This is a genomic window from Sorangium sp. So ce836, assembly GCF_028553905.1.
Taxonomy (GTDB): domain Bacteria; phylum Myxococcota_A; class Polyangia; order Polyangiales; family Polyangiaceae; genus Sorangium; species Sorangium cellulosum_D.
Genome location: NZ_CP102233.1, coordinates 6,575,758 through 6,633,428, shown reverse-complemented (window position 1 = coordinate 6,633,428; position 57,671 = coordinate 6,575,758). Strand labels below are relative to the sequence as shown.

Genomic DNA, 57,671 nt, shown 5'->3' with positions numbered 1-57,671 from the left:
GCGTGCACCGGATCCGCGACGGCGCCGACGTGCAGCCAGAGGCCCCAGCTAATGCTGAGCGCGGGGAGGCCTCGGGCACGGCGGAACGCCGCGAGGGCATCCAGAAACGCGTTCGCCGCGCCGTAATGCGGCAAGCCGTACGCCGGAACGAGGCTGACGGAAGAGGAGAACAGGAGAAAGAAGTCGAGAGGGAGGTCGCGCGTGACCTCGTGGAGCACCCACGCCCCCTCGACCTTGGGTGCGAGGACGGTCGCGAACTCCTCCCACAGAGGACGCTCTGACGACATGCCGGCGCCGAGGTCGAGGGCGCTGTGGACGACACCGCCGAGCGCCGGACCGGACCGCTGGATCCGATCGACGAGCGCGCGCATCGCCGTGAGATCGGTCACGTCGCCGCGAGCGAGCTCGACCTTCACGCCGCGCCCGCGGAGGTGCTCTGCGAGGGAGAGCGCCCGTTCGCCGGGCTCCGACCGGCCGAGGAGCACGAGGTGCCGTGCGCCCTTGTCGGCCAGCCGCTCGGCGACCTTCATCCCGATCCCGCCGCGGCCGCCCACGATGAGGTACGTGCGATCCGGTGAGACCGGGATCCCGGCGCCGGTCGCGGAGAAGTCACGCCGCGACATCCGCACGATACGCGGCGCGAGCACCCGCTCGCCGCGGAGCGCGACGACGCCCTCGTTCGGGCCGATCCGCGTGAGGACATCGAGCACGGGCGCCGGATCCCGCGGCGTCATGGCTGGGTCGACATCCACGAGCCGGAGGTGCAGCTCCGGGTGCCCCACGGCAATGCTGCGCACGAAGCCGAGGAGAGGCGCCTCGGCGACGGCCGGGGCCTCGTCGCCGATCGCTTGCGCGCCGCGCGTGAAGACCAGGAACCGTTCGAGGTCTTCCCACGAGGTCCCATCGAGCGCTCCGATGAGGTGCAGCAGCCCGTTCAGGTGCCGGCGCTGCGCAGCGCGGATGGCGGTGACGGTGTCAGCGCGCTCCGCGTCCAGGCCCCAGAAGCACGCGATGGATCGAGGGGCGAGGGCTCGATCCCCGTCGATCGCTCGCACAGCGCGAACCAGGCTCTCAGGCTGCTCGAGATCGACCGCATGGCATGTGGCGCCCGCGAACGCGGCCTCGCCTCCGGGCGTGTCCGGGGTGAGCAGCACGGAGGCCCGCGCGCCGGCCCTCGCGAGCGCCTCGACGAACGCGCGCGCGAAGCCGCCGCGGTCCGCGCAGACGATCCAGGCGGTCCCACGCGGCGCGTCGGCCGAGCGCGGCGCGTCCGCGAGCTCCGTCGCCGGGCGCCAGTCGATGCCGTAGAACAGGTCTGTCCGGACGGCCTCCCCCGGCGCGCGGTCGCCGCGCGCTGCGGCCGCGCCCATGGAGGCCCGCCGCTTCCCGCCGGCTTGCGCGACCAGCACCCGCTCGCCGACGGCCGCCCCTGCCGAGCGCGCGTCCGGGAGCGCCTTGCGCTGGACGAAGCCGCACTCCGAGAGCAGGCGCTCCCACGCGTCCTCCTCCAGGAACATGCGCCCGCGGCGCAGCTCGCCGTCGGTCACGTCGCCGAGGAGCAACCCCGTCGTCAGATCGGCGGCCAGGCTGTTGCGCGTGACCTCGTAGAGAACGAGCACACCGGACGGCGCGAGGAGGCTCCTGGCATTCTGGAGGGCGCGCCGGAGGTCCGGCGCGGCGTGCACGGAGTTCGCGGCGATGATGAGGTCGAAGCCGTGAGGCGCGAACGACTGCTCGAGCAAGCTCCTGCCGATGTCGAGGAGGCGGAGATCGAGCTTTGGGTAAAAGGCGAACCGCTCTCTCGCGCGCTCCAGGAACACAGGCGATACATCGGTGAACACGTAGGACGTGTCGCCGTCGAGCAGCGGGAGGATCTGCTCCGTGGTCGCGCCGGTACCGCCGCCGATCTCCAGGATCCGCGCTGGCCGGAGCTCGCTCTCGACGAGGGCGCGCACGACCTCGCGCACGATCCCGTTGAAGTAGCGCGACGTCGGGAGCTCGGCGTAGATCCGGTAGGCATCATCGACGCTGCCGTCGCTGAAGATCACGCCGCGCGGGTCGCAGCCGCCTGTCAGGACCTGGGGCAGCGCCCGGCCCACGGTGAGCACGATCTCCCCGAGCGCGGACGTCCTCGCGCGGAACGCCGCCGCTGTGCCCTCGGCGCGCGCGCACGCCTCCGGGGAGCTCGACACGAGCTCGCCGTAGCGCCCGCCGTCGCCTCTCCGGAGCTCGCCTCGCGCCGCGAGGAGCTCCGCGACGGAGCGCACGACGCGAACGAAGCGGGGAGGGACCCCGGCCGCTGCGCAGGCCTCCTCCGGCGTCGACCACCGGAGGTCCCCTTCGGAGCTCCGGGCCGCCTGGCGGCGCGCTCCCCCCCGAGCCTCGCCCCGGAAGAGCCCGAGCTGCCCGAAAGCGAGGCGGAAGTAGCAGGAGCACAGATCCTCCAGGGACCGCTCTTCCTCGAGGTGGGTCGCGAGATCGAGCGCGACGAGCCCTGCTTCCGCCTGCTCGCCCCCGGCGCGCACGAGATCGGCGAAGGCGTCGCTTCGGCCGCCCTGCGCGGCCTTCTCGGGCACCTCCGCTGCGGGCCCGCGGAGCTCGACCCGCTCGAACGGCGTCGCGGGGAGGCGCACGCGACGGCCCCGGCCGTCGTGAACGGCCGCCCAGTCGATGTCCACGCCGGCGACGTAGAGCTGTGCGAGCGCCTCCGAGATCGCATCTCGATCGTCCTGCCCGCCCGACAGCGAGGCGATGAGGACCGCATCGCCGCCGGAGAGCACCTCGGCGCCGAGCTTCGTCAGCACGGCCTGAGGGCCGAGCTCCAGGAACACGCGGTGGCCGTCGCGCGCGGCGAGCCCGAGGCAACGCGCGAACTCGACCGGGCGGAGGAGCTGCTCCGCCCAGTACGCCGGGTCGAGCCGCTCTCCGGGCCGGAGCACCCGGCCTCCCACGTTCAGGAACAGGGTCGTGTTCGCGGAGTGGTGCGGGATCTCGGCCGCGCGCCGGAGCGGGTCGCGGACGGGCTCCATCAGCGGCGAATGGAAGGCGTGCGCGACGTGGAGCGGCCGGGTGGTGATGCCCCGGCGCTCGAATGCCTCGACGTGCTCCCGCACGGCGTCCCGCGCGCCCGAGATGACGACGCGCTCGTCGCCGTTGATCGCCGCAATGGCGACCGGCCCCGGTCCGCCCGCGAGCTGGTCCTCGACGACGCCGCGGGGCGCGAACACGGCCACCATCTCGCCTGGACCTGGCGCGCCGTGCATGAGCTCGCCGCGCGCGGCGGTCAGCCGGAGCGCGTCGTCCAGGCTCAGCACGCCCGAGACAGCGGCGGCCGCGAGCTCGCCGACGCTGTGGCCAAGCACGGCGGCCGGCTCGACGCCCCATGCCTTCCAGAGCTCGGAGAGCGCGAACGCGACCGAGAACAGGCACGGCTGCGCGTAGCGCGTCTCCTTGAGCCTCTCGCCCCCATCGAGCGAGGTGACCATCCGGACGAGGTCGAAGCGGTCGCGCAGGACGGCCGCGCAGCGGTCGAACGCGGCGCGGAACGGCAGGTGCGCCTCGTAGAGCCCGCGCGCCATGCCCGCGTACTGCGCTCCCTGACCCGTGAAGAGGAAGACCGGCTTGACGCCCGAGAGGGCGCGCGCGCCGCTGCTCTGGAAGACGGGCACGGGCGCGGTCTGGCCTTCCCGGCGGGCGTTCGGGTTGACGCTCGGGGCTCCGGGTCGCCGTTCGGCGCCCTCCGCCCCGAACCCCAGGGCGCCGCGCAGCTCGTCCCGGGAGTCCGCAACGATGGCGAGGCGGCGAGTGAAGTGGTGCCTGCCGACGTTGGTGGTGTACGCGACGTCGGCGACGTCGTGGGCCGCCCCGCCGTCGCCGCGGAGGTGACCGCGGTAGGCGCCCACGAGCGCACGAAGGCGCTCGTCGCTCATCGCCGACAGCGTCACCACCGGGCGGATGCGGGACGAAGGCTGCCTCTGCCCGCGGCGGGGCGGCTCTTCGAGGACGGCATGCGCGTTCGTGCCGCCGAACCCGAACGAGCTGACGCCGACACGGCGAGGCGCGGCGCCGGCGGGCCAGGAGCGCGGTTCCTTCGGGAGATAGAAGGGCGATCGCTCCAGATCCATCTTCGCGTTCGGCCGATCGACGTGGATGCTCGGGGGGATCTGTCCGTGGTGGGCCACGAGGGCGGCCTTGATCAGGCTCGCGATGCCGGCCGCGGCGTCGAGGTGCCCGATGTTGCTCTTCACCGAGCCGAGGGCGCAGAACGACCGCGCGTCGGTCTCGGCGCGGAAGACGCGCGTGAGCGCCTGCACCTCGATCGGATCGCCGAGCGGCGTGCCGGTGCCGTGCCCCTCGAGGTAGCCGACGCTCGCGGCGGAGACATCGGCGACCGCGAGCGCCTCCGCGATGACGCGCGCCTGCCCCTCGGCGCTCGGCGCGGTGTAGCCGATCTTGTCCGCGCCGTCGTTGTTCACGGCCGAGCCGCGCAGCACCGCCCAGATGGGATCGCCGTCCGCGATGGCCTCCGCGAGGCGCTTGAGCAGGACCACGCCCACGCCGTTGCCCCCGACCACGCCGGCCGCTCGCTCGTCGTAGGCGCGGCACCGCCCGTCGGGCGATAGGATCAGGCCCTCCTGGTAGAGGTAACCGACCTCCTGAGGCAGCGTGATCGTGGCGCCGCCCGCGAGCGCCATCGCGCACTCCCCGCTCAGGATCGACTGGGCGGCGAGGTGCACGGCGACGAGCGAGGTCGAGCACGCCGTCTGCACCGTGAGGCTCGGCCCCTTGAGGTCGAGCTTGTACGAGACGCGCGTGGCGAGGTAGTCCTTGTCGTTCGCCGTGAGCAGGCGAAGGGATCTCGCCGTCGCTCCTTCCCTCGGGTCGAGGAGCGCAGGCGGGAGGTGCGTGCTCGCGCTGCATCCGGCGAAGACGCCGGTCGGGACCGAGACGCCGCGCGGCGCGTGGCCGGCGTCCTCCAGGGCCTCCCACGCGCACTGGAGAAAGAGGCGCTGCTGCGGGTCGATCAGCTCGGCCTCGCCCTCCGCGTAGCCGAAGAGCGCCGCGTCGAAGGCGTAGACGTCGTCGAGCACGCCGCCTGCCGGCACGTAGTCGGGGTGCTTTGCGAGCTCCTGCGGGACGCCGGCGGCGCGGAGCTCATCCATCGAGAACCGCGCGATCGACTCCCTGCCGCGCAGGAGGTTGTCCCAGAACTGGTCGACGGTATTCGCGCCCGGAAACCGGCACGCCATGCCGATGATCGCGACCGAGTTCGTCTCGTCCAAGGGCCTGTCCCCGCTCATCGCTGTTCCTCGCTCTCGTTGTCTGTCTCGGCCGCGCGACCCCGCGAGCGCTGCTGCCGGCGCCGCGCCCCCTGGAGGCGCGCGAGGCTCACGGGGTCCTGCGCCGCACGCGCGGTGCCCTCGACTGCTTGGGGCCCGATGTCGCGACAGGCCGTCTCCAGGCGCGCCGCGAGGGCGGCCACGCTGCCGTGCTCGAACAGGTCGAGCACGGGGATCTCGCGGCCGAGCCGCGCCTCGAGGATCTTGTGCACCTCGACGAGCGCGAGGGACGTCGCGCCGAGATCGAGAAAGCGGGCCTTGACGCTCACCTGCGGGAGGCGCAGCACCTCGGCGACGACCCCGGCGAGCGTGCGCTCCAGATCGGTGCGCGGCGCGATGTGCTCGCCCCTGCGGTCGCTCACGTCGACCTTGGGGAGCGCGCGGCGGTCGACCTTGCCGTTGGCCGAGAGCGGCAGCGCTTCGAGCAGCCGCAGGTATCGCGGGATCATGTACAGCGGCAGTCGCTCGCGCAGGTGCTGCAGCAGCACGTCCTCGCTTGCCTGGGCCCCCGGCCGCAGCACGGCGTACCCCACGAGCGGCTTCTGGCTGTCCTGCGCCTCCCCCTGCGCGATCACCACCGCCTCCCTCACGCTCGGGTGGTCCCCGAGCGCCGCCTCGATCTCGCCGAGCTCGATCCGATGACCGCCGACCTTCACCTGCTGGTCCTCGCGGCCCAGGATCTCCAGCACGCCGCCTTCGCGGTAGCGACCCAGGTCCCCCGTCCTGTACAGCCGCTCGCCCGTCCCCGCCCACGTCACGAAGCGCTCGGCGGTCCTGGTCGGATCGTCCCAGTAGCCGCGGGCGAGGCCGAGGCCGCCGATGTAGAGCTCTCCGCTCACGTGGTCCGGGCACTCCTCCATCCGATCGTTGAGCACGTACCAGCGCTGATTCCGCAGCGGCCGGCCGTACGGCACGCTCGTCCAGCCGGGCAGCGCGCCCTCGATTGGATGAACGATCGACCAGATCGACGCCTCCGTCGCGCCCCCGAGGCTCACGGCGCGGACGCCCGGCGCGAGCTTGCGCAGCCGTTCGGGGAGATCGACCGGGATCCAGTCGCCGCTCAGGAGCGCGACCCGCAGACGCGCGAGCGAGGCGCCGCGCCCTTCGGCGAAGTCGACGAGCATCTGCAGGAGCGCCGGCACGCTGTTCCACAGCGAGACGCGCTCGCGCTGCACCAGCGTGAGCCAGTGCTCGGGATCCTTGTCGTGGCCCCGGCCAGGCATCACCAGGCAGCCGCCCGCGGCGAGCGTGCCGAAGATGTCGTACACCGACAGGTCGAAGCTCAGCGACGAGACGCCGAGGACGCGATCGGAAGGGCCGACATCGAAGCGGGCGTTGATGTCCTCGACCGTGTTGACGGCGCTCCGGTGCTCGATGACGACGCCCTTGGGCGTGCCGGTCGAGCCGGAGGTGTAGATGACGTAGGCGACGTCCTCGGGCCTCTGCCGCGGCGCATCCCAGGTGGGCGCGCACCGGCCCGCGTCGTCCACCGTCTCGATGGCGCCGTGGCCGTGCAGCGCGAGGCGCTCCTTGACCCACGACTGCGCGAGCACGACGCGCGTCCGAGTGGCGTCGAGCAAGGCGTGGATGCGCTTCTCGGGCAGGGTCGCGTCGATGGGCACGTAGGCGCCGCCCGCCTCGAGCACGGCCAGGACGGCCACCGCCTGCTCCCAGCCGCGCTCCATCACGACCGCCACGAGCTCGCCGGGGGCTACCCCGTGCGCGCGCAGGCGCGCCGCGAGCCATACGGCACGCTCGGCGAGCTCACCGTACGAGAGGCGCCGATCCTCGCAGACGATGGCCTCGCGCTCGGGGTGAGCCTGCGCGTTGCGGCAGAAGGCGCTGTGCAGCAGGTCGCCGCTCTCCGGCGCTGCGGTGGCGTTCTGGCGCCGGCGAAGCCCGGCTTGCTCGGCGGGCAGGCCGACCGGGCTCGCCTCCTGCCACGCCGGGGAGCCCTCCTCGCCGAGCCGCTCGAGCAGCCCCAGGTACGCCGCGAACATCGCGTCCAGCACCCCCGGCGCGAACGCCTCCTCCACCGTGTCCCAGGCGAGGACCAGCGCGCCGCGGTCCTCGTGAAGCTGGTGGTCCAGGAGCACCTGAGGTGTCTGCGTGACCGTGTACGTGAGCTCGCCGAGGTGACCGGCCGGCGCGACGTCGCGACCGGCGGGGCCGGTCGCGAGCATGCTGGTGAACACCACCGGCATGAGCGCGGCCCCGACACGGCGGTGGACGTGGGCGTAGTGGCGGAGCGCGTGCATCCCGCTCACCCGGCGGTGCTCGAGATCGCGCAGGAAGCTCTCTTGAAGGGCGCGCACGCGCTCGGCGAAGGTCGCGCCGTCGTCGCGTACCTCGACCAGGAGCGTGCTGGTGAAGTCGCCGGCGATGCGGTCGACCTCGGGATGGACCGGTTGCCGATCGAAGAGGGTCAGGTTGACGGTGAAGTCGCGCCGCCTGCCGAAGCGGCGCAGCACCTCGGCGAACGCCGCCAGCACCAGCACGGACGACGTCGCGCCGAGCGCCCGACTCCGGTCCTTGAGCCGCGACCACACCGCAGGCTCCAGGCGGCGTTGCCGCCGGACGAAGCGCGGGCGCTCGACGTCGGAGACCCGCACGCAGAGCGGCAGCTCGGGCGCCGGCGGCAGGGTCTCGGCGCGGATCCTCCAGTAGCGCTCGGACTCGCGCCACGCCTCGGCGTCCTGCTGCGCGCGCAGGGTGAGCACATAGTCGCGGAAGGAGACCGCGAGCGGCGGGGGAGCGAACCCGGGATCCTCGTAGAAGCGGCGGATCTCGCCCTGCAGGAGCGCCGCGCTGTGGCCGTCGAGGAGCAGCGCGTCCGAGCTGATGTGAATGCGCGCGCGCCCGTCGTCGAGCCGAGACACGCGGACCGCGAACATGGGCCAGCGGTGCGGGTCCGGTACCCGATGGGACATCGCGTCGCGGACCTCCCGGAGCGCCTGCTCACGCTCCTCGGGCGCCTTGCGGCGGAGGTCGGTCACGTCGACGCGGAAGCGCGGGACCTCGCGGAGGATGGTCTGCGTCCCGCCAGGGCTCACCACGGCGCGCAGCATGTCGTGCCGCGCGACGGCCCGATTCCACGCCTCCTCGTAGCGCTCGACGTCGAGGCCCTCGACGTCGAACTCCTGGTAGCCGTGGCACGCGACGTTACCGAGCTCGAAATGCCCGCTCCGCCCGAGGAAATACGCCTCCTGCACGTCCGTCAGGGGGAAGGGCTCGTTCCGCCGTTCCAGGTCCACGCGGAGCATCGGGCCGGCGCTGTCGTCGAGCGCGATGCCCTGCTCGCGGAGGAGCGCCGCGACGAGCTTCTGTTGTTCATCGGACAGGTCGAAGCCTGATAGCGACATGGTGAATGCCTCCTGCGCTCAAGGATTCCGGGCAGCGTCGAGGGCGCGCGTGATCTCGTCCGGGCTCATGCGCTTGACCTTCTGGACGGCGGTCGCGATGGCCATCGCCCGCCCCTCGACGGGGTCCACCTCGATGATGGCCTCGGCGAGCCGGGCGATCGTCGATGCCGCGAAGAACCGCGCGATGGGCAGCTTCACGTGGAAGCTCTCCGCGATGCGCGCCACGAGCGGCATCGCCGCGAGCGACTCTCCGCCGAGATCGCGGAACGCGTCGTGGATCCCGATGGGCTCGACGCCGAGCGCGTCCTGCCAGATGCTGACGAGGCAGCGCTCGAGATCGTTCCTCGGCGGCGCATAGCTCACGCCCAGCGCCGGCCGGCCCGCGGCCCGGCGTGCAGGGCGCGGCGGGGCGGGGTCCGCGAGCCGCTGCGGGCTCTCCGCTCCTCCCGTCGCGACCGACGTCGAGCGCCGCTGGATCTGCTCCCATCGCGCCGCGAGATCGACGGTGGAGACGACGACCTGTCCGGCCGCGCGGAGCGACAGGATGGCATCCAGCGCCTCGCCGCCCTCTCCCGGCCGGATCGCGGTCGAGGTCGGTGACGCGGCGGAGGACTGCCATGCATCCCAGTCGACCGCGATCCAGGGGGTGTCGCCCTTCCGGCTGCGCTCGACCGCGAACGCGTCCATGAAGTGGTTGGCAGCCGCATAAGCTGCGAAGCCGATTCCCCCGAGGATCGTCGAGAGCGACGAGCAGAGGAGCACGAAGTCGAGCTCTCGCGAGAGCACCCGGTCGAGCACGCGCGTCCCCTGCACCTTGGCGCGGAAATGCGGGCGGGCGTGCTCGGGCCCGGTCTCCCGTGCGTCGCGGAAGATCTCCGGCCCGACCGTCCCGGCCGCGTGAATGACCCCGTGGAGCGCGCCGAAGCGGCGGTACGCCTCCGCGACCACGCCCGCCATCCGCTCCTCGTCGGCGACGTCTGCAGGTATGACGAGGACCTCGGCGCCGAGGCGCTCGAGGCGCTGGACCGCGGCGATCCTCCTGCTCATCCGATCTTCCGGGTCGTGCGACCGAATCCACGCATCCCACGCGTCTCGCGGGATCAGGCCTGCACGGCTGGTCAAGATCAGCCGTGCCCGCGCGGCGCGCGCGAGGTGCTCCGAGAGCGCCACGCCGACGGCGCCGAGACCACCGACGACGAGGTAGACGCCGCGCTCGCGCAGCCGCGGCCGCGCGGCTGAGGGGGAGAGACGGATCGGCTCGAAGGCGGCGACCCAGCGGTGGAGGTTCCGGTAGGCGACGTAGGGAGCGGCGGACGCCGACTTCCGGCGCATGTCGAAAGGCGCGGCAACGGCCGATTCACGATCGATGTGAACGCCGTTGTCGCCGCCCGCGCCGAGCTCGCGAAGGAGGTGCTCCACGAGGCCTGTCCCGCGGCGGGTAACATCGACGACCCGGCACCTCAGCGACGGGATCTCCTGCGGGAGGACACAGCACGCGCTCAGCAGCGTCGCCTTGTCCGCCATGATGGGCTCGTCGCCCAGCACCGAGAAGAGCTGGTCCGTCAGCACGACGACGTGAACGGCGCCGCCCGCGCCTCGGGCTGCGATCGCCTGCGCGAGGAGCAGGAGCCCGAAGAAGCCGAGGCGCTGCTGTTCCTCGAAGGTCTGCGGCCCCGCGTGGTCCTCGGTCAGGCTCCAGAGGTGGAGCACGCTCCACGGAGCCGCGCCGCTCGCGGAGACCTCCTCCAGCAGCCGATCATGGTCGGCGCGCGACGACGGATCGATCTGGAAACGGTTCGCGCCGACCCTGGCGAACGCGGCGCCCGGGCTCACGACGACGACCTCGTTCGACCTCTGCTCGAGCGCTTCGATGAGCGCCGCAGCGAGCCGGGATGGATCCGCGAAGACGAGCCAGCGTCGACGCTCCGTCGGGCTCTCGCCGATCGGCGGCGAGCGCCTCCACGACGGAGCGTAGAGCCACTCCGCCACCGGGCGCCGCTCTGCCGCGGCCCCCCGCGCCGGTGCGTGCTCGGACGTCGGCGCGTCGATCCAGTGGCGTTGACGCTCGAATGGGTAGGTCGGCAGCGGGACACGGCCGACATCCGCACGCCCCGCCCACTCGGCGCGAAAGTCGACCGGCGCGCCCGCGAGCCACGCGCGCCCGAGGCGCTCCTTCGCAGTGGCGCGCGCATCCGCGCTGCCCGCCGCCGGCGCTTCGACCGAGAGGCCCTCGCCCTCGACGAAGCGCATCGAGTCCGTCAGCGCGCGCGCAGCGTCTGCGACGTCGTGCGCCACGACGAACCGCCGGTGCTCGAACGTCCTGCGGCCGACCTGCAAGGTGTAAGCGACATCGGCGAGCCGCAGCCCGGGCGTCCGCGCGAGGTGCTCCGCGAGCCGCTGGCACGCCGCCTCGAGCGCGGCTTGAGACCGCGCCGAGATCACCAGGAGCTCCGGCGCCGGCGCCCCGGACCGCGCGCGCTCCGCGGGGGGCGGCTCTTCGAGCACCACGTGCGCATTCGTGCCGCCGATCCCGAGGGAGCTGACCGCGGCGCGCCGCGGGCCGCGCGGAGGCGCGGGGAAGCTCTCCCCGCGCGACAGCACGGAGAATCCCAGCTCCTCGAGCCGCGCTGCCGGGTTCGCTCGCTTGTAGTGGAGCGTCGCCGGCAGATAGCGATGCTTCAGGCAGAGCGCCGCCTTGATCAGGCCGGCCACCCCTGCTGCGGCGTCGAGGTGCCCGATGTTCGACTTCACGGATCCGAGGACGCAGCGCGCGCCGGCCGCTCGCCCGTAATAGCGGCCGAGCGCCTCCACCTCGATCGGATCGCCGAGCCGCGTGCCCGTCCCGTGCGCCTCGACGTAGGCCACCGTGCCTGGATCGACCCCCGCGAGCGCGAGCGCCTCGCCGATGACCTTCTGCTGGCCGGCGACGCTCGGCGCCGTATACCCGACCTTCCCCGACCCATCGTTGTTGATCGCGAAGCCGCGGATCGACGCGTGAATCGTGTCGCGATCCGCGATCGCCTCGGAGAGGCGCTTCAGCACGACGACCGCGACGCCGTTGCCCTCGACGAAGCCCGATGCTTCCGCGTCGAAGGGCCGGCACCTGCCGTCCCCCGAGAGGAGCCCCTCCTCGGGGTCCGTCCAGTATCCCACGTCCTGCTTCGCGCGGAGGCCGACCCCGCCGACCACGGCGAGATCGCACTGCTCGTTCAGCAACGCTTGCGCCGCCGACGCGACACCGACCAGCGAGCTCGAACAGGCCGTCTGCACCGACACGCTCGGGCCGGTGAGGTTGAGCTTGTACGAGACGCGCGTCGCCAGGTAGTCCTTGTCGTTGCCGATCACGACCTCGAGGTGCCTGGCGATGTCTTCGTAGAGCGGCGCGCGGCAGACGTTGTACAGGTACGTATTGAAGTTCGCGCTCGCGTACACGCCGATCGTGCCGCGCGTCTCGTCGACGTAGCCGGCATGCTCGAGCGCCTCCCAGGCGCACTCCAGGAACAGCCGGTGCTGCGGGTCGGTCATCGCGGCCTCGCGGGGCGTCATCGCGAAGAACCCGGCATCGAAGCCGGCGATGTCATCGAGGATGTACCCCGCGTCGACATACCGTCGCCCGCCTTCTCGCAGCGTCGGCCCGCCATGGAACCGCGTGAGCACGTCCCGCCCCGCGACGAGGTCGTCCCAGAACGCGCCGACGCTGGCCGCTCCGGGGAAACGGCCGGCCATTCCGATGATGGCGACCCCCAGGTCAGAATCACCGGATCCATCCTGATGATCAGCGCTGCTGTCCACGGCATCCCTCCTTGAGCTGGTCATCCCTCAGGTCCCCCGACGCCGGAGGCGCACCGCCGCCGCGCGGCGGCGCTGGCCCCGTTCCTCCGGAGGGACCTGCGAAGGCTGAGTCCCGACCCCAGCCGGCGCCGCGTCCATCGCCCCGCCGCCCGGCGCCGCTGCCTTGCGGATGTAATCTGCGATGGCGCGCACCGTCGGGTGCGCGAAGACGGCGACGATCGGGAGCTCGACGCCGAAGCGCGCTTCGAGCCGGGTCAGCACATGGATCGCCGAGACAGAATCGCCGCCGATGTCGAAGAAGTTCCGGGTAACGTCAATCGATGCTTCCGGCCGGCCGAGCACCTCGCTGAAGACGCCGCGGATGGCCGTCTCCATCTCGTCCTGCGGCTGCGCCGCCGGCAACGCTGCGTCGGGTGCGCTGCACAGGCGGGCGAGAGCAGGCCGATCGACCTTGCCGTTCGACGTGAGCGGCAGCTCGCGCACGATGCGCAGCGACGACGGGACCATGTACTCGGGCAGATGGCGCGCGAGGTGCGCCCGGAGCTCGCCCGTACCGACGGCCGCCTCCTCGAGCACCACGCCGGCGACGAGCCGCCGTCCGCGCGCCGCCTCGGGGGCGGCGACCGCGCAGGCCCTGACGCCGGGACAGCGCTGCAGCACCGCCTCGATCTCGCCGAGCTCGACACGGTAGCCGTTGATCTTGACCTGCTGATCCTGACGGCCGAGGAACTCGATCTCGCCGTTCGGGAGCGTGCGTCCGAGGTCGCCTGTGCGGTAGAGGCGCTCGCCGGTCACGGGGTGGACGATGAACGACGCCGCGGTGCGCTCCGGGTCGTTCAGGTAGCCCCGCGCGACGCCGACTCCCCCGATGAACAGCTCCCCGACAGCCCACGTGGGACGCCTCCGGAGCTGGGCGTCCAGCACCTCGACGCTCTGGTGAGCGAGGGCCCGGCCGTACGGGATGCTGCGCCACGACGGGTCGACCTCGCCGATGACGTGGTGAATCGACCAGATCGACGCCTCGGTTGCGCCGCCGAGGCTGACGATCCGGGCGCGCGGATTCAGGCGGCGGATGCGCGCCGGCAGGTCGACCGGGATCCAGTCGCCGCTCATCAGGATGAGCCGCAAGGAGCCGAGCGCGCGCGCCGCCGCGGCATCGTCGGCCGTCTCCACCACGAGGCCCGCGAGCGATGGGACGGAGTTCCAGACGGTGACCCCGTGCTCCGAGAGGCATTGCCGAAAATGGCTCGGATCCTTCAGCTTCTCCTCGTCCGGCAGCACGACGGCACCGCCGCGGCTGAGCGGGCCGAAGACGTCGTAGACCGACAGATCGAAGCCGAGCGACGAGATGCCGAAGACGCGATCCTCCGGTCCGACGCCGAAGCGATCGTTGATGTCCTCCACGGTGTTGACCGCGCTCCGGTGCTCGATCACGACGCCCTTGGGGACCCCTGTCGAGCCGGACGTGTAGATGACGTAAGCGGGTGAGCGCGGATCCCGCTGCGGCGGGACAGCGGTGACCTGGCGCGACAGCTCGCGCTCGTCGATCCCGATGCAGCGCGTCCCGGCGGGCCACGAGGGCTCGCGCGAGAAACGAGGGAGCGTCAGCACGGCGCGGATGCCCGCCTGACGCATGAGCGCGAAGCGCCGCTCCGGGGGGAGCGACGCGTCGAGCGGGACATAGGCCCGGCCCGCGATCGAGGCGCCGAGCACCGCGACGACCTGCTGCCATCCTTTCGGCAGGACGACGCCGACGAGCTCGCCATCGTCGCGCTCGCTCGCGATGGCGGCCGCGACCCCGCGCGCCAGCCCGAGCAGCTCGCCATAGCGCAGCTCGCGCTCGCTCGTGACGACCGCGACGCGCTCCGGCGCCCTCGCAGCCCAGGTCACGAACGCGTCGTGGAGCAGCGCCTCGGGCCCGCAGGACCGGACGACCTCCGGCACGGCCGTGGGCGGAGCGCCTGGCACCCAGGCCTCTTGTCTCCAGGCGTCGTCCTCCCGCGCGAGCCGCTCGATCGCGCCGCAGAACGCCTCGAACATGGCGTCCAGGACGCCCGGCGGGAACAGCTCTTCGACGGCGTCCCAGTACGCGACGAGCCGGCCGCCGCGGTCCACGACCTGGAGATCGATCCACACCTGCGGCGTCTGCGTGATCGCCTCGACCTCCCGGCCGAACCGCTCGATCGCCGCAGCATCTCGCCCGAGCGCCTCGAACCCGAGCTCGCTCGTGAACACGACCGGCGCGAAGACCCGCTCGCGACGGCTCGCGCAGTCGCGGAGCACCTCGACGCCGCTGTAGAGCCGGTGATCGAGGTCCTTCCAGAGCTGTCGCTGAAGGGCCTGCGCGCGCTCGAGGAAGCTCCGGCCCCCGTCATGATCGACCTCGAGCAGCGTCACCGACGTGAAGTCGCCAACGATGTGCTCGATGTCGTCGCACAGCGGAAGTCGGTTGAAGAGCGTCAGGTTGAGGCAGTAACGAGGCGACTTGCTCCATGCGGAGAGGATCTCGGCATAGACGCCGAGCAGCGCCGCGGCCTCGGTGAGCCCGGCGTCATTCGCTCTCCGCCGGAGCGCGAGCCACCCTTCGGGCGCGAGCTCGAACCGACGGCGGCGGAACCTCGGCCGCTGCACGGTCCGCGGGTCGACCGCGAGAGGCAGCTCGGGCCCGGGCGGCAAGGAGGCGGCGCGCTCTCTCCAGTAGGCGGCGGACGCGGCGTACGCTTCGGTGCGCTTGAGCTCGTGGAGCGCGACCACGTAGTCCCTGAAGGACGTGGCGCTCGGCAGGAGGCGCCGGCCCGGATCCTCGTAGAGGCGGTGCCACTCCTCGACGACGCGGAGCAGGCTCTGCGCGTCCAGGATGAGGGCGTCGAAGCTCAGGTGGAGCCGCTGCGCGCCGCCGGGGAGCCGCGTCACCCGGAGATCGAACAGCGGCCATCGCTCGGCGGGGCGCACCTGATGGGAAAGCTCGCCGCGGATGCGCTCGACGTGGGCGCCGACCTCGACGGGGCTCGCGTCGCGGAGGTCGTACGCAGCGATCTCGTAGGGCGGAACGTCCTCCAGGACCTCCTGACGGCCGTCCGAGCGGATGACCGCGCGGAGCATCGGATGGTGCGCCACGACCCTGCGCCACGCATGCTCGAGCCGCGCCACATCGAACGTCCCCTCCAGCTCGAAGTAGAGGTGCGCGGAGACGCCGCCGAGCTCGAAAATCTCGTGGCGCCCCAGCCAGTAAGCGTGCTGAACGTCGGTGAGCGGGAAGGGCTCGTGCGCCTCGGCCGGCCGCGCGAGGGCTCGCGGGAGGGAACGCACGCCGAGCGCCTCCGTCCGGAGATACCGCTGCTCGATCCGCCGGCAGAACGACGCGAGCGTGGGCGCCTCGACGAGGTCGGTGAGGCTCGCGCGGACCGCGAAGGCGCGCTCGACCTCGGCGAGGACCGAGAGCGCCGCGATGGAGTGGCCCCCCAGGGCGAAGAAGCTGTCTTCCTCACCGACCGACGCGACGCCGAGCGCCCTCGCCCAGAGGAGCGCCATGCTGCCGGCGAACGACGCGCTCTCCGCTGCCGCCCCCGTCCTGCCTGCGTCCGGGGACGGCAGCCGGCCTCGATCGATCTTGCCGTTCAGCGTGAGCGGCAGCTCGCGCAGCAGGATCAGCTGGCTCGGCGTCATGTACGCCGGGAGCCGCTCCGCCGTGAACGCCAGGATCTCCTCCTCGGCAGGTGGATCCTCGGCGCTCACCGGGACCGCATAGGCGACGATCCGCTCGCCTGCAGACGAGGCGTGGAGCACCGCGAAGGCCGTCTTCAGGCGCGGGTGAGCGGCGATATTGGCCTCGATGTCGCCGAGCTCGATCCGGTGCCCGCGCAGCTTGACCTGGTGATCGATGCGCCCGAGGAAGTCGATGTTCCCGTCGGGCCGGAGACGCGCGAGATCGCCGGTGCGGTAGAGGCGTCCCCCCTCCGGCGGCCCCGGCGGACGGCTGTCGCCTGCGGCGCTCGCGTCGAACGGGTCGCGGATGAACCGGGACCGGGTGAGCTCAGGCCGGTTGTGATACCCCCGCGCGACCCCGGCGCCCCCGATGTAGAGCTCTCCCACGGCGCCCGGGGGCACCGGCTGGAGTGTCTCATCCAGGAGATGGACATGCACGTTCGCGATCGGCCTCCCGATGTGGGGAGGTCGCTGGTCGTCGCCCGGCGCCGCCGGCACCCTGCCCCAGGTCGCGATGATCGTCGCCTCGGTGGGCCCGTACAGGTTATGGACCTCGAACGGCAGCTCCGGGGGCGGATACGTACGCAGGCGATCGCCTGCCACCAGCATCTTCTCCACGGAGAGCGCCGGCGGCAGGGGCTCTCGAAGGAGCGTCTCGGCGAGCGGCGTCGGCAAGATGCAGTGGGTGATCGCCTCCTCCGCCATCCAGCGATAGAGAGCGCCCGGCCTGCCATAGTCGGCGCGGTCGGCGAAATGCAGGCTCGCCCCGCTCACGAGCGTCGGCCAGATCTCCCAGACGCTCATGTCGAAGGAGGGCGCGATGACCTGGCTCACCCGATCACGCGGACCGAGCCCAAACGTCGCGATATCCCAGAGGACATAGTTGACGATCGCGCGGTGCTCGATCATCACCCCCTTGGGCTCGCCGGTCGATCCCGACGTGTAGATGAGGTAAGCCAGGTCGCCCGCGGCGGGCGGTTGCCATCGGTCCCGTGCTTCCGGCGCCGCGGCCTCCTTCACGCACCTCTCTTCGCCGTCGGGCCGGTCGATCCGCAAGACGACCTTGGCCTCGATCCCTGCGCCGGAGCCGTCCGCGAGCAGGATCTCGGCGCCTGCGTCCTCGATCATGAAGGACAGCCGTTGCCGCGGATACCGCGGATCCAGCGGCAGGTAGGCGCCGCCGGCGAGCATCACGGCGAGCTGGGCCACCACCATCTCCGGGCCTGGTGTACAGCAGACGGCCACGAAGCTCCCTGGCCGCACGCCGCGGCTGCGCAGCCTTCGTGCGAGATCGGAGGCGCGCTCCAGGAGCTCACGATAGGAGTAGGCCTTGCGGCGATCGACGAGCGCCAGCCTGTCCGCGTGGCGGCGAGCGCTCTGCTCGACGAGCATGTGGAGCAGCCCCGCGTCCGCCGCCGCGCCGGCGCCGGCGCCGCTCGGGTGTGACGAGCCTGTGATCATGGGATCACCCGTTTTCCCCTTCATGGTAGGCGTCCCGCGGCTCAGCGCGCGCGCACGAGGCCTGTCACAAGTCCCTTGACCAGGATCCCCTTCACGGGATCCGATTCGGCGGTCATGTCTTGCAACGTCGTGTTGCTGTAGTCCGCGCTCGAATCGGTCGCGAAGGCATGGCTGTCCGCGAGCAGGTACTTCACCACCCCCGAGCTAGGCGGGACGCCCTCTACGACCGTCGCGGCGGTCGTGATCGACTCGAGGTCGATCTTCCACCAGCGCCATGCGGCGGCGGCGTAGAGCGACAGCGCATCCGTCGCCGGGGAGACGGCGAACAAGCTCTCGTCGTAAGCGCGCAGGTACGCCGTGCTGCCCGGGCCGGGTACGATGCCGCCGCCGGGGAAGCCTCCCGTGAGGTCCGAGACATTGACGAAGAAATCCGGATCGAACGTATCCTCGCCCGCGCGCATGCGGATCAGGCAGCCTGTCTTGCTGGCCGCATGCCCGCCGATGACGTTCACCGCCGCGTTGTAGGGATCGCTCCCCAGGTAGAGGTCGCCCGAGGGTGCGATCGTCGAGTTCGACACCCCACCGCAGCGCTCGTCGTGCACGTAGGTAACCTCGTCCGTCTCGACGTCGATGAGGGCCGCCGATGTCTCGGGGAGGATCTTGCTGAAGTTCTGGTCGTAGTAGAGCGCGATGACGACGAGCTGGTTACCCCTGCGCTTGGGGAGGTAGTCGAAATAGGGGATCCACCCCTCGCGCTTCAGCCCTCCGAGGTCGATGGCCTTCTTGATCACCATCTCTTCGGGGTCCCACGCGATCGCCTGGAGCGATGTGTCGTCGAGCAGGTAAGCCTTCCTCTCGGAGACGAAGTGCACCGATCGCGTCGATGCACCCCCGGCGACGCCGAAGCGATCGAAGCGGAGCTCCTGCGCTGCCTCGAGCCTGCCCGACGGATCGAGATCATAACGCGTGAGCTGCGGGGTCTGCAGCAAGAGGGCATAGACGCTCGTTCCACCCTCGATCCCGAAGAGGTGCGCCTGGTCGGGGATCTCGACGGCCTGCGCGTAGTCGATGGTCTGGCCGTCATCGAGGGAGGGCGTCAGGACAAGCAGCGACGTCGCGTCCTGCCCCACCTGGAGCATCGTCGTCATCGCGTAGAGCGGGCCGCTCGGGAACGCGCCCGCGCTGCCGTGCTGCTGCTCGTCGCTCCCGCAACCGGCGACGCTCGCGGCGAGCGAGAGCGCCGCAAGCGTCGCCTCGATACAGCCTGTTCTGGGCGAGTCGAACGTTCGCATGGTTCTCTCCGTCATCCAACGCATGGTCTCCTGCGGGCCAGGCGTCAAAGCTCGATCATTCCCTTGAAATAAACTGCGCGCCCCGGCTTCTGAACGCCGTAGAAATCGTGCGCCTTCGCGTCCGTGATGTTCTGCACTTCCAACGTCGAGCTGACCGTCGTCGCGCCATGGATCACGTACGTCAGATCAGCTGCATGAAGGAATTGCGCTTCGATCACAGGCTTGTCCTCGCGACGCGCGATGCTCTCCCAGAACCGGAAGAACTCGTGCGTGTAGCGGGTCGTCCAGCCCAAGGCGAGCTGATCGCCTGGCGTCGCGACAGAGGACAGCTGGGCGCGCGCCCTCGCGCTCCCGAACAGCCAGGGGAGGTTCGGGATGCGGTCCCCGGCCATCTCGGCGAATTCCCCCTCGGTGGAGGTGTTGCGGAGGTCCTGATAGGTCGCGCTCACCTCCACGCTCAAGTAGGAGCCAGGCGACATCCAGGCCGCTTGTCCTTCGGCCCCGAGCGCACGCACCGATTGCACGTTCCGGTGCTGGAAGTACATGTTGCCTCCACGGAGGTAGACAAAGTCCTCGGCCCACCGAGCAAAGGCGTTGACCTCCCCGCTGAACGATCCGAGACCTTTCTTCCGGCGCGAGAGCCCGAGCCCGAGGTTTCCATTGTGACTCGTCTCCGGCCGGAGCTCGGGGTTCGGCTGGATGAGGATGCCGTTGCCGAAGATCTCGTCGGCGCTCGGCAGGCGCGTCGCTGCCTCGTACGACACCTTCGCGTAGAGCCAGTCGGTCAGATGGAATCTCACCCCGTCGCCGGCTCCCGCCCGGAGCGCGTCCACGGCAACAGGGACGAGGGCATTGCCCGCGAGCACCTGATCCGACGCGGCGTGCAACAGGTAACCTTTCACGAAGGCGACGTTCTGCAGCCGGTCCTCGAGGAAGCTCGCGTCGAGCTCGAGGCCGCCCACGAGCTTGACCAGGTCGCGGCGGGCCGCGAGCGGGTCGGCTTCGTCGGGCGCGAGCTTCGCGCGCTCCACCCCGGCGCTCGTCACGAAGGTCGGGGAGACGTTGAGCCGCACGGCGCGCTGCGGTCCTGCGTGCCATGTGACGTGTATCCTTCCGAGAAGGCTGTCTTGCCAGATCGTCTGGTCCCGTGCCCGCCCGTCGATCTCACCCGGCCTGCGCCGCTCCCCCACGACGCGGCCGTCCCAGTCGTACACGGCGCTGGAGGTGTCCTGGAAATCGATCACCCGCCGCGAGCCGCTGGCGAGGAGCTCGAGGTCGAGGTCATGCCACAGGGCCTCGGGCTGTGCGTAGCGGAGCGTTGCCCCGTAGAGCCCCTCGCCGTAGGTCACCGCCCCGTACGGCGTCGTCATGAGCACGTTGTGCTGGAGCTCCTTGTCATACTGAGAGGCGAACGCGCGGAGCGTCAGCCGCTTCACCCACGCACGATCGACGAGTCCAACGTCGATCGAAGCGCCGCGTGCACCGTAGGCGTCATGCCCCCGGCGCACGGTCGCACGCAGAGGGCGTCCTGTCTCTGCATCCGGGATCTCGACGTCGGTGGGATAGTCGTTCCGCGCGGAGTCGATGAACGCGTTCCCGGCAGCAAAGAAGCCGCTCTCCTCGTGACGGTAGCGAGCACCCAGGGTCGCGCGGTGGGTGGCGAACGAGCCGACCTGGTACGAAAGATCAGCGCCCGTTTCGTAGTAACTCTTCGGGGTGACCAGGTCGACCGCGCCGCCGAGGGTGTCGGCGCCGAAGCGGATCGGGACGACCCCTCGGTAGATCTCGATGCGTTCGACGAGGTTGACCGGCACGCCGGTGATCCCAGAGGCGAACCCCGCGAGCTCGATCGGAGCACCGTCCAGAAACACGCGGATCTGATCGCTGTAGAATCCGTTGAGCGAGAACCGCGCGCTGGTGCCGAGGCCGCCCGCGCGAGCGACGCTCACGCCCTGAACCTGGCTCATGACGTCGCCCATGTCCGCCGCCCGCCGCTTCGTGCGCGCGAGCTCCAGGATGGAGACAGCCTCTGCGGACTCTCGATGCTCCTGCACCTCACCCTTCCGTGCCCTCACCGTGACCTCTATCGGAGCGGCAGCGACCGGGGTCGCGGCGTCGCCAACGGCTCCGGCCGGTTCGGGTGGAGGCACGACCTGCGCCACGGCGAGCCGAGAGGGCAACGAGAAGGACAACGCGGCGACCAAGAAGCATGCACAGCGGCGGAGCGTTCCTCTTGCAAGGGCCGGTAGCACGATCGCTTCCATACGTGACACGCAATGAAACAGACACGGCGGGCGCTGCGAATCAAGACAAAAGAAACAAAGTGATCCTCTGCTCACCTTGAACAAGGGACATGAACGCACCTCGAGCAGGGCTCTCCATCCGCACGTGGTGGTGGACGCGAGGTGCTCCTCGGGGGCCGCGACAAATCTGGCCAATCTGCTCGAGCGCCTGCGCTCAGCTTCGCTGCCCCGGCGCACACGCACGGCATACGCAGGCGACCCCCCTGCATGTCGGCGGAAAATTCTTGGCGAGCATTCGCCCCTCGTTTGTCGTCCTCGTCTGGAGCGGTATCGAGCCGCTGACGTTGAATCTGCGAGGAGGAGGGGCCTGCCGACGGCGTAGGATGCGCTGGGCCATTGAAAAAGGCTCGGACAGACCATTCTCCCCCGCGGGCGAAAGAGAGGCATCGCGGGAGGGGATCGGAGCCGAGCCGGGCGCAGGATTACGCCGAGTCGGACCTCCCCGCCTCCCTCGAGGCTTCCAGGTCAAACCGGCGCGGGATGTCTCCCCGACGCAGGATGTTGGCAGGTCTTCGGGCTCGCGAGCGCTCCGGCTGGCGCCGGGTTCCTACGGTCCACCGCTTCCCAGCCCGAAGGCCAGTGCTCGTCGTGGAGATCGTTCTCGCTTACCGCTGCGGGGCAGCCCCGGATTCGCACCGGGTTCCCTTTTGAGCCCTTTGCCGAAGCCAAGGGCACCAACACGAGGCACTACATATTGCGGTGCGGGGCGCAGGTCAAGCGAGATGTTGCGAGGGAGCCGGACGAGGGGAGCGACTACCGCCTTCCAGTGAGGGTGTGCTCACGCGTCGCGCGCCCGGAGCTCGTCGTCGAGGCGCTCGTCATATTCGTCGCGAACGGCCGCCGCGACGGCGCCGCTCGACGGGGCGGGCTGCGCGGCGCCGCGCCTCCACGAGCGCAGCAGGGCGAAGACCCCGAGGAAGGTCACCGCGATGCCCAGCATCAATGCCAGCGCGACCTTGCCGAGGACGCCGGACGAAGGCGCCGCGCGGAGGCGGTCGCCATAACGCGCCACGAGGTCCTGCTCGATGGAGTCGGCCGCCTCTCCCCGGCGGAGGCGGGCGCGGATCTCGCGACGAAGATCGCTCGCCACCGCGGATTCGTGCACGTCGAGCGTCTGATTCCAGCAACAAGGCGCGAGCAGGCGCGCCGCGAGCGCCTTCTCGCCGGGCGCGGGGGCCGAGTCGACGAGCTCGGTCGCGGCCTCGCCGGGCGTCGCCGGCTCGGCCCTGCCGCTGAGCGCGATGCCCGCGATGGCGGCGGCCAGCGCCGCCGCGCGGCGCCCGCGCGAGCTCCGCAGAGGCCGGAGACGCAGGGGCGAGCTCACCGCGCGCGCGCCGTGAGGGGAACGGGCCGGGTCGTCCTCCAACGCGCCGTGCTCTCGCTGGGTCATGGCGAGACAGGCTAGCGCGACCGGCCGCAAGGGCCCCTGCGACACGATGTCGCGCTCGTCCCCGCGCCGCCCATGGGCGCGCCAAAGGCCGGGATACCGCTGCATCGTTCGAGGGGATGCGACAGCGTGACGCATTGCCCGCGCCACCTCGCAACACGTAATGTCCCGCGCATGCCAAACGAGGTTCTCTGCTCCACGTCTCGTGGGTCATCAGCGGCCGGCGATGGAGCGCCGGCCCGCCGGCGCGGGCGGCTCCGGCCGGTGCAGATCGGGCTCTGGGTCACTGCGCTCGCGGGGCTCGCCGTCTTCGGCGCGGTGTCGCGCGCGCGCGAGGCGCCCGCCTCGCCGCCCGTGCTCGGCGAGATGCCGGCGTTCTCGATGACGGACCAGGACGGCCGCCCCGTCACGCGGGAGTCGCTGCGCGGGCAGACGCTGATCGTCGACTTCTTCTATGCGAGCTGTCCCGTGTCGTGCCCGAGGCTCTCGGCGCAGATGGCCGCGTTCCAGGAGCGGATCGCGCAACGCAGCGAGGCGCGCGGACAGGCGCTCCCCATCCACCTGATCTCGATCACGCTGGATCCGGAGAACGATACACCCGACGTGCTGCGCTCGTACGCGGCGCGCTACAGCAGCGGCCGCGGCGCCTGGTCGTTCCTCTCCGGCCGGAGCGAGGAGCTGAACCGCGTCGTGGTGAAGGGGTTCAAGGTGCGCTTCGAGCGAGCCGACCCGTCGGCCGGGCTCGGCGCGATCATGCACGGGGAATGGTTCGTCCTGGTCGACGGGCAGGGCCGTATCCGTGGCTACTACCAGATCGGCGATGAAGAACGAATGAACGAGCTCGTACGCGACGCGGAGCGACTGGCCTCGAAGGAGCTGACATGAATCGATCGATGTGCTCTCGCCTCCGCGCCGTTCATCTCGCGCGGTCCCTGCTGCTCGGGGCGGCGATCGCGACGAGCCTCACGGTCTCGTGCTCGAAGGCGTCCACCGCCGCTCCGCGCGTCCACCACGCGACGGGCGCCGTCCGCTCGCTCGGCCCGGGGCGCGCCTACGTCAACATCGCGCACGACGACATCCCGGGCTACATGAGCGCGATGACGATGTCGTTCGAGCCCCAGAGCCCGTCGCAGCTCGACGGCATCGAGGTGGGCGACCGCATCGCCTTCGACTTCTACGAGACGGAGGACGCGCGGCGTGTCCTTACGCGGGTCGAAAAGCGCAGGTGAGCCGACTGCAGGGCGGGGCGCGTGGCTGGTGGGCCGCTCGCTCGGCGCCGCGTTCATCGCCGCGGGGCTGGGGATCGTCACCCTCACGGCGCGCTCTTTCGCTCCGCCGGCGACCGGCGCCTTCGCCGTTCACGGGATCGAGCTCGGGATGACGGCGAGCGAGGTCGTCCGGCGCTTCGACGCTGGGCTGGCCGGCCGCTGGAGCGAGGCCCCGGGCTGCGCCGGGCCTTCGATCGAGTGGTCGCGGGGCGAGGCGGCGCCCGCCAGGGCGCCCGTCTCCGCGCGCTTCGAGTTCCATGAGGGTTTGCTGATGGCCGCGCGGGTGCGCGTGGCGCCGGAGGACCCGAGCGCGCGCGGCGCGCGGCTCGAGACCTCCGCCCAGTTCGTGCTCGCGCGTGAGGCGCGAGACGACGGCTCCTCGATGATCGTGCTCCTCGCCCGCGGGTGCCCCGAGCACGAAGCGGAGGTCGAGCAGCTCCTCAGCGGCAGCTCCGTGAGGCGCTGAGTCGGCGCGGACCGCGGGCCGCCTCGGCCCCGCACGGTCGGTGCCGGACATGCATCCAGGCGCGCCGCCGCCCACGGAGCGGCGCGGATACGCGCGTTCTGCCGTGAAATGGCGATAGGGCGACGTGTCAAGTCGGCTCGATGTGACATGATGACGCCGGGGAGAGACGCTCTTGGGCCATCAAAGCTTCCGCCTACGTTGATCATGTCGAGCCGTGCTGACGAACGTTTGCCATGGCAGAAAAACGTCGTGCTGGCGACACGAGCCCGTGTCCGCGCTCATTCAGGGAGCGCGCGAGGTCGACCCCGAGGAAGCCGGAGCTGCCGCTGATGACTACGGCGATCGTGTCATCGAGAACCAGGGGTCCTCTTGCTGGTGTGATTCTGGCGGTCCGGAGCCCCCCAGGTCGGGCTCATGGAATTCGTCCTCGGCGACGCGGGGCCGGAGAGACGTCCATGGAAAGCGGGTCGCGGCAACAGCGCCGCGATCCTGCTCCTCTTCCGCGCCTCCCCGCCGGTCTTCCTCCAATCCATCCTTCACCGAGGCTCATCCGCCGCAACCCTCGATCCCGGCCGAGCAGTACGAGCTCCACCAGGGGTTGCAATCGTCGGCGTCCTGCTCGTCGCCGTTGCTCATGTCGAGCAGCTCGGCGAAGCTGGACTGGGCGTCTCCGTACCGCAGGTGCATGTGCTTGGCGGCGCCCTCGCCGTGCGGCGGGCGCATGATCACGTAGTGGAACGCCTCGCAGCCGGCCCCGCCGGAGGTGAGCGCGAACTGGAGCCACACCGAGTCCGGGTACTCCGGGAAGTAGTGGGGATCCGGCGCGAAGCCCTCGTAGGAGTACGCGCATCCCTCGGCGAGCGGCATCTCGCCTTCTCGGTCGCTGTAGAACGACATCTCTCTCATCTCCTTGAGAGCCACGCGCCCCGGATTGCGCGGATCGTCCGGACACTCCGCGACCAGCGGGTCCGACGTGAGCTCGCCGTCCACGCCGAGGTAAGGGACATCCTTGTTCGGTTCCTCGGCGACGACCTGGTCCTTGCCGGAATCATCGTCACCACAACCGAGCAACAGCACACAAGCGAACGTCGCGCAAAGCGCGCCAGCGAGTCGAGACGTCATTTCCTAGAGGGCTCCTTCGCCATCGCGAGCCGACCGGCTCCGGTCGAAGACAGGAGGATCGAGCGGGCGAGCGACCCTTAGCACACCACACGTGTCGGTGGCACGATTTTCATATTTCGTGTTACTGGGACCGCGCCCCGCTCCGGCGGCGGGTCGGGGAGGGTGCGGCGAGCTCGGCGACGCCCGCGCCTCGCCCTCTCGCCCGCGACCCGCCCGCGCCCGGCCATGTCGGCGGCGAGGGCGCCGAGCCAGCGTCGTGCGCCGTCGCGCCGGCGCGACGGCGGCTGGCGGCGCCTCCGGCGGCGGGTCACAAATGGGGGCCCATGCCGCTCAGCCATGCGCTCCTCGCGGATCCGGTCGACGACCTCATCGCGCTCCTGCGCGGCAAGCGCTTCGTGGCGCTGACCGGGGCAGGGTGCAGCACCGAGTCCGGCATCCCGGACTACCGCGGCCCCGAGACGCGGCGACGGGCGCGCAACCCGATCCAGGGGCGGGAGTTCTCGCGCTCGGCCGAGATCCGGCAGCGCTACTGGGCGCGCGCCGTGCTCGGGTGGGAGCGGTTCTCGCGGGCCGAGCCCAACCCGGCGCACCGCGCCCTCGCGCGGCTCGAGCGGGACGGGCTGCTCGAGGGCCTCATCACGCAGAACGTCGACGGCCTGCACCACGCCGCCGGCAGCCGCCGCGTCATCGAGCTGCACGGCACGCTCGCCGAGGTCGCGTGCCTCGCGTGCGGCGCGATGGAGCCGCGCGCCGCCCTCCAGGAGCGGCTCCTCGCGCGGAACCCCGGCTGGCTGCGGCTCGCGGCCGACGTCGCCCCCGACGGCGACGCCGACCTGCCCGCCGAGCACGTGGCCGGCTTCCAGACGCCCCCCTGCCTGCGCTGCGACGGGCCGCTCAAGCCGCGCGTCGTCTTCTTCGGCGAGAACGTGGCGCGGCCGATCGTCGACGCGGCGTTCGCGCTCGTCGACGCGGCGGAGGCGCTCCTCGTCGTGGGGTCCTCGCTGGCGGTCTTCTCGGGGTACCGCTTCGTGCTGCGCGCCGCGCAGCGGGGAATCCCGATCGCGATGGTCAACCTGGGGGCCGCGCGCGGCGAGGAGCTCGGCGCGCTGAAGGTCGAGGGCCGGGCGGGCGAGGTGCTGCCGCGCCTCTCCGAGGCGCTTGCCGGCGCGCCGCGGCCGGGGTGAGGGCGCGGCGCGGGGCCGGGCCCAGGTCTCGCGGGGCGGCCGGCCGAAGCCACCCGGAGGCGGGGGCGTCCCGGGCGGCGCTGGCGCAGCTCGGGTGAGGGGAGGGCGCGCGTCGCGTGTCGTGCGAGGGCGCGGCCACGCGCTGGCGAACGGGCGCGCGGATTCGTGCTTTTCCCCGTTTCGTGGCCTGAGGCCAGGGCGCCCGTGTACCATTTCGCGGCCGCCTCGCGGCCGCCGTCACGTGATGTCGACCAGCATCCGCGCAGCTTCCGCGATCGGTTGCGTCGGCTTCACCGGCTGCACCCCCTTCTTCGCAAGGAGCGTTCATGTCCCCCCGACCTTCCTCCCTTACCGTCTCCTCCGTCATCGCCCTCTCCCTTGCGCTCGGAGCCTCGGGCTCCGCGAGCGCCGAGCCGGTGAATATCACCGGCGATCCGGTCGCTCCGCTCCCCGCCGAGAAAGGCGCCGGCCTGTGCGGCGCGCACGGGATATCGACCGACCCGGAGGGCGACTTCTACGTCTCGCCGGCCACGGCCGAGGGTTTCATCGAGAAGATGACCGCGTTCTTCGATGCGGGGCAGTCCGATATCGAGAGCTTCGTGGTGAGCGCACCGCTCGATTTCTCGAACAACTACGCCGCCGGGAACGAGTGGAGCTTCGGCGATTTCCTCAACGCTGTCCCCGACTGTTCGGAGGGAGGATGCGATTTCGCGTCGAACGAGCCTGACGTGTCGTTCGGCATGCGCCTGCGCGGCTACCTGGCGGTGCCGCCCGCGCACGTCGACCAGCCGGTCCATTTCGGCCTCTTCGCCGACGACGCCGTGGCCCTGGTGCTCTACGACGCGGCGCAGACCGCCTATCCGGTGCTGGCGCAGCCCCTCAAGCTCGGCCTCACCACCTGGCGCATGACGAACACCGTCACGTTCGCCAAGGAGGGCCTGTACCCGATCGAGGTCCTCTACGCCGGCATCGCCGAGCATTCGGCGCTCGAGGTGTCTCTGCTGGTCGGCGAGTTCGAGGATTTTCACCTCGGCGCCGGGGAGAATGGCAGCGCGAGCCTCGCGGAGTCCGGCTTCACCATCGTCGAGCCGGCGTCGCTCTATCTGGCCTTGTCGGGCGGCGACGCGAACCCGGACGAGGCCTCCTGTGCGCAGTGCAGCCGCGAGCTCATCGACCAGAGCGGGAACACCGGCTGCGCGCCGGGCGCCTACTGCAACAGCGCCGCGCTGTGCGCGCCGTGCGCCGTCGACGACTTCTGCGGGCCTTCCTGCAGTCCGTGCGGCGGCGAGACGCCGCGCTGCGCCCTGGTGGAGGGGGCGCCGGAGTGCGTGGCGTGCGCGAGCGACACGGACTGCGATGACGGCGAGGTCTGCGACCCCGAGGCGCACGCTTGTGTCGCGGACCCGTCCGAGCCGGGCGCCGGCGGCGCGGGCGGGGGCGGGGACGGCGCCGGCGCGGCGCCCGGTCCGGGCCCGGCGGACGATGGCGGCGGCTGCGGGGTAGGCCGCGAGCGGCGGCCGGGCGGCGGGCTCGCCTTGGCGCTGGCGGGGCTCGGGCTCGCGCTCGCTCGCGCGCGCGCTCGCCGGACGCGGGCGGCCTCGCGGTGGAGCGCGTCCGCCGAGCGCGCCTCGCGCTGAGCTCCGGCGGCGCGGCCTGCTGCGTCGGCGCGGCTTCCTGCGGCGGCGCGTCCTGCTGCGGCGGCGCGGCCTCCTCTGGCAGCGCCGCCTCGCCGCGACGTCAGGCGGCCGCCGGGCCGCGCCGCGGCAGGCGCTGCAGGATGTCCGTCGTCTCGGCGCTCTGCTTGAGTCCGGCGAGGCGCTGCTCGATGTCGCGCCTCAGCACGGCCGCCAGGACCGGCTCCAGCACCGGGGCGAGGACCCGCGGGCGCGCCGTGAAATTGTAGCGGAAGGTGACGCGGGTCCGCCGCGGCGACAGCGCCTTGAAGAGCCACGCGCCCGAGAACTGGCGGAAGATCCGCGGCCCGTCGACCATGGTGATGGCCACCTGCTCCGGCGGGTTCAGGGTGATGTAGCGGGCCTCCATGGACAGCCCGTTCTTCGCCCGCACCCATACCCGCACGCCGACGGCGGGCTCGGTCGCGCCGTCGCGGTAGCGCATCTCCCGGAGGAACGGGTCCCACTCGAGCCGGAGATCGTAGTCCTGGGACAGCGCGAAGAGCTCGTCGGGCGCGGCGTCGATCTCGGCGGTGCTCTGGATCGTGGGCATGGCGCTCAGGATAGGGCCGCGGGGAGAGCGGTGGCGAGGGGCGCGCTGCGCGCTCTGGCGGTGCGCTCGATGGCTCTGCGTCGCCTGGGCTCCTCTGGGGGATGCACTGGCGCGCACGCGCTCATCGAGCGGGGGAATCTGCTGTCGGTGCGGTCCGGGTCGGTTCGTTGACGTCTCGCGAGGACCCGGGTAGTCCGGCGCTCATGGGTCACCGATCGGCGCTCGTGCTTGTTGTCATGGCTGTTGCTGCGTTTGCGCTGGGCGGCTGCAACCGGGGGTATCAGACGGCAGCCGAGCTCGAGTCCGCGGAGCGCGGGCCGACCCACTGCGCCAGCTCCTGTTACTCGCTCGGGATGCGGATGTCCGCCTTCGTGCTCGTGGACCGCGCCGTGGCGGGTTGCGTGTGCGAGCCGGTCCAGGCGCCGGCCGGCCCTTACGCCGCGCCGCCCCCGGCCGGAGCGGCGCCGGCCGCGCCGCGTCCCGCTGCCGCGCCGCCTCCCGCTGCCGTGCCGCCTCCCGCTGCCGTGCCGCCCCCGGCGGCCGCGCCCCCGGCCGCGCCGCCACAGAGCCGCGTGTCGGCGGCGGCCGCGGCGGGCTACGCGGTGATCGAGGCGTACCGGAACCAGCAGGAGGAGCAGCAGGCGATGCGGGCCGCGCAGCCGAAGTGAGCTGGTGGGGGGCGGCGCGACGGCCTGCCCCTCGGAGGAGGCTCACGGGCACCGTTGACTCCCCGAGGAGCCCGCGTGGCATCCTCGGCAGGACCATGGACCAGCCGGACGGCAAGAGGCTCTATTCCTACGCCGAGTATCTCGAGCAGGAGCGGGCGAGCCCGACGAAGCACGAGCTCCTGAACGGCGAGATCTTCGCGATGGCCGCCGGAACGCCGGATCACGCGCGCCTGTGCGTGAGCGTCGGCGCCGAGCTCCGGGCGCACCTCCGCGGGCGGCCCTGCGCGGTCTATTCCTCGGCCCTGCGCGTCCGGGTGCAGGCGACCGGGCTCTCCACGTACCCGGACGTCGGCGTCGTTTGCGGCAGGCTCGAGCGCGATCCCGAGGACGCGGACGCCGCGCTCAACCCGATCGTCCTGATCGAGGTCCTCTCGGACAGCTCGGAGGCGTACGATCGGGGGCAGAAGTTCGCGCACTACCGGCGGATCCCCTCGCTCCGGGAATACGTGCTCGTCTCGCCGCACGAGCCGCGCATCGAGGTGTTCCACCGCAACGAGGATGGCTCGTGGACGCTCCGGGAGGCGCGTGCTGGGGAGGGCGCGCAGCTCCAGGCGATCGGGTGCACCCTGTCGGTCGACGACGTGTATCGAGATCCTCTCGCCCAGGCCGCGCCGGAGGCGGAGGGGTGAGTTCGGGAGTCGCGATGAGCTCCCCATCCTGCCGCAGTTACGCGCGCTGATGCAGCAGCCGAGCTAGCCCGCATCTCTCCCGTGCCCGTTGCCGATCCCCTCCGCCGTGGTCTCGGCCCCGTCCGACGCGGCCGGCCTCGCTCCGCTCCGCGCGCTTCTCTTCAGCCGCCTGCGCGTCTCGTGCAGGGGGCCGGCGCGCAGCGTGGGTGGGCGCCCTCCTAGCCCCGACGCCGTGCCGGGTGACACCACGCGTGCCCGATCCTGTGCAGCAGGGCCTGCCAGGTGACACTACGTGTGCCCCGCCGTGTACGGATCTGCCTGCGAAATGACACTATGTGTGTCCCGCCGTTCACAGATCGCCCTGCGAAATGACACTACGTGACCCCATCCACACCCGCCCCAGGCTCCGCGGCCAGCCTACGCGCCTCCCATCGCGGCCCCGCCCCCGTCGCGTCGAACTCCTGCGCTCCTCCCAGTCCGAGCACACATCCGGCGCCGCTCTGCCCCCACGGCCCCGCTCGCCCGGATCTACGTTCCCAACATGGCCAAAGCCAAGACCCAACAACACCCCACCGGGAAGTCGCCCACCGCGACTCCCACGGCACACGCAACCTACCACGCCTGCTACCAGCGCTTTGCCCCGCTGGCCGCCGATCTCCCGGAGCGCGACGTCGAGGTCTGTCGCGCGGACGTGCGGATCGCCTTCGCCAACGTGAAGCGCGGCGTCCAGGCCGCCTGCGCCGAGCCGGCGCGCATTCGCAGGGCCCTTCCCGAGCTGCCGCTCGACGACGTGCTCGCGCTGCCGGACCTCGGCCGCGCCCTGGTCTTCGCCGCCACGCGCGTCACGGCGAAGCCCGCGAGCTCTCGTGAGATCGACGCCAAGCTGAAGCTCGTCATCGAGCTGCGCGAGCCGATGCTCACGCTCGCCGAGACCCTGGCCAAGCGCGGCCTCCTGCCGAAGGACGTGGTGGCCGAGATCCGCGCCGGCAGCGGCAAATACGACCTCGCCAGCGACGGCATGGCGCTCGCCCACCTGTACGAGGAGCACGCGGCCGCGCTCCGCGGAAAGCACCCCTTCACCCAGGAAGAGCTCGATCAGCTGCGGGAAGCGAGCGAGTGGCTGCTCGACACCCTCACCCCCGAGGGCGCCCGCCGGCCCGCGGCCAAGCAGCGCGGCGAGGCCGAGAAGATGCGCGACCGGCTCTGGACCCTCCTGGTCCGCCGGTACGCGGACCTCCGGAAGATCGCCTATTACTTCCACGGCGACGCGTTCGAGGACGTGACTCCCAAGCTCCTGTCCCGCCTGTCGAGCTCCGCCGCCGAGGACGAGAGCGACGAGGCCGAGGCCGACGACGACGGCAGCGAGGACGCCGGCGGAGGAGACCGCGGCGGGGCCGTCGAGCAGCCCGCCAGCCCGTCGTCGCCGTAAACCGCGCTCGGCCCCCACCGCGCCGTGCGCCGGCGGCGGCGGACGCGCGCCGGCGGACGCTCGGCGCGAAACACAAACGGGTCCGGAGAGCCCCCCGCAATGAAAGGGGTATGAGCGCACCTCTCTCGCCCCCCGCCGGCACCTCCCGCGATCGCACCTGGAACGCCCTTCATACAGCCGCAGTGGAAACGCTCCCCGGCGTGTTCCGGCTCCTGGGCGTGGCCGAGCCCGACATCGACGACCTCCTCCAGGAGGTCCTTCTCACGGCGTACAAGACCCTGGATCGCTTCGACCCCAGCTGGCAGCCGCCCCAGCCCAGCTGGCATCCGCACCAGACCGAGGCGGGCGTCGCCGGCGCTGCCGCGCGCCGCGCAGACCGAGTTCAGCACCGCAGCGCCGAGGCGCGGTGGGTGTTCGGGATCGCCTGGCGGAAGGTCGGTCGCTACCTGGGCCGCGCCCGTCGCCGCCGCGAGCTGGCGCATGGCCTGGTGCCCGCGTGGTGCGCCGAAGCGGTCGATCCCGCGCCGCTCAGCGAGCAGCGCGCCGTGGCGCGAGAGCGGCTGGAGCTCGTGATCGACCTGCTCTGGGCGCTGGCCCCGGAGCGGCGGCTCATCCTGGTCCTGCACGAGGCGTACGAGGTGCCGCTCGCCGAGATCGCGCGCGATCTCGGCATCAACTACAACACCGCCACCAGCCGGCTGCGCCTCGCCCGCGCGGACTACCGCGCTGCCGTCCAGCGGCTGCGCCCGGAGCAGCGAGACGCGCTGCGCGGCTGCTGGCTCGGGTTTCCGCTGGCGTCGGTGTTTCTGGCGCGCGAGCACGCCGGAACGACCGCGCCCGCGCTTCCTGAGGCCGCGCCGCCTGCGCCCGCGCTGCCTGAAGCCGCGCTGCCGCCGCCGGCACCCCCTGCGCTGGCGCCGCCGGCATCCGCGCCAGCGAGGCTCGCGGGCTGGCTCACCCGGCTGGGCCAGGTGAGATCCGCGCTCCGGTGGATCGCGGCGAGCGCTGGATACGCCCTGGCCTTGCTGCTGGCGCTCGCGCCGCCGCGGCCGCTCTGGGCTGACCGCTTCGGCGCGCCTCTGGCCGAGCTGCTCCGCGCGCGCAGCGCCCGCGCCATGGAGACGGCGCCGCGGGAGACGCCGGCGCCGCAGCCCACCGCGCCGGCGCCCGCGCCCGACGTGACCTCCCGGCGCGCCATGGCGCCGTCTCCGGCGCGCGACGTCACGCTGCGTCCAGCGCCGTCGACGAGCGCCCGGGAAGACTCGTTCGTCGAGGAGTACCGGGTGCTCGACGTGGCGCAGGCGATGCTCTCCGCCGGCGACCCCGCCGGGGCGCTCCAGCAGCTCGCCCTGCACGAGCAGCGGTTCCCGAGCGGCCGTCTGAGGTCCGTGCGCGAGCGGTTCCGGGAGCTCGCGCAGGCGCGCCTGGCCGGCTCTGCCGAGGGTGCGGCGAGCGCGGAGCCGTCGCGATGAGCCGGCCCCACGACGGACGGCCGCGGCGTGCGCGGCCCGCGCGCGGCGCCTCGCGGCCTCGACGCCGTGTCCGGCGCGCGGCGCTTGCCGGTGCTGCCGCCCTCGGGGCCGCGTACCTGCTCTCCGTCGAGGCAGCTCACGCCGAGCAGGAGCCGCGCCCGAGGGCGGCGCGCCTCGAGTACGTGCGCGGTCGGGGCGCAGAACGCTGCCCTGACGCGTCGTCCCTGCGCGCAGAGGTGGCGCGGGTGGTCGGCGCCGATCCGTTCCGGGACGACGCTCCGCTCCTGATCTCGGCCAGGATCGAGCGCCAGGGGGCCGAGCTCGTCGCCTCCCTGGCGCTGCGCGACAGCGAGGGGAAGACCCGGTGGGCCGACGGGTTCAGCACCAGCGGAGCCTGCGAGGTGCTCGTCGCCGGCGTGGGGCTCGCTGTCGCAGCGCAGCTCCTGAGCATGCCGGAGCGAGGGTCGCGTGAGCCTTCGCCGCCTGGAGCTGCGCAGGCTCCGCAGGGGGCGCCCGGGCCTGTGCCTTCTGCGCAGACTCCGCAGGGGGCGCCCGGGCCTATGCCGTCTGCGCACGGGGCGCAGGCACCGCAGGCGCCCTCCGGGCATGCGCAGGCCCCGGAGCGGCCGCCGAGGGCCTCGCCGCCCCCACAGGCGGCGCGCGCGGCGCCGGCGCCGTCCGGCCGGGTCGCGCCGGCGCTGCCTACCTCCTCGGGGCAGGGGGCGACCGCAGGTCCTTCCGAACCGCTGCGGATCGAGGCGGGGCTCGGGGCGACCGTCGGACTGGGGATCACGCCGGGGGTCGCGGCCGGGACGACCCTAGCCCTCGGCGTGCGCTGGTCCGACTGGTCGGTCGCCGTGGAGGGGCGGGGGCTCGTCTCGCTGGCGAAGGAGGTCGAGGGCGTGCCCCTCGGGACAACGGCCTTCACGGCAGCCACCGTCGCCTGCCTTCGCGGTCGCCACCTGTTCGGCTGCGGGCTCGCGACGCTCGGCGCCGTCCGATTCGCCCCGGAAGAGCCGTGGGACCTGCGTGTGCGCAGCAAGGCCCTGCTCGGGATAGGGGCGCGGCTCGGCAGCGCGTGGCGGCTCTCGGACAGGTGGTCCGTGCACGCCCACGCCGAGGCGAGCGGGATCGTGGAAGAAGCGCGGCTCAGGCGTCAGGTGGACCATGGCGTGACGCCAGCGCCACTCTACTGGACGTCTCCGCCGCTCGGCGCCGCTTTCGGGCTGGGGGTTACGGCCAGCTACTGAGCGGACCTGCGAGACGGGACTCAGCGCCGTGAGGATTGGTGAGAAAAATATGTTCGAATTTGTAATGACGAGCTCGCGGGTGACTACGACCGTCACGAGAGATGGTCGTTGTCTGCGTGGAGCGGTATGGGGTACCTTGCCACGTATGCGGATCTACCCGTTGTTGATGGCAGGGTTCCTCGTGTTGCCGGGCTGCGCCGGCGATCCGACCATCTACGGGCCCTGTCAGCCCAGTGAATACGGCTCTCCAGCATGCCCGTACCCCGAGGCGGGCACCGGGGATGCGGGCGACGGCGGGGATGGGGGCGGAGGCGCCGGCGGTGGTGGCGGAGGCGCCGCCGGGACCGGCGGCGGCGAGGAGAGCGCCTGCGCCGGCGATTGCGTCCCGCCGGCGCCGCTCGGCTGGTTCGGCCCGGCGCTCCTCTGGTACGGCCTGCCGGACCAGGCGCCCGGCTGTCCCGCCGAGGCGCCGAACGTCGGCTACCAGGGGTTCGCCGACCTGGCGCCGGCGCCGCTCGCCTGTGCGGCCTGCCTTTGCGACCCGCCGGCGTCGGCCTCATGTGAGCTCCCGCTGGGCTGGTCGGCCCACACGGCCGCGGCGTGTCGCGCCGACGCCGGCAGCGTCGAGACCGCCTTCGCGGCCCCCGACGGCTGGGACGGCGCCTGCACGGCCGCGAGCGCGATCCCCGCGGGGCAGGATTGCGGCGGACAGCCGTGCGTGCAGTCGCTCTCGGTCGACGCGCCGACCGTGCTGGTGACCGCCGCGTGCACGCCGAGGGTGGACGAGCCGCCGCCGCCGGCGCGCGAGGACCCGTGGCAGACCCGGGCGCTCGCCTGCTTGCCCGGCGCCTACACCGAGTGCCCCGGCGACCGGAGCACCTGCATGCCGTCGCCCGGCGAGCCCGGGGTGCCGCCGCCCGGCGGCTTCCTGACGTGCATCTTCCACGAGGGCGACGTGACGTGCGAGAGCCCTTATCTCGACAGGCACGTCTTCTACGGCGGTGCCGAGGACACGCGCGGCTGCTCCGAGTGCGGCTGCGGGGCGCCGGAGGGCGCGTCGTGCACGATCATGGCCTCGGTCTACAGCGACGGCGCGTGCTCGGAGACGCTCGCGTCGAACGTCGTGAGCTCGACGACGCCGTTCTGCGGGGTCACGCCGCCCGGCGTCGCGCTCGGCAGCAAGTCGGCGGAGGTCGTCGCCGTGGATCCCGGCGCCTGCGCGCCGAGCGGCGGCGAGCCGACGGGCGAGCTGCTGCCGGCCGAACCGTCGACCTTCTGCTGCGTCGCATAGGCTCGACCCATCGGGTGACCGGACTAGATTCCGGACATGCCGCACCCGGATCAGCCCCTCACCAACGACGACGAAGACGACGAGGATCTGCTCAGCGAAGAGGACGAGGATCTGCTCGACTGGGCGGCTACGGCCGAGCTCTACGCCGTCGGTTACATCCGCATCCTCGCCGACGCGATCGAGCGAGGCGACGCCGATCTCCAGGTGGATCCCGGGGCGTGGGAAAACACCCTGACCGCCGCCGAGGGGGCGATGGCGGAGCACATTCGCGGTCGCCTGCACGGGCCTACAGCCATCACCGCGGGAGACGTCGAGCGGATGCGGCGACTCCGCGAACTGGGTTCCGCTGCCCTCTTGGGCGGTGAGCGGTCGCCCGAGCTCGGACCGCTCGCTCTTCAGTGCATGGAGTCTCTGTTCGGACCGGACTGGAAGCGCACGTCGCGGGAAGCTGCTTCCTACGCGCGCGCTCTCAGTCAGGCTTTCCACCCTCGTAGCGGCACAGAATAGGAGCCCCGAGGATGAACCGACAGATATCTCCGTTTTCGTAATAGTACCAGCAGCTGCTGACCAGACCGAGGGCTCTGCATTGCATCAGTAGTCCGGTTTTGACGTTGGATTTGTACGGGTGTTTTCGTCCGGCCGGGCAAGATATTCCTGCGGCGCACTTCATCATGCATTCGGAGCCGTGCTCATGTCTCTTGCAGCGGATGAGCTTGAAGGAGCCGATCGCCTCCGGTTCGGCCGTGGGTCCGTTCTCCGTCTCGTCGTCAAGTGCCAGGTTGTCAGATCCTGGATCGCTGTTTGGTGTGTCGACCTCCGTCTCATCGACATTTTCTGATGGGTGCATGACACAAGATGCAACGCATAGAGCGACTCCATGGAGCGAGACGATGACGGCGACCGTCGGGACGATTCGCATGGTACGGGCGACGCAACCGGCGAGCCACACTCGGTCGAGTGTGACGGTGCCACGCGGTGCGCATTCCGGAGCCGTAGGAAGAGGAAAATCTGCCGTAGTAGGCATCGTCCGGGTGTTCTGCGCTCTTCGCGAAGCCAGCCTGTCGCCGGGTGCAGTTTCAATGCGGCAACCTCGAACAAGCCCCGGTCGCTTGCGACGATCCCCGCGGGGCAGGACTGCGGCGGACAGCCGTGCGTGCAGTCGCTCTCGGTCGACGCGCCGACCGTGCTGGTGACCGCCGCGTGCACGCCGAGGGTGGACGAGCCGCCGCCGCCGGCGCGCGAGGACCCGTGGCAGACCCGGGCGCTCGCCTGCCTGCCCGGCGCCTACACCGAGTGCCCCGGCGACCGGAGCACCTGCATGCCGTCGCCCGGCGAGCCCGGGGCGCCGCCGCCCGGCGGCTTCCTGACGTGCATCTTCCACGAGGGCGACGTGACGTGCGAGAGCCCTTATCTCGACAGGCACGTCTTCTACGGCGGTGCCGAGGACACGCGCGGCTGCTCCGAGTGCGGCTGCGGGGCGCCGGAGGGCGCGTCGTGCACGATCATGGCCTCGGTCTACAGCGACGGCGCGTGCGCGAACCTGCTCGCGTCGAACGTCGTGAGCTCGACGACGCCGTTCTGCGGGGTCACGCCGCCCGGCGTCGCGCTCGGCAGCAAGGCGGCGGAGGTCGTCGCCGTGGATCCCGGCGCCTGCGCGCCGAGCGGCGGCGAGCCGACGGGCGAGCTGCTGCCGGCCGAACCGTCGACCTTCTGCTGCCAGGCATAGGCTCGACCTGGCCGGCGCGGGGCGGCCCATGTCGTGGTCGGTGCCGGGCCGCTGCTCCGCGTTTGCGGTCGACCTACGCCGCCGGGCGGCGACGCGCTCAACCCTGCTCACGGACCCGTGGCAAGCGAGGGCAGTCTGCTGAGCATCGCGCTGGCCTCTTCTGTGGCTGCCGAGCTCGGCCTTGGATCGATGGTGACCCGTGTCGATTTTCTCGACTGTGTCGATTGTCACTAGAAATCGATCAAAGGCGACGCCGCTGCGCCTTTCCCATCGTGAGATTGGACTAGACTGCGGGCATGCCTCACCCGGATCAGCCCCTCACCAACGACGACGAAGAGGACGAGGATGTGCTCAGCGAAGAGGACGAGGATCTGCTCGATTGGGCAACCATGACCGTGGTTTACGCCGTCGGCTACATCCGCATTCTCGCCGACGCGATCGAGCGCGGCGACGCCGATCTCCAGGTGGATCCCAGGGCGTGGGAAAACACCATGACCGCCGTCGAGGGGGTGATGGCAGAGCAAATCCGCGGTCGCCTGCACGGGCCTACACCCGTCACCGCGGAGGACGTCGAGCAGATGCAGCGACTCCGCAGCCTAGGTTCCGCTGCGCTCTCGGGTGGAGAGCGATCGCCCGAATTCTGCCCGCTCGCTCTGCGATCCATGGAGTCTCTGTTCGGGCAGGACTGGAAGCGCGCGGCGCGGGACGCAGCGTCCTGCGCGCGCGCTCTCAATCAGGAGTTCCACCCACGTAGCGGCACATGACGGGAACTCTGCCGAAGAAGAACGTACAGCTATCTCCGTTCTCGTAGTAGTACCAGCAGCTGGTGGCCACGCCGATGCCTCTGCACTGCCACAGTAATCCCGTTTTGACGTTCTTCTTGTATGGATGCTTTCGCCCGCCAGGACATGATATTCCTGCATCGGCGCACTTCGTCATGCACTCGGCGCCGTGCTCATGTCTCTTGCAGCGGATGATTTTGAGTGAGCCGATCGCGTCCATCTCGGCCATGGAGCAGCTCTCCGTCTCGTCGTCAAGTGCCAGGTTGTAAGATCTTGGATCGCTGATTGGTATGTCGACCTCCGTCTCGTCGAAATTTTCTGATGGATGCATGACACAAGATGCAACGCAGAGAGCGACTCCATCGAGCGAGACGATGATGGCAACCGTCGGAACCATTCGCATGGTACGGGCGACGCAACCTGCGAGCCACCTCGGTCGAGTGTGACGGTGCCACGCGGTGCGCATCCCGGAGCCGTAGGACGAGGAAAATCTGCCGTAGTAGGCATCGTCCGGGTGTTCTGCGCTCGTCGCGAAGCAAGCCTGTCGCCGGGTGCAAGTTCAATGCGGCAACCTCGAACAAGCCCGGGTCACCTGCGACGAACTGCCGGTGGGCGCTGGCCCATGCGGCGCGGCCACGCTGCCGCATGCGCCGCTTGCTGAGCTCGGCACGGCGGCGTCCACGTGGGCGGCGTCGAGCTCGGGATCGCGCCGGCGTCGAAAACCACGGGGCGAGCTCGGCGCGGCCGGCGTCAAGCACGCCTAATGTCCGCTCTCAAGCCAACAAGTGGGCGCGGCGTCGACGGCGATCCAGCCGCTCGCGGCCGAGGTGCTGAGGCCGTGGGAGGCGTCGCTCGAGCTGGCGCGGCTGATCGCGCGATGGTCGACCGGCGCCGCAGCCGCGCCGGAAATCCAACCCCTCGCGGCCCAGGTCATCGCGCCGTTGGGCTCATCGGCCATTTCCTCCGAGTGGTGACGCGACGAGTCGTCCGAGCGAGCCGCCACCACTCGTCCGGCCGCGGTCGCCAGCGACGAGGAGCTCGAGGGCGAATCGGACCGCGGCGGCCACGCCAAGCTCGCCCGCCCTGTCCCCTGCGCCGTGGCGCGGTCCCATGGTTGACAGGCGGTCGGATCGGGCTCACACGAGAAGCGGCGGTGGAGTCCGCCAACAACCGCTGGCCCTCGACGTGTTGAGGTCGGCCGATGACTCCTACGGCACGAGATCGCGCCGTCGGGGGTCCTTCGGCGCCCACAGGGAGAGGTGAATGTTGGTTCGGTTGCTCTTGCTCGGGCTGGGGGGCGCGCTCGGTACGCTCGCCCGCTACGCGGTCGGACTCTGGTGTCAGCGCCGCATGGGCGGCGCGTTCCCGTACGGAACGCTCGCCGTCAACGTCGCCGGTTCGTTCCTGCTCGGCGTCGTCATGCAGCTCAGCGCTGCGACCGACCTCCTCGGCCCCACGGCGCGGCTGACGCTCGGCACGGGGGTCATGGGTGGCTTCACCACGTACTCGACGTTCAACTACGAGACGCTGAAGCTCTTGCAGGACAGGGCTTGGCTCACCGCCGGGATCAACCTGGTCGCGACGGTGGCGGGCTGCCTCGTGGGCGGTCTGGTCGGCATCGCGCTGGCCTCGCACGTGGCTGCCGAGCTCGGCCTCGGCACCTCGAAGCGTCTGGTCGGAGGCTGACCCTGAGGGAGCCTGAGGGAGATGGAACGATGCGCCTTCCGAACGGTGAACAGGTTCGTGCCCGGATCTTCGTTGGCGAGAGCGACAGGTGGCACCACCAGCCGCTCTACCGCGCGCTCGTCGAGCGGCTCCGTAAAGAGGGGTTTGCCGGCGCGACCGCCTTGCGAGGCATCGAGGGGTTCGGAGCCCGAAGCCTCGTCCACACCATCAACATCCTCGACCTGTCCGACGACCTGCCGATCGTGATCGAAGTGGTCGACTCTCAGGAGCACATCGATCGGCTCGTGCCCATCCTCGACGAGATGATGAGCGGCGGGCTCGTCACGCTCGAGAAGGTACAGGTGCTGCGCTACGGCGCGCAGCGATGGACGACGAGCGGCGGCGGGTGACGTCCGGCCGGGCGCGCGCTGGCGGAATGGCTTCCAGTGACAGCGGCTGCTGGCCAGGCCGAGAGATCTGTCGTGCAACACCGACACCCAGCGACGGCTGCCCGCCTGCTCGACCCCGAGCTCGCCCTCCTGCTCGCCGCCGAGGCACGCGGCTTGCGTTTCATGCACCGCAGGGGGCGCGGCCGGTCTCATGGCGGGATCGCTCGACCCTGGAGCAAGGCGATGGACGGCGCAGCCAGGGACATCTTCGTCATCAGCGACCTGCACCTCGGCGACGGCGGCGTGCGCGACAACTTCGACATAGGCAAGAAGACGCCGCAGCTGCGCGCATTTCTCGACCACGTGGGCAGCGAGGGGGGCGAGCTCTTCATCCTCGGCGACCTCTTCGAGCTCTGGCAGATGAACCTCAGCCTGCTGCTCGTGAAGCGGCGCTCGCTCCTCGATCAGCTCGCCACGCTGCGGCTCACCTACGTGCCCGGCAACCACGACATCGATCTCGCGCACTTCATCGACACCGACTTCCTCCATCACCCCTTCTTCGACCACATGCGCGCGCCGTTCGTCCGGGAGCTCGGGGGCAAGCGGTTCAGCTTCTCGCACGGGCACGAGACCGATCCCTTCAACGCCGGCGACGATCCCGGCTTCGGCCGCATGCTCGCCATCTTCGCCGGCGTCTGGGAGGACGAGAACGGCTCTCCTCTCCTCGAGAGCGGCGAGAGCGTGGAGGACGTCCTCGAGCAGTTCGGCGAGTCGATGCTGACGATCTGGCGGCGCGCCCTCTCGACGATGCACCCCCGCGGACCGGAGCGGGACGTGCGCCCCACCTCGGCCCTGACGCCGGCGCAGAACCCGGATCGGCTCGGCGAGCACGTGGCCGGGGTCCGCGCGGCGCTCGAGAGGGGCGACCACGACGTGACGGTGCTCGGGCACACCCACAAGGCAGGCCGCATCGGCGGCTGGTACTTCAACAGCGGCTCCTGGACGGGCCCCCACAACCCGTTTCTCCGCATCTCCCCCGACGGTCACGTGCGCTATCTCGAGTGGAAGGACGGCCGCGAGATCGAGCGCGAGATGCCCGTGGTGCGCCCGGAGGCGGGGCCCGGCCGCGCGCCGCCGGCGAAGAAGAACCCGATCGCCGCGGCCCGCGCCGCCGCGCGGACGCTCTTCCCGAAGCCGACCCGGCCGGAGCGCTCCCGGTGGGTCCTCATCGCGCAAGGCGCCCTCGCGCTCGCCGTGGGCGCCGGCGCCCTGACGATCTCCGTCGGTCATGGCTCGTCCGCGGGGTGGCGGCTGCTCGTCTCGGCGTTCGCGGTCTACGCGATCGCCGATGGCGCCCTGTCGCTGCTCGGGGCGTCGCGCGAGCCGCCCGTCCGGCGCCTGCTCTCGCGCGTGCGCGGCGTGGCGAGCGTCCTGCTCGGCCTCCTCGTGCTCCGGCGCGGCTACGTGGTCGAGATCTTCGTGATCCTCGTCGGGATCTGGGCGTTCGTCTCCGGCGCGCTGCGCGTCGCGGCGTCGGTCGTGCTCAAGGGCATGGTGGAGTCGAGGTGGCTCTTGGCCGTGGGCGCCGGCTCGATGCTCGCCAGCCTCGTCCTGCTCTCGCTCCCCGCGTCCGCGGTGCTGCTCAAGTACGCGCTCGCCGGCTATCTCTGCTACTACGGCGCCGGAGAGCTCCTGGCCGGCATCTTCGGACAGCGGCTGCCCAGGGCGGGCTGGGTTCCAGGCCCCAGCCGCGCACAACGTTACGGTAGCCGCTAGAGCGGTTCTCAGCTGCGACTGAGACACCGTCCGTCGTCGATGCCGCCGAGGACGTGACGTCATCGGCCGAGACGCTCAGGGCGACGAGGCCTCGCCCGCAGAAAAGGGGTCGGAGTCCCGAGCGCGCCCAATTACGGTAGCTCCCAGCCATGAGGACCGCCCTCCCGAACCCCGCCTCCCGCGCCCCGCTCGCCGCGCTCGCCGCGCTCGCCGCCATCGCCGCGGAGGCCGCCTGCGCGCGGCCGCACGCCCCCCCGCCGGTCGAGCCGCCCAAAGCCGCCGAGCCAGCGCCCACCGCCGCCCAGGCCGCGCCCTCGGCGCCGCCCTTCGGCCAGATCCCCCGGCTCGACTTCAACCGCATCGCCGTGGAGCTCGATCTGCCGCTCTTCTGGATCGCGGACCGGAACGGCTCGGGCGCCGTCGAGCCCGACGAGGTCGCCGCCCTCTGGCACCACACGAAGGCGCCCGCCTGGGTCGCCGCCGGGGCGTTCACCCCGGAGTTCACCTCGGCCTACGCCGCCATGCTCAAGATCAAGGCCGAAGGCCACCCGCGCGCCGGCCTCGACGAGGCCGAGCAGCGCCGCCGCGACGCCGTGCTCGCGGAGCTCGCGGCCGGCCGACCGTCGCTCCTCCGGTCCGACTTCCGCGGCGCGTCCGCCGAGGACCGGGCCATCGTCGGCCACCTGCTCAAGGTGGCCGAGCTGATCGACCAGATCCACGCGAAGCAGCTCGGCTCCGCCGGCATGGCCGACGCGATCCCGGCCGACGACCCGGCCAGCCGGGCGCTCTTCTGGCGCAACCAGGGGCCCTGGTGCGAGCAGCCGAAGACCCGCAACGACCCGAACTGCAGCGCGCTGCCCAGCAAGCCGCCCCGCGTGACCGGCGCCTATCCGGCGCGGATCCAGCAGGACAAGAAGTTCTGCGCCGCGCTCGAGGCGCGGCGCGACCAGCAGGCGCTCCTCTCGCCGTTCACCCTGGTCGTCGAGGAGGGCGGCGCCCTCAAGGCCGTGCCGTACAGCGAGGCCTACAAGCCCGAGATGGAGGCGGTGAGCCGGGAGCTCAAGGCCGCGGCCGAGGCGATCCAGAGCCCCACCGAGGCCGCCTTCAAGGCGTACCTGCTCGCGGCGTCGCAGGCGTTCCTCGACAACCGGTGGGAGCTCGCGGACGAGCCGTGGTCGAAGATGAACGCCGAGAGCTCGGCGTGGTACCTGCGCGTGGGGCCGGACGAGACGTACTGGGAGCCGTGCAGCCGCAAGGCGGGCTTCCACGTGAGCTTCGCGCGCATCAACCAGGAGTCGCTCGCCTGGCAGAAGAAGCTCGATCCGGCGAAGGCCGACATGGAGGCGGCCTTCGCGAAGCTCGCGGGCGCGCCGTACAAGGAGCGCAAGGTCGCGTTCCACCTGCCCGACTTCATCGACATCGTGGTGAACGCCGGCGACTCGCGCGCCGCGACCGGCGGGACCGCGGGGCAGAGCCTGCCGAACTGGGGGCGGGTCGCGACCGAGGGCCGCGGCCGCACCGTGGCCATGGTGAACCTCTTCGACGACGACGACAGCCGCGCCGCCCTCCGGGAGGCCGCCGCGTCGCTCCTCTGCAAGGCCACGATGGAGAGCGTCTCGCTCGAGCGGCCCGTCGCGACGCTGGGCACGGTGCTGCACGAGGCGGCCCACAACCTGGGGCCGACCCAGAACTACAAGGTGAAGGGCAAGACCGACAACGAGATCTTCGGCGGGCCGCTCGCCACGATGCTCGAGGAGTTCAAGGCCCAGACCGGCGCGCTCTTCTTCACCGGCTGGCTCGCCGAGCGGGGCGTGATCGATCCGGCGCTCGCCCGCATGGCGGAGACGCGGGAGGTGATCTGGGCGCTCGGGCAGGTGGGGCAGGGGATGTACACCGCGGGCGGCGAGCCGCGGCCGTACGGCCAGCTCGCCGCGATCCAGCTCGGCAGCCTGCTCGACGCGGGCGCGCTCGGCTTCTACCGCGGCGAGGTGGCGGCGAACGGCGCGGACAAGGGGTGCTTCTCGATCCAGGCCGACAAGCTGCCCGCCGCGGCGGAGGCGCTCGCGAGGACGGTGCTCGGCATCAAGGCGCGCGGCGACAAGGCCGCCGCGCAGCGCCTCCGCGACGACTACGTCGAGAAGGAAGGGGCGTGGAAGGCGCTCCGCGGGGTGATCGAGGAGCGCATGCAGCGCATGCCGCTCGGCAGCGCCGTGTACGCGATCGAGCTGTAGCGGATCGTCCCCGGGTCCTCCGTGCGCGCGGAGATGCCGGGCGGAGCGCCAGCGGCGAAGCCCTGTCCTTGACGGTCGAGCGGAAGCCTACGAATACTCGCGTGACGTGAGGAGCCCGTGACGCCCTACTACCGCCGCGACCAGGCCGACGGCATCACGCCGCCGAACCTCGCCGACGAGTCGACCTACGCGGAGCACATCGTCCATGCGCGCGGCAAGCGCACGCGGTTCACGTCGCTGAGCCTCGACCCGGCCACCATCGTCGACTTCGGGCCTCAGCTCTGGCAGCTGCTGGAGCCCAAGATCTACGACGACGGGCACGGCGTCGTCTCCCACGACGCCCTGGTCGGCACCCTGCGGGAGGAGCTCAGGTCCGCGCCCGATCCGGCTGCCCGCGAGCTCGCGGCCCGGGCGCTCCCGCGCGCGGTCAAGCGCCGGGAGGCGCTCGTCCACTGGAGCTTCGATGTCTCCCGGATCGCCCGCAAAGAGCTCTCGGAGTGGGCGCGGCCTCACGTAAGGCACTACTTTGTGAAGGTATGAGCACCGAGCTGTTCTCGTGCCGCAACTGCATCCACAACCCGGCCCAGGGGCTCACGCTGGGCCCGGGCGCAGGCTTCTGCTTGACGTGGGGCTCGGTCATCGATCGGCCGGAACAGACGACCTGCAAATACCTGCATCGCAAGGATCTGCCGATGTTCCTCGCTCGCCCGGGCATCCAGGAGCACCAGGACGAGTTTTCCCAGGTGGCGTACATGGCCGACCTCGAGACCCACGAGCGCCTCGTCCTACGCGCCTACGACAGTGACGACGTGCCCGACGCGGAGCGGCTGGACAACGTGACCCGGGCCGTCGCCGCTTACCATGCGCTGGACAGCGCGCCGGACACCACCGCGCAGCGCCGTTCCTTGACGCTCGCCACGTTCGCGGGGGCCGCGGACGGCCGCAGGGCCATGACGTACGCGAGCCTGGTGCGCCGCGTGCTCGCCAGCGGAGCCCCGGCGCGCATGTGGACGCGACGCGTGCTGGACCTTCTGGACGAGATCGACTCGGATGTATTGTTTCGAGCCGCCGACCTCCTCGAGGCCGGCGGGGCGGCGGCCGCGAGGTGGGAGGTGGCGCATGCGCGCCTCTCGTGCATCCAGGAGTACGGCTGGCACGCGGCGCGGGAGCAGCTGATGTATCCGATGATGGAGCTCGGCGCCCACGTCGCCGAGGAAGACTGGAACGGATTTCTCCTCGCGCTCGGGCGGCTCAAGGGGGGCTTCCGCGACATCGTCATCGCCCAGGACGTCGAGCAGCAAATCCTGAGAGGCCCCGGCCTGTAGCCCGGTGGCGACGGCCGATAGGAACCCACGGCTCGCCTGGAGAGCCCCATGACCTCGGCGCAACCGCAACCGACGACCCCGCCCTCGGGCAGACCGGCGCGCGCGCGCGGGCGGCGCCGCGCCCTCGGCCTGCTCGCGCTCGTCGGCCTCCCCGCGCTCGGCCTCGGCGAGCTCGCGGCGCACGTCTACGTCAGCCGGCGCGCGCCGGGCTTCGACGACTGGCGCGAGGTGAAGGCGCCCCTCGAGGCGATGAGGCAGCCCGGCGACCTCGTGGTCGTGGCGCCCGCGTGGGCCGATCCGGCGGCGCGCCGCGCGTTCGGCGACGCGCTGATGCCCCTGCGCGACGCCGCGCGGCCCGACGAGAGCCGGTACGCGGCCGCCGTGGAGATCAGCGTCCTCGGGCAGCGCGCCGAGGAGCTCGCGGGCTTCCGCGAGGAGGCGCGGCAGGAGCACGGCGGCTTCGTGCTCCGGCGCCTCGTGAACCCGTCGCCCGCGCGCGTCGTCTACGACTTCGTCGATCACGTCGCGCCCGCGTCGGCGGACGCGCGCGTCACCGATCCGCCGGCCGCGTGCCGCTGGAACCCGCGCGCGCGGATCGCCGCCGGCGGCCTCGGCGGCCACCCGACGTTCCCCGCCGAGCGCTTCGAGTGCCCCGGCGGCCCGTTCTTCAACGTGGGGGTGACGGTGATCGCCGACGAGGAGTTCCGCCCGCGCCGGTGCATCTGGTCGCACCCGCCCAGCGACGGCGAGATCGTCACGCGCTTCCGCGACGTCCCGCTCGGCTCGGTGATCCGGGGGCACGCGGGCATGTACTGGATCATCGAGCGGGAGCGGCGGGGCGCGCCGGTCACCCTGTCCGTGCGCGTGAACGGCGAGACCGTGGGCGAGGCGACGCACCACGACGGCGACGGGTGGGCGGCGTTCGAGTTCCCGCTCGCCGCCCACGCGGGCGCGGCGAAGGCCGAGGTGGAGTTCGCCGTGAGTTCCCCGGATTACACGCACCGCCACTACTGCTTCGAGGCGGACACCCGATGAAGCGAACGGCGCCCCTCGCGCCCGCCGACGGGCTGATCGCGATCGCGCTCGCGGCGGCGTACGTCGCCCTGCTGCTCGCGACCGCGGGCGATCTCGGCTACGCGCGCGACGAGGGGTTCTATTTCTTCGCCGCGAACCGCTACGGCGCGTGGTTCCAGGCGCTCCTCGAGGCGCCGCGCGCCGCGCTCCGCCCGGAGGTCGTCGACGCCGCCTGGTCGGTGAACCACGAGCACCCCGGCCTCATCAAGTCGCTCTTCGCGCTGTCGAACCTGCTCCTGCAGAAGCGGCTCGGGCTCTTCGCCATGGAAGGCACGAGCTACCGCTTCCCGGCGATGGCGCTCTCGGGCGCCGGGGTCGCGCTCGTGTACCTCTGGGGAACGCAGGCGCGTGACCGGCTCGCCGGCGCGTCCGCGGCCGTGCTCTTCGCGATGCTGCCGCGGTACTTCTACCACGCGCACCTCGCGTGCTTCGACGCGCCGATCGTGACCGTCTGGGCCGCGTGCGCCTACGCGTACTGGCGCTCGCTGCGGGACGGCGGCGCGCTCTGGCCCGTGCTCACCGGCATCACCTTCGGCCTCGCGCTCGACACGAAGCACAACTCGTGGTTTTTGCCGATCGTCTGCGTCGCGCACGCCGTCGCGCTGGAGCTCCGGGAGCGGATCGTCGCGCGCCCGGAGGCGGCGGGGGCCGCGCCGGAGGACGCCCCCGCGGCCGAGCCGGCGCCGCCGCGAGGAGCCCCGCGCTCGGTCGCCGCGCTCGCCGCGATGGCGACGATCGGCCCGCTCGTCTTCTACGCGCTCTGGCCGTGGATCTGGCGCGACACGCTCGCGCGCCTGCGCGAGTACGCGTCGTTCCACCTGAACCACGAGTACTACAACATGGAGTTCCTCGGCCAAAACCACTGGACGCCGCCGATGCCGAGGGCCTACGCGCCCCTGATGACGGCGGCGACCGTGCCCGCCGTGACGCTCTGCCTCTTCGTCGCGGGGCTCTGCGCGGCCGCGCGCGAGCGCCTCGTGTACCCGCTCGCGCGGGCCGCGGCGCGGCTCGCGCCGGAGCGCGGGAGGCTCGCCGCCGCCGCCCGCGCGCTCGCCGCGCGCCTCCGCCCGCCGCCGCCCGACGCCGGCGGCACGGCGCTGCTCTGGTTCCTCGCCATCGCCGCCGTCTACGGCGCATGGCTCTCGCCGAGCACGCCGATCTTCGGCGGCACGAAGCACTGGATGACGGCCTACCCGTTCATCGCCCTGTTCGCCGGCGCCGCGTTCTCCGCCGCGGTGAGGCGCGCGCGCGTCGCCCTCCGCGCGCTGCTCGTCGCCCGGCGCGTCCCCGGCGCGCCGCGCGCGGTCGCCGGCGCCGCCGCGCGCGGGCCGCTGGTCCCGGCGCTGCTCGGGGCGGCGGTGGTCGCGGCGCCCGTCGCCGAGACGCTGCACGCGCACCCGTGGGCGCTCTCGGCGTACACGCCGCTGGTCGGCGGCGCGCCCGGCGCGGCGAGCCTCGGGCTGAACCGCACCTTCTGGGGCTACACCACGGGCGCGGTCGTGGACTACCTCAACGAGCACGTCCCGCCCCGGGGGACGGTGTACATCCACGACACCGCCGGCCAGGCGTGGGACATGCTGCTGCGCGACGGGCGCCTTCGAAAGGACATCCGCGGCGTGGGGGCGGTCGCGGGCGCGGACTTCGCCCTCTACCACCACGAGAAGCACATGCTCGGGCAGGCGTACCAGGCGTGGGTCGCGTTCGGGACCACGAGCCCGGATCACATCGCCGGGCTCGACGGCGTGCCGGTGATCCTGGTCTACCGGAACCAGTCCCGCTGAGGGCGATCAGCGCTTCTTCGCCGCCGCCTTCTTCGCCGGCGCCTTCGCCGCCTTCTTCGCGGGGGCGGGCGAGGCCTTCTTGGCGGCAGGGGCCTTCGCCGCCTTCTTGACGGCGGTCGCCGCGGTCTTCCCCGTCGCCGACCGCTCCGCCGAAGCGGGCGCCTTCTTCGTCGCGGCGGCCGCCTTCTTCGCCGGCGCCTTCTTCGCGCCCCGCGCCGCCGCGGCCTTGGGCTTGCTCGCCGGGGGCCGCTCGGACGCCGGTTCGGCCGGCTTGTGGGGCTTCCCGCGCGCGACGAGCTTCTTGGACGGCGCCTCGTCCTCGATCTCCTCGCCCTCGTCCTCGAGGTCCTCGCCCTCGTCGTCGAGCTCCTCGTCGCCGAGGTCCTCGTCGTCGAGATCGTCGTCGTCCCCCTCGTCCTCGAGGTCCTCGTCCTCGTCCTCGAGGTCCTCGTCCTCGAGATCGTCGTCCTCCTCGAGGCCGTCCCCCTCGAGGCCGCCGTCCGCGCGCACCGGCTGCGGCGCAGGCTCGCGGCGCCGCGACGCCGGGGCTTCGCCGCGCTGCGGGGCGGCGGCCGGCTTGCTCGCCGCGCCGGGCGCGCCGAGCGGCTCGCCGAGCAGGGCGGCGATGTCGCGCGTGAGCTCCGTCATGTGGCTGTCGACCTCGAGCGCGTCCTGCTCGGACAGCGGGGTGAGCTTGAGCCGGAGGACACGGTCGCCCGCGAGCTCCCACGACGCGGCGCAGCCGCCCTCGCGCAGCATCCTCGAGGCGACGGCGTCGATCCGCTGGCGCAGGCCGGCGCGCGCGCCAGGGTCGATCTTGCGCTGCAGCTCGAAGCGGCGCTCCAGCATCGGGAGCGTCACCACCTTCGCCTCGACCAGATCGGAGAGCTCGTCGGCCACGGCCTCCTCGATCTCGAGCCGGGCGTCCGGGTCGCTGCTCCCCAGCGAGAACGTCGCCTCGCGGAGCTCGGCATCGTACGACGTCAGCTTGCCGCCGGCGCTCTGGGCCGCGCGCGCCAGCGACTCGCGCAGCACCTCCACCGGCGCGCGCTTGCCGACCGTCGAGGCGACGTACCCGAGCGTGTCCAGCCGCACCTGCACCGGGCCGTCGTCCTCGAGGCCGAGCTCGGGCCGCGGGCCGAGCAGCGCGTCGCGCATCACCCGGAAGACGTCGCGCTTGATCACGTTGTCCTCGGTGAAGATGTCCTCGACGTGCTCCGAATCCATGAGCGTGCTCGTCAGGCTCGCGACGAGCTCCTCGACCTGGTCGTCGATCTCGTCGGTGCCGAACGTGGTCGTGACCTCCCCGTCGACGAGGGCCCACGGCTCGAGCCGGGGCGCGATGGCCGCGATGTCCGCGGACATCTTGTCCTCGAGCTCGCGCGCGAGCGCGGTCGCGCCGCCCCTGGCCACGAGGATGTGCCCGTGAGCCTTCAGCGCATCGACGATGCTCGTGGAAAGTCGGCGGGAGAGGTTGCGCTCGTTCACGAGGCGCGCAGCTTACACGGTTTGCGCGGCCAGGCGATACTTCGGCGAGCGCGGATCGGCCGTGCTCAGGGGTCGTTCTCGATCACCTTGATCAGCACGCCGCCGATCCGCGCCGGGATGGCCGCGCGCGCTGCCTCGGCCCCTCCGGACCGGACGCTCACGCGGACGATGAAGCCGACCCCGTCCTCTCGCTCGACCCCGACGCCGACACACCACGGCTCGCCGCCGATCTTGGCCTTGAGCTCGTCCTTGGCCCGTCGGGCCGATCCCACGTCGCTCATCTCGTTCACCTCTCCGTAAGTTGGAGAGCGAGCGCGCCGCTGCATGCACCGGCGCTCACTCGCTGTATCCGACCGCCAACACCTGCCACGTCGCGGGCGCGTCGGCGACATCCACGATGCTCGCCGCGAACTCGCCGCTCGCCGACGGGGGGAGATCGCCGCCCGCCACGGGGATCTGACCGACGCTGACGATCTTGCCGTCGGCGCCGTAGAGCGAGACGATCGCGAGCACGGACCGGGCCGCGAAGGCGGACTCGTTCGTGATCCTGCCCGCCACCTGGTACGGGCTCTGCCCGCGCGTCGGCGTGAATTTCGTGTCCGCGATGCTGAGCTTGGCCAGCTTCCCCCGGAGCGTGGCGGGCGCGGGGGTGACCTCGGCCTTGAACGTGGCGAGCCCGGGGGGGCGCTGGGTGGCGAACGCGCACGGGACCTTCTCGCCCGGCGGCAAGAGGCGCACCTGGGTCGCGCAGTCGCCGCTCAGGAGGGCGACGTCGCCGGCGCCGTAGAGCGTGATCTTCGCGCTCGGGGAGCCGATGGGCACCGTGCCGGTGTTGTGGATCTCGCCGACGAAATGCAGGAGCTTCCCGGCGCGCGCTGGGAAGCTGCGGAGATCGCGGATCTCGGCGCGGAGCACGCCTCGCTCCGCGGCCGCGTCGGCGGGGCGATCGGCGACGGGCGCCGTGGGCAGCGGCTCGGGGAGCCCGGCGATCTCGCGGTCGGCGACGCCCGTGGAGAAGTAGATGACCACCGCGCCCGCGAGGATGCAGAGCAGGAAGACGGCCCCGCAGCCGATGCCGAGGATCAGCGCGAGGTTCGACCGTCGCGGCGGAGGCCCGACCGGCGCGCCGCCGAAGCCGCCCGGACCGGGGCCGAACGCCTGCGGAGGACCGTAGCCGGGACGGGGGCCGTAGCCACCCGGAGGGCCGTGGCCGCCGGGAGGACCGTGGCCGCCGGGAGGACCGTGGCCGCCGGGAGGACCGTGGCCGCCGGGCGGGCCGTAGCCGCCCGGCGGAGCACCGTAGCCGCCCGACGAGCCGTAGCCGCCCGGCGGAGGGCCGTGGCCGCCCGGAGGCGCTCCACCCGGCGGATAGCCGCCAGGGGGGTGGTTCGCCGCGCCGACCGGTGCGCCCTGCTGGTCCATGCCGCCCGCAGTATGCCGGAAAAGAGGCCCGGCCGATCCAACCCGCGGCGCGCGGATCAGAGGTGCCGGCGCGCGATCTCGGCCCACGTGCCGGTCGGCTCGATCTCCAGGTACCGGCGCCAGCACGGGCGCGCCTTCGTCGGATCGCCGATCTGCTCGTACGCCATCGCGAGGTTGTAATAGGCGTCCGCGAAGCGCGGGTCGCTCTCGATCGCGCCGCGGAAATACCGGATCGCCTCGGCCGCCCGGCCGCGCTCCAGCATCACGTAGCCGAGGTTGTACTGCGCCTCGGGCTGCGCCGCGTCGAGCTCGAGCGCCTTCAGGTAGAGCGCCTCGGCCTGCTCCTCGGCGTTGCGCCGGAAGCAGATGTTGCCGAGGTTCGTGTACGCGATCGCCAGCCAGGGGTCGATCTCGAGCGCGCGGCGGTAGAGCGCCTCCGCCTCGTCCATCGTCGCCGGATCCTCGTCGAGCTGGCTGGCCTGCATGTAGAGCTCGTAGGCCGTGCGCGCGCGATCCCTGCCGACCCGCGGGCGGAGCACGCGCACGACATCGTCGCGCAGCTCCTTCACCTCGAAGTCGAGCACCATCTGCCCGGTGAGCGGCTCGAACGCGCCCGACGCGCTCCGGACCACGACCGCCTTGCCGTCGAAGGCGACGCGGAGCTCGGCGAGCGGGCGCGTCACCTTGGGCAGCGCGGCGCGGATGTTGTCGATCGCTCGCGCGACGTCGCGCAGCCGCACCTTGCGCGCGATGAGATCGCGCGCGGCGCGGAGGGCGATCAGATCCGAGAAGGTGTACGCGCGCCGCCCGCGCCGGCGGCCGCTCGGCGGCGCGATGCCGGCGCGATCGAGCGAGCGCAGCCGCCCGGGCGAGATGCCGAGCAGCCGCGCGACCTCCGTGCCGGTGAACATGTCGGTGACCGGCTCGCGCGCGCCCGGGGCAGGCTGCGGCGCCTCCGGCTCGCCGGTCCGCGGGGCGGGCGGGGGCTCGGATACGCGCCCCCCACCAGGGCCGAACACGACGTGGATCACCTTGTCGGAATCGCCGGAGGCGGAACGGTCCTTCTTGCTCATCGCAGCGTCGCGGGCTCCGCGCCGAGGATCGACAGAAGCAGAGCGCGCCGTGTGGAGCCTACTCCGCCTCGAGCCGGAGCGCTCCCGTTCTTCACGTGGGCACGCGCGTCAAGAGCGCGCGCGGCGGAGGGCGCGAGCGATCGCCGCGGCGCTCGGGGTGCATTTTTGCTTCGATCGACGTTCACGCGCGCGCCGTCCTGTCCGTGGTGACCAGCACGCGCGCCGTGACGTCCACGGTCAGCGCGAACGAGACCGCCGCCGCGCGCGGCGCGAGCCCGCAGCGGATCTCGGCGTGCATCGGCCCGAGCGGGCCGCCCGCCCGCGCGGCCGCCTCGCGCTGCGCGACGCGGAGCGCCCGCAGCCGGAGGTGGGGGTCGAGGGCGAGCGCCCGGTCGAGCGGCGCCGCGAGCGGCGCGTCCGACGGAAGCGCGACGAGCAGGCTGGTCGACCCGTAGTACACGAGCGCGCCCCCCTCGCTGCGCGTACCCCCCTCGCTCACCACGTCGGCGCCGTCGAACAGGGCGTGGAGGCGCCCCGCCGAGCAGGCCACGAGCTCGACGTGACGCCGCTGGAGGAGCGGAGGTCGTTTGACCTTCGCCAGACCGGGACCGGGGAGACGCTCGCTGCGAGACATTCCGATCGCGATCGTGGCATCGCTGGCCGCGACTTCCCAAAAGCGCGCTGAGATCCGCACAAAGTTGCGGAGGCACCCGCTTTCGTGCGGGACGCAGGGGGCCGCGCGTCGGCGACGAACTTGGCCACGCGCGGCGCGCCTTGCCACGATGCGCGCCGCGCCGAAGGGCGCGAAGGAGCGACGAGCGACCATGAGCTACACGGGCAACGAGCGCCGCAGGCACCGCGTCTTCATCACCCGCAACACGGAGTACCACGTCCGCGACGAGGTCTGCGTCGCCGTGCGCGACCGGGCGGCGCGGAAGTTCAGGACGTCGCACCTCGCGCTGCACCTGAAGCTCCAGGGCGCGGTGCGGATCAACCCGAACGGCGTCGTGATCCCGGAGCCGCACAACGCGCGCGTCGGCTCCCCCATCTACTTCACGCAGGTGGACCCCGACGGGCAGGAGCGGCAGGTCGTGACGAGCCGCGTGGAGCGCATCGAGCGGCCCGAGAAGACCACCGTGCTCCAGTACCCGTCGTGACGTCGCGGAGGCCGCGCCGGGCGGCGCGGGTCGGTGGGCGGTGGGGCTCGGTGGGCGGCGCGGGCGCCTGATCGCCGCGCCGCCGCGCGGCGATCAGCCGAGGAGGCAGAAGCCTTCGTAGTCGATGTAGCTGGTGATGGTCGGCGACTCGCCGCACGCCGGGCAGCTCTTGTCGCGGCGCAGCTTGAGCTCGCCGAACTTCATCCGCAGCGAGTCGTAGGTGAGGAGCCGGCCGATGAGCGGCGTCCCCTGGCCGAGGATCAGCTTCACCGCCTCGGTCGCCTGGATCATGCCGATGGTGCCGGGGAGGATCCCGAGCACGCCCGCCTCCTGGCAGCTCGGCGCGAGGTGCGGGGGCGGCGGCTCGGGGTAGAGGCACCGGTAGCAGGGGCCGACGCCGGGCATGAACGTCGTCACCTGGCCCTCGAAGCGGAAGATCGACCCGTGGACGACCGGCTTCTTCTTGAAGACCGAGGCGTCGTTCACGAGGTAGCGGGTCGGGAAGTTGTCGCATCCGTCGACGATGATGTCGAACTGGTCGAAGATGCGGTCGACGTTGGAGCTGTCGACGCGCTCCTGGAACTTCACGACCTTCACGTCGGGGTTCAGGTCGCGGATCGCGGCCTCGGCGCTGTCGACCTTGGGCATGCCCACCCGCGAGGTCGCGTGGAGGATCTGCCGCTGGAGGTTCGAGTTGTCGACGACGTCGGCGTCGACGAGGCCGAGCGTCCCCACGCCGGCGGCGGCCAGGTACAGGGCGGCCGGGCTGCCGAGGCCGCCGGCGCCGAGGAGGAGGACCTTGGCGGCGAGCAGCTTGGCCTGACCCGCCTCGCCGACCTCGGGCAGGAGCAGGTGGCGCGAGTACCGATCCCGCTGCGCCTCCGTGAGGTTGGGCGGCAGCTCGACCGGGTAGCTCAGGTCCTTCCAGCGGACGAAGCCCGGGTTGGCGCTCTCCACGTTGGTGTAGCCGAGCTCCTGGAGCGTCTTCGCGGCGAGCGCCGAGCGCGTGCCGCCGGCGCAATAGGCCACGATGTGCGCCGACTTGTCCGGCAGCTTCTGCTCCACTTGCATCTCCAGGAAGGCGCGCGGGATCGAGATCGCGCCCGGGATGAAGCCGGCGCGGTACTCCTCCTTCTCGCGCACATCCAGGAGCACCATCGGGACCTTTTCGTCGAGGCGGCGCTTGAGCTCGCTCAGCGAGAGCTCGCGGATGGACTTGCGGACGTCGGAGATGAGGTCGCTATAGGTCGTAGGCATCGGGGCTCCTCAGAGATAGGGAGACTTAGGTGCGCGGCGCTACGAGTCAACGACGGACGGACGGAGGCGGGTTTTCTGCTGGCCGAGAGGCATCCTAGCGGCTTCGAGGCAGGAGGTCGGGCCTCGATCGGAGCGACGCGAGCGGCTCTTCCTTCTGCGCGCCCCCCTCGCACTCGATGCGCGCGACGCGGCCCGCGGGCGGGACGTCGACGATCGTCGCAGGCTCGTTCTCCGACTTGCAGAGGGCGAGGACCTTCGTGCCCGGGGCGAGGCGCCCGCTGCGGAGCTGCTTGCGCTGGACCTTGATCTCCACGTCGTCCGCGAGCCGCCGGACGACGATGTCGGCGCCCTCGACGTCGCTCACCACGCCGAGCTCGAGGGTCGGCTGCTTCTCCCGGAGCGGGCCCCACACGCGCTCGCCCTTCAGCTGATCGTTCGGCGGGAGCCAGTCGGCGGTCGGCTCCCGGGCGAGGCGCGGCAGCGGCGCCCACCCGATCGCGAGCTCGAGCGCCGCCGTGAGCGCGGCCGTGGCGGGCTCGACCGCGGTCACCAGGGCGCGATCCTTGGTCTGGCCGAGGATCCAGACGGGGGTCGAGGGCGGGAGGCTGCGCTTCGGCTCGCCGTCGCTGTCCGAGGCGGGCGCGACCGCGATCGTGCCGTGCGACCAGCGCTTCTCGGGCTTCTTCATCGGCTTCATCCGGACCTGCATCGCCTCGACCCACGCCGCGAGGGCCGAGCGCTTCCGCGCGAGCGCCTCGGGCAGCGCGTTGCTCCCGGGCAGGTCGGCCGTCTCTGGCGCGGGCGCCTCCCAGCGCAGGAGCGCGATGGTCGCGTCGAGCAGCGCCAGCGTGGCGGCCGCGTCCCGCGCGCCGACCGCCTTGCCGGCGAGCTCCGTCAGCCGCGGCGTCGCGGCGCCGCGGGCGCGCGCGAGCACCGTGCGCGCCTGCTCCTCGGAGGCGTCGCCCCGCTTGACGGCGGCGTCGATCTTCTCGACGACGCCCGCCCAGCGGCCGGCGGTGATGTCGGCCTCGAGCTGCCCGTAGAGCGCCTCGGTGATCGTGTCGTCGAGCTCCGCCGCGAGCCGATCCGCGGCCTCGTCGCCCAGGACGGCCCTCGTCGGCGCCGCCGCGATGAACGCGCGCGCCTCCGCGAACTTCCCCGCGGTGGTCGCCGCGTCGATCTTCCCGCTCGCGCACGCCGCGGCCTGCGAGGCCACGAGCCTCCGGGCCTCGTGCGCGAACGCCTCGCTCTTCAGCGCGTCCATCCGGGACGACAGCGTGGCGAAGGCGCCCTCGCAGTCCTGCCGATCGAGCAGCTCGGCGGCCTCGCTGGCCCGGACCTTCGCCTCGCGCCGGTCGAGCTTCTCGCGCAGCTCGCCGATCTGGTAGCGGTGCGAGTCGACGCCGAGGCCGCTCGCCTTGTCGAGCAGGGCGCGGGCGTCCTCGTACCGCTTGTCGGACAGCGCGCGGCTCGCCTCGTCGTAGAGCCGCTGGCTCTCGGCGATGCGCGCCATCTCGGCCGTGACGGCGGGCTGCGGCGCGGGGCGCGGGGCGGCCTCGGCGGCGCAGCCGGACGCGACGGGGAGCGCGGCGAGCAGGAGGACGAGGGGGAGCGAACGGCGGAGCGGCGGCCCGGGGGAGCGCATAGGGACAGGACTGTTCCACTCCGCGCCGAGGATCGTCAATGCCGCCCCTCCGGCGCTGTTCCTTGACCCTCGCAGGCGCTCGCCCTACGTGAAATCCCGTGAGCGACGACGATACGCGCGGGACGGGAGCTCCCCGGGCGGGGGCCGAGGACAGCAGCGGGCGCGTCTTCAGCGCGCCGAAGATCACGATCAACCGCGTCTACACCCGGCAGGGCGACGGCGGGCTGACGCGGCTCGTGGGCGGGCAGCTCGTCCCGAAGGACGACGCGCGGATCGAGACCTACGGCACGGTCGACGAGCTCAACGCGCTGGTCGGGGCCGCGCGGCAGACGCTGATGGAGCTGCTGCCGGGCGCGCCCGCCGCGAGCGTCGTGCGGCTCCACGACCTCGGGCGCGCGCTGCTGCGCGTTCAGCACGAGCTCTTCAACCTCGGCTCGATCCTCGCGACGCTCCCCGAGGACGTGCACCCGAAGCAGCCCCGCGTGACGCAGGCGGAGATCGCGCTCCTCGAGGCCGAGATGGACCGCTGCCAGGCCGATCTGGCGCCGCTGCGCTCGTTCGTCCTCCCGGGCGGCTCGCGGCTCAACACGGACCTCCACCTGGCGCGGACGGTGTGCCGCCGGGCCGAGCGCTGCTGCGTGCGCCTCGGGCAGGCGGGCCAGGCCGATCCGCTGGCGGTCGGCTACCTGAACCGCCTGAGCGACGCGCTCTTCGTCTGGAGCCGCTGGGCGTCCGCGCTCCTCGGCACGCCCGAGATCCTCTGGGAGCCCGACGTCTCGGCGAGCGGCGGCAAGGCGCAGCCCGCCTGATCCGAGCCGCCCCGGTCGGGGAAGGCCCGGAGGACGAGCGCCCACGCGAGCGCGACGTAGGCGTAGCCGAGCAGGGCGTCGATGAGCCAGTGGTGGGCGAGGTAGAGCGCCGCGAACAGCATGAGCGCGGCGTAGGCGAGCTGGAGGGCGAGCGACGGCGCGCTCGCCCGGCGGAAGGTCGCGAGCAGCCCGTAGAGCGGGTACGTGACGTGGAGCGACGGCAGCGCGCCGTAGACGGTCGCGCCGCGGCTGTACAGGTCGCGGAAGTAGGTGATCCCGAGCATCGCGTCGACGCGCGCGAGCGCGGCGGGGGAGCTGTGAGCGGCCGGATCGATCGCGCACCCGTGGGCCTCGACGTACCAGGG

At 72.0% G+C, this 57,671-nt stretch carries 42 protein-coding genes, 1 pseudogene and 2 riboswitches (2 of these 45 only partly in view); of the genes and pseudogenes, 25 read left to right on the top strand and 18 right to left on the bottom strand.

The window, feature by feature from the left end; translation table 11 throughout:
• The 7 genes from NQZ70_RS24090 to NQZ70_RS24060 all read right to left on the bottom strand — a co-directional run.
• Nucleotides 1-5,300 carry the 5' portion of a non-ribosomal peptide synthetase/type I polyketide synthase gene (locus NQZ70_RS24090; RefSeq protein ID WP_129576292.1) on the bottom strand. 4,678 nt of this gene lie to the left of the window's left edge, so 5,300 of the gene's 9,978 nt are visible here — the first part of the coding sequence; its start codon is at nucleotides 5,298-5,300; its stop codon lies beyond the left edge, outside the window.
• Nucleotides 5,297-8,701, bottom strand: coding sequence for a non-ribosomal peptide synthetase (locus NQZ70_RS24085; RefSeq protein ID WP_129576291.1), 3,405 nt, complete (start codon nucleotides 8,699-8,701; stop codon nucleotides 5,297-5,299). Before NQZ70_RS24085 ends, NQZ70_RS24090 begins: the two co-directional genes overlap by 4 nt.
• Nucleotides 8,702-8,719: 18 nt before the next feature.
• Entirely contained in the window at nucleotides 8,720-12,493 is a 3,774-nt protein-coding gene (locus NQZ70_RS24080) for an SDR family NAD(P)-dependent oxidoreductase (protein WP_165374130.1), read from the bottom strand.
• Nucleotides 12,494-12,520: 27 nt separating this feature from the next.
• Nucleotides 12,521-17,659, bottom strand: coding sequence for a non-ribosomal peptide synthetase (locus NQZ70_RS24075; RefSeq protein ID WP_165374129.1), 5,139 nt, complete (start codon nucleotides 17,657-17,659; stop codon nucleotides 12,521-12,523).
• Nucleotides 17,660-17,700: 41 nt separating this feature from the next.
• Nucleotides 17,701-18,951: a hypothetical protein gene (locus tag NQZ70_RS24070; RefSeq protein ID WP_129576288.1), complete on the bottom strand. Its 1,251-nt coding sequence runs from the start codon at nucleotides 18,949-18,951 to the stop codon at nucleotides 17,701-17,703.
• A gap of 44 nt (nucleotides 18,952-18,995) precedes the next feature.
• Nucleotides 18,996-21,005, bottom strand: a complete 2,010-nt coding sequence (locus NQZ70_RS24065) for a TonB-dependent receptor domain-containing protein (RefSeq protein ID WP_207217932.1) — start codon at nucleotides 21,003-21,005, stop codon at nucleotides 18,996-18,998.
• A 734-nt stretch (nucleotides 21,006-21,739) separates the two neighbouring features.
• Nucleotides 21,740-21,948: riboswitch (cobalamin riboswitch) on the bottom strand.
• Nucleotides 21,949-22,032: 84 nt separating this feature from the next.
• Nucleotides 22,033-22,644 (bottom strand): cytochrome c-type biogenesis protein CcmH, encoded by a 612-nt coding sequence (locus NQZ70_RS24060; protein WP_237245563.1) that lies wholly within the window; start codon nucleotides 22,642-22,644, stop codon nucleotides 22,033-22,035.
• Between the two features lie 261 nt (nucleotides 22,645-22,905).
• Between NQZ70_RS24060 and NQZ70_RS24055 the strand changes: the two genes are divergently transcribed.
• Genes NQZ70_RS24055 through NQZ70_RS24045 form a run of 3 tightly spaced genes read left to right on the top strand, consistent with a single transcriptional unit; the run spans nucleotide 22,906 to nucleotide 24,375 of the window.
• On the top strand, nucleotides 22,906-23,526 hold the full coding sequence (locus NQZ70_RS24055) for an SCO family protein (RefSeq protein ID WP_165374127.1): 621 nt from the start codon (nucleotides 22,906-22,908) through the stop codon (nucleotides 23,524-23,526).
• On the top strand, nucleotides 23,523-23,870 hold the full coding sequence (locus NQZ70_RS24050; RefSeq protein WP_129576285.1) for a copper-binding protein: 348 nt from the start codon (nucleotides 23,523-23,525) through the stop codon (nucleotides 23,868-23,870). The genes NQZ70_RS24055 and NQZ70_RS24050 overlap by 4 nt, the downstream gene beginning before the upstream one ends.
• 28 nt (nucleotides 23,871-23,898) lie before the next feature.
• Nucleotides 23,899-24,375, top strand: a complete 477-nt coding sequence (locus tag NQZ70_RS24045) for a hypothetical protein (RefSeq protein ID WP_129576284.1) — start codon at nucleotides 23,899-23,901, stop codon at nucleotides 24,373-24,375.
• A 546-nt stretch (nucleotides 24,376-24,921) separates the two neighbouring features.
• On the opposite strand, the gene NQZ70_RS24040 is transcribed toward NQZ70_RS24045, so the two are convergent.
• Nucleotides 24,922-25,497, bottom strand: coding sequence for a hypothetical protein (locus NQZ70_RS24040; protein WP_129576283.1), 576 nt, complete (start codon nucleotides 25,495-25,497; stop codon nucleotides 24,922-24,924).
• Nucleotides 25,498-25,820: 323 nt separating this feature from the next.
• On the opposite strand from NQZ70_RS24040, the gene NQZ70_RS24035 reads away from it, so the two are divergent.
• Both NQZ70_RS24035 and traA read left to right on the top strand, forming a co-directional pair.
• Nucleotides 25,821-26,681, top strand: coding sequence for an NAD-dependent protein deacetylase (locus tag NQZ70_RS24035; protein WP_129576282.1), 861 nt, complete (start codon nucleotides 25,821-25,823; stop codon nucleotides 26,679-26,681).
• A gap of 326 nt (nucleotides 26,682-27,007) precedes the next feature.
• Nucleotides 27,008-28,318, top strand: coding sequence for an outer membrane exchange protein TraA family protein (traA, locus tag NQZ70_RS24030; protein ID WP_129576281.1), 1,311 nt, complete (start codon nucleotides 27,008-27,010; stop codon nucleotides 28,316-28,318).
• Between the two features lie 100 nt (nucleotides 28,319-28,418).
• On the opposite strand, the gene NQZ70_RS24025 is transcribed toward traA, so the two are convergent.
• Nucleotides 28,419-28,907, bottom strand: coding sequence for a type II toxin-antitoxin system RatA family toxin (locus NQZ70_RS24025; protein ID WP_129576280.1), 489 nt, complete (start codon nucleotides 28,905-28,907; stop codon nucleotides 28,419-28,421).
• Between the two features lie 236 nt (nucleotides 28,908-29,143).
• Between NQZ70_RS24025 and NQZ70_RS24020 the strand changes: the two genes are divergently transcribed.
• The 9 genes from NQZ70_RS24020 (at nucleotide 29,144) to NQZ70_RS23980 (ending at nucleotide 38,196) form a co-directional block, all read left to right on the top strand.
• Complete coding sequence (locus tag NQZ70_RS24020; protein ID WP_165373706.1) at nucleotides 29,144-29,575, top strand: hypothetical protein; 432 nt, start codon at nucleotides 29,144-29,146, stop codon at nucleotides 29,573-29,575.
• Between the two features lie 95 nt (nucleotides 29,576-29,670).
• A complete protein-coding gene (locus NQZ70_RS24015) occupies nucleotides 29,671-30,264 on the top strand; it encodes a Uma2 family endonuclease (protein ID WP_129576279.1) in 594 nt (197 codons plus the stop codon).
• A 541-nt stretch (nucleotides 30,265-30,805) separates the two neighbouring features.
• On the top strand, nucleotides 30,806-31,693 hold the full coding sequence (locus NQZ70_RS24010) for a hypothetical protein (RefSeq protein ID WP_129576278.1): 888 nt from the start codon (nucleotides 30,806-30,808) through the stop codon (nucleotides 31,691-31,693).
• A 110-nt stretch (nucleotides 31,694-31,803) separates the two neighbouring features.
• On the top strand, nucleotides 31,804-33,165 hold the full coding sequence (locus tag NQZ70_RS24005) for an RNA polymerase sigma factor (protein ID WP_129576277.1): 1,362 nt from the start codon (nucleotides 31,804-31,806) through the stop codon (nucleotides 33,163-33,165).
• Between the two features lie 245 nt (nucleotides 33,166-33,410).
• Nucleotides 33,411-34,415: a hypothetical protein gene (locus NQZ70_RS24000; RefSeq protein ID WP_237245562.1), complete on the top strand. Its 1,005-nt coding sequence runs from the start codon at nucleotides 33,411-33,413 to the stop codon at nucleotides 34,413-34,415.
• 166 nt (nucleotides 34,416-34,581) lie between these two features.
• On the top strand, nucleotides 34,582-35,706 hold the full coding sequence (locus tag NQZ70_RS23995; RefSeq protein ID WP_129576276.1) for a hypothetical protein: 1,125 nt from the start codon (nucleotides 34,582-34,584) through the stop codon (nucleotides 35,704-35,706).
• A 36-nt stretch (nucleotides 35,707-35,742) separates the two neighbouring features.
• Nucleotides 35,743-36,213: a hypothetical protein gene (locus NQZ70_RS23990; protein ID WP_129576275.1), complete on the top strand. Its 471-nt coding sequence runs from the start codon at nucleotides 35,743-35,745 to the stop codon at nucleotides 36,211-36,213.
• 646 nt (nucleotides 36,214-36,859) lie between these two features.
• Nucleotides 36,860-37,432 (top strand): hypothetical protein, encoded by a 573-nt coding sequence (locus tag NQZ70_RS23985; RefSeq protein WP_237245561.1) that lies wholly within the window; start codon nucleotides 36,860-36,862, stop codon nucleotides 37,430-37,432.
• A 296-nt stretch (nucleotides 37,433-37,728) separates the two neighbouring features.
• Complete coding sequence (locus NQZ70_RS23980) at nucleotides 37,729-38,196, top strand: hypothetical protein (protein ID WP_129576274.1); 468 nt, start codon at nucleotides 37,729-37,731, stop codon at nucleotides 38,194-38,196.
• On the opposite strand, the gene NQZ70_RS23975 is transcribed toward NQZ70_RS23980, so the two are convergent.
• Nucleotides 38,162-38,611 (bottom strand): hypothetical protein, encoded by a 450-nt coding sequence (locus NQZ70_RS23975; protein ID WP_165374124.1) that lies wholly within the window; start codon nucleotides 38,609-38,611, stop codon nucleotides 38,162-38,164. The two genes, NQZ70_RS23980 and NQZ70_RS23975, sit on opposite strands and share 35 nt — an antisense overlap.
• Before the next feature lie 388 nt (nucleotides 38,612-38,999).
• Here NQZ70_RS23975 and NQZ70_RS23970 point away from each other — a divergent pair, with 388 nt between their 5' ends.
• The 9 genes from NQZ70_RS23970 to NQZ70_RS23930 all read left to right on the top strand — a co-directional run bounded on the left by NQZ70_RS23970 (nucleotide 39,000) and on the right by NQZ70_RS23930 (nucleotide 48,455).
• Nucleotides 39,000-39,188 carry a hypothetical protein gene (locus NQZ70_RS23970; RefSeq protein ID WP_129576272.1) on the top strand — a complete coding sequence of 63 codons (189 nt, stop codon included), beginning with the start codon at nucleotides 39,000-39,002 and terminating at the stop codon, nucleotides 39,186-39,188.
• 166 nt (nucleotides 39,189-39,354) lie between these two features.
• A riboswitch (Fluoride riboswitch) is annotated at nucleotides 39,355-39,432 on the top strand.
• Between the two features lie 48 nt (nucleotides 39,433-39,480).
• Nucleotides 39,481-39,900 carry a fluoride efflux transporter CrcB gene (gene crcB, locus NQZ70_RS23965; protein ID WP_408022436.1) on the top strand — a complete coding sequence of 140 codons (420 nt, stop codon included), beginning with the start codon at nucleotides 39,481-39,483 and terminating at the stop codon, nucleotides 39,898-39,900.
• Between the two features lie 29 nt (nucleotides 39,901-39,929).
• Nucleotides 39,930-40,289 carry a DUF190 domain-containing protein gene (locus NQZ70_RS23960; protein ID WP_129576270.1) on the top strand — a complete coding sequence of 120 codons (360 nt, stop codon included), beginning with the start codon at nucleotides 39,930-39,932 and terminating at the stop codon, nucleotides 40,287-40,289.
• Nucleotides 40,290-40,361: 72 nt separating this feature from the next.
• Entirely contained in the window at nucleotides 40,362-42,044 is a 1,683-nt protein-coding gene (locus NQZ70_RS23955; RefSeq protein WP_237245560.1) for a DUF308 domain-containing protein, read from the top strand.
• 149 nt (nucleotides 42,045-42,193) lie between these two features.
• Nucleotides 42,194-44,275, top strand: a complete 2,082-nt coding sequence (locus tag NQZ70_RS23950; protein ID WP_129576269.1) for a hypothetical protein — start codon at nucleotides 42,194-42,196, stop codon at nucleotides 44,273-44,275.
• A gap of 117 nt (nucleotides 44,276-44,392) precedes the next feature.
• Nucleotides 44,393-44,815, top strand: coding sequence for a hypothetical protein (locus NQZ70_RS23945; RefSeq protein WP_129576268.1), 423 nt, complete (start codon nucleotides 44,393-44,395; stop codon nucleotides 44,813-44,815).
• Nucleotides 44,812-45,600 carry a hypothetical protein gene (locus NQZ70_RS23940; protein ID WP_129576267.1) on the top strand — a complete coding sequence of 263 codons (789 nt, stop codon included), beginning with the start codon at nucleotides 44,812-44,814 and terminating at the stop codon, nucleotides 45,598-45,600. The genes NQZ70_RS23945 and NQZ70_RS23940 overlap by 4 nt, the downstream gene beginning before the upstream one ends.
• A gap of 48 nt (nucleotides 45,601-45,648) precedes the next feature.
• Nucleotides 45,649-46,635, top strand: coding sequence for a hypothetical protein (locus NQZ70_RS23935; RefSeq protein WP_129576266.1), 987 nt, complete (start codon nucleotides 45,649-45,651; stop codon nucleotides 46,633-46,635).
• Nucleotides 46,632-48,455: a glycosyltransferase family 39 protein gene (locus NQZ70_RS23930; RefSeq protein ID WP_272829063.1), complete on the top strand. Its 1,824-nt coding sequence runs from the start codon at nucleotides 46,632-46,634 to the stop codon at nucleotides 48,453-48,455. Before NQZ70_RS23935 ends, NQZ70_RS23930 begins: the two co-directional genes overlap by 4 nt.
• A 6-nt stretch (nucleotides 48,456-48,461) precedes the next feature.
• Here NQZ70_RS23930 and NQZ70_RS23925 read toward each other — a convergent pair whose 3' ends face one another.
• The 5 genes from NQZ70_RS23925 to NQZ70_RS23905 form a co-directional block, all read right to left on the bottom strand.
• Nucleotides 48,462-49,943: a hypothetical protein gene (locus NQZ70_RS23925; protein ID WP_129576265.1), complete on the bottom strand. Its 1,482-nt coding sequence runs from the start codon at nucleotides 49,941-49,943 to the stop codon at nucleotides 48,462-48,464.
• Nucleotides 49,944-50,008: 65 nt separating this feature from the next.
• Complete coding sequence (locus tag NQZ70_RS23920; protein WP_129576264.1) at nucleotides 50,009-50,224, bottom strand: hypothetical protein; 216 nt, start codon at nucleotides 50,222-50,224, stop codon at nucleotides 50,009-50,011.
• A gap of 55 nt (nucleotides 50,225-50,279) precedes the next feature.
• Nucleotides 50,280-51,365 carry a hypothetical protein gene (locus NQZ70_RS23915; RefSeq protein ID WP_165374123.1) on the bottom strand — a complete coding sequence of 362 codons (1,086 nt, stop codon included), beginning with the start codon at nucleotides 51,363-51,365 and terminating at the stop codon, nucleotides 50,280-50,282.
• Nucleotides 51,366-51,421: 56 nt separating this feature from the next.
• Nucleotides 51,422-52,438: a tetratricopeptide repeat protein gene (locus NQZ70_RS23910; protein ID WP_129576263.1), complete on the bottom strand. Its 1,017-nt coding sequence runs from the start codon at nucleotides 52,436-52,438 to the stop codon at nucleotides 51,422-51,424.
• A gap of 181 nt (nucleotides 52,439-52,619) precedes the next feature.
• The gene (locus NQZ70_RS23905) at nucleotides 52,620-53,072 is read right to left on the bottom strand and encodes a hypothetical protein (RefSeq protein ID WP_129576262.1); all 453 of its coding nucleotides are present in this window, start codon (nucleotides 53,070-53,072) and stop codon (nucleotides 52,620-52,622) included.
• Between the two features lie 190 nt (nucleotides 53,073-53,262).
• On the opposite strand from NQZ70_RS23905, the gene NQZ70_RS23900 reads away from it, so the two are divergent.
• On the top strand, nucleotides 53,263-53,595 hold the full coding sequence (locus NQZ70_RS23900; RefSeq protein ID WP_237245557.1) for a hypothetical protein: 333 nt from the start codon (nucleotides 53,263-53,265) through the stop codon (nucleotides 53,593-53,595).
• Between the two features lie 93 nt (nucleotides 53,596-53,688).
• Here the strand turns inward: NQZ70_RS23900 and moeB are convergent, their stop codons facing one another.
• Both moeB and NQZ70_RS23890 read right to left on the bottom strand, forming a co-directional pair.
• On the bottom strand, nucleotides 53,689-54,852 hold the full coding sequence (gene moeB, locus NQZ70_RS23895; RefSeq protein WP_129576260.1) for a molybdopterin-synthase adenylyltransferase MoeB: 1,164 nt from the start codon (nucleotides 54,850-54,852) through the stop codon (nucleotides 53,689-53,691).
• Nucleotides 54,853-54,946: 94 nt separating this feature from the next.
• Nucleotides 54,947-56,497, bottom strand: a complete 1,551-nt coding sequence (locus tag NQZ70_RS23890; RefSeq protein ID WP_129576259.1) for a hypothetical protein — start codon at nucleotides 56,495-56,497, stop codon at nucleotides 54,947-54,949.
• A gap of 98 nt (nucleotides 56,498-56,595) precedes the next feature.
• On the opposite strand from NQZ70_RS23890, the gene NQZ70_RS23885 reads away from it, so the two are divergent.
• Entirely contained in the window at nucleotides 56,596-57,306 is a 711-nt protein-coding gene (locus NQZ70_RS23885) for a cob(I)yrinic acid a,c-diamide adenosyltransferase (protein WP_129576258.1), read from the top strand.
• Nucleotides 57,307-57,353: 47 nt separating this feature from the next.
• Here the strand turns inward: NQZ70_RS23885 and NQZ70_RS23880 are convergent.
• Nucleotides 57,354-57,671: pseudogene (locus NQZ70_RS23880) on the bottom strand (phosphatase PAP2 family protein); its annotated part runs 315 nt beyond the window's last position; the annotation flags it as partial.

Excerpts from the sequence above, each read along its gene's own strand:
- NQZ70_RS24005 (WP_129576277.1), top strand. The coding sequence starts at position 31,804 with ATGAGCGCACCTCTCTCGCCCCCCGCCGGCACCTCCCGCGATCGCACC.
- moeB (WP_129576260.1), bottom strand. The coding sequence starts at position 54,852 with ATGCCTACGACCTATAGCGACCTCATCTCCGACGTCCGCAAGTCCATC.
- NQZ70_RS24040 (WP_129576283.1), bottom strand. The coding sequence starts at position 25,497 with ATGACGTCTCGACTCGCTGGCGCGCTTTGCGCGACGTTCGCTTGTGTG.
- NQZ70_RS24085 (WP_129576291.1), bottom strand. The coding sequence starts at position 8,701 with ATGTCGCTATCAGGCTTCGACCTGTCCGATGAACAACAGAAGCTCGTC.
- traA (WP_129576281.1), top strand. The coding sequence starts at position 27,008 with ATGTCCCCCCGACCTTCCTCCCTTACCGTCTCCTCCGTCATCGCCCTC.
- NQZ70_RS24025 (WP_129576280.1), bottom strand. The coding sequence starts at position 28,907 with ATGCCCACGATCCAGAGCACCGCCGAGATCGACGCCGCGCCCGACGAG.
- NQZ70_RS24050 (WP_129576285.1), top strand. The coding sequence starts at position 23,523 with ATGAATCGATCGATGTGCTCTCGCCTCCGCGCCGTTCATCTCGCGCGG.
- NQZ70_RS23975 (WP_165374124.1), bottom strand. The coding sequence starts at position 38,611 with ATGGTTCCGACGGTTGCCATCATCGTCTCGCTCGATGGAGTCGCTCTC.
- NQZ70_RS23910 (WP_129576263.1), bottom strand. The coding sequence starts at position 52,438 with ATGAGCAAGAAGGACCGTTCCGCCTCCGGCGATTCCGACAAGGTGATC.
- NQZ70_RS23940 (WP_129576267.1), top strand. The coding sequence starts at position 44,812 with ATGAGCACCGAGCTGTTCTCGTGCCGCAACTGCATCCACAACCCGGCC.
- NQZ70_RS23960 (WP_129576270.1), top strand. The coding sequence starts at position 39,930 with ATGCGCCTTCCGAACGGTGAACAGGTTCGTGCCCGGATCTTCGTTGGC.
- NQZ70_RS23890 (WP_129576259.1), bottom strand. The coding sequence starts at position 56,497 with ATGCGCTCCCCCGGGCCGCCGCTCCGCCGTTCGCTCCCCCTCGTCCTC.
- NQZ70_RS24070 (WP_129576288.1), bottom strand. The coding sequence starts at position 18,951 with ATGCGAACGTTCGACTCGCCCAGAACAGGCTGTATCGAGGCGACGCTT.
- NQZ70_RS23920 (WP_129576264.1), bottom strand. The coding sequence starts at position 50,224 with ATGAGCGACGTGGGATCGGCCCGACGGGCCAAGGACGAGCTCAAGGCC.
- NQZ70_RS24015 (WP_129576279.1), top strand. The coding sequence starts at position 29,671 with ATGGACCAGCCGGACGGCAAGAGGCTCTATTCCTACGCCGAGTATCTC.
- NQZ70_RS24075 (WP_165374129.1), bottom strand. The coding sequence starts at position 17,659 with ATGATCACAGGCTCGTCACACCCGAGCGGCGCCGGCGCCGGCGCGGCG.
- NQZ70_RS23990 (WP_129576275.1), top strand. The coding sequence starts at position 35,743 with ATGCCGCACCCGGATCAGCCCCTCACCAACGACGACGAAGACGACGAG.
- NQZ70_RS23915 (WP_165374123.1), bottom strand. The coding sequence starts at position 51,365 with ATGGACCAGCAGGGCGCACCGGTCGGCGCGGCGAACCACCCCCCTGGC.
- NQZ70_RS23935 (WP_129576266.1), top strand. The coding sequence starts at position 45,649 with ATGACCTCGGCGCAACCGCAACCGACGACCCCGCCCTCGGGCAGACCG.
- NQZ70_RS24060 (WP_237245563.1), bottom strand. The coding sequence starts at position 22,644 with ATGACCCAGCGAGAGCACGGCGCGTTGGAGGACGACCCGGCCCGTTCC.
- NQZ70_RS23950 (WP_129576269.1), top strand. The coding sequence starts at position 42,194 with ATGAGGACCGCCCTCCCGAACCCCGCCTCCCGCGCCCCGCTCGCCGCG.
- NQZ70_RS23980 (WP_129576274.1), top strand. The coding sequence starts at position 37,729 with ATGCCTCACCCGGATCAGCCCCTCACCAACGACGACGAAGAGGACGAG.
- NQZ70_RS24010 (WP_129576278.1), top strand. The coding sequence starts at position 30,806 with ATGGCCAAAGCCAAGACCCAACAACACCCCACCGGGAAGTCGCCCACC.
- NQZ70_RS23900 (WP_237245557.1), top strand. The coding sequence starts at position 53,263 with ATGAGCTACACGGGCAACGAGCGCCGCAGGCACCGCGTCTTCATCACC.
- NQZ70_RS23995 (WP_129576276.1), top strand. The coding sequence starts at position 34,582 with ATGGCAGGGTTCCTCGTGTTGCCGGGCTGCGCCGGCGATCCGACCATC.
- NQZ70_RS24020 (WP_165373706.1), top strand. The coding sequence starts at position 29,144 with ATGGCTGTTGCTGCGTTTGCGCTGGGCGGCTGCAACCGGGGGTATCAG.
- NQZ70_RS23930 (WP_272829063.1), top strand. The coding sequence starts at position 46,632 with ATGAAGCGAACGGCGCCCCTCGCGCCCGCCGACGGGCTGATCGCGATC.
- NQZ70_RS23905 (WP_129576262.1), bottom strand. The coding sequence starts at position 53,072 with ATGTCTCGCAGCGAGCGTCTCCCCGGTCCCGGTCTGGCGAAGGTCAAA.
- NQZ70_RS24035 (WP_129576282.1), top strand. The coding sequence starts at position 25,821 with ATGCCGCTCAGCCATGCGCTCCTCGCGGATCCGGTCGACGACCTCATC.